The sequence below is a fragment of the Mucilaginibacter sp. CAU 1740 genome (assembly GCF_039839285.1).
Classification (GTDB): domain Bacteria; phylum Bacteroidota; class Bacteroidia; order Sphingobacteriales; family Sphingobacteriaceae; genus Mucilaginibacter.
This window is the reverse complement of sequence record NZ_JBDOQS010000004.1, coordinates 173,015-230,685: the sequence shown is the minus strand read 5'-3', so window position 1 is coordinate 230,685 and position 57,671 is coordinate 173,015. Positions and strand designations below refer to the sequence as shown.

Here is a 57,671-nt window from a genome sequence, read left to right as displayed (position 1 = left end):
ATTGCAGAGTGTTTTAAACGTTGAAAGGCTTTAAGCCCTACCTAAAAAAGCTTGGCGCCCTTGCGTCTTTGCGCGCCTAAAATCATCAACTGTACATAATAGCCTATTGGCTTTGCCCACAAACCGGAATGCCTCAACGCTGCGTTTCTTCATCATTTACTAATAATCAGCCTGTAAACTTGCTTTATAAATGCACGGCTATGGTTATTGATAATTTTGTAACTTGCACTGATATGAACGTGTTAATTGTTGAAGACGAGAAAGGCCTGGCCCTTGAAGTCGACGAATTTTTGAGCCATGAAGGTTTTACGGTTGAACATGCCCGTACTAAAAAATCGGCATCCGAAAAGATCTTTGTAAACAATTACGATTTTATATTGCTTGATCTTGGCTTGCCCGATGGCGATGGTTTCGACCTGCTTAAAATGCTGAAAGGCATGGATAAGCGTGAAGATGCCGTGATCATCCTAACCGCCCGCGGCGCTGTTGATGACCGGGTTTCAGGTCTGGAACAGGGAGCCGATGATTACCTGGCTAAGCCGTTTTCGCTAAACGAGCTTTTGGCGCGCATGCATGCCATTACCCGCCGTAAACACCGGTTGGAGAGTAATGATATTAATGTTAAAGGCTTAAAGATCAATATCCAAAACCGAACGGTGATGTACAACGATGAGCGCATTGCCCTCACCAAAAAAGAGTTTGAAATTTTCAACTACCTGGTACTCAACAAAAACCGGGTAATATCGCGCACCAACTTAACCGAACATGTTTGGGGCGATGTACTGGAGATCAACTCCGACTCGAACTTTGTTGATGTGCACGTAAAAAACCTTCGTAAAAAGCTGTCAGCCTATACCTCTATCGATTGGTTTGAAACCGTGCGCAGCATTGGCTACCGTATTAACATCTAACACAAACAGATGAAATTACAGGTAAAACTGGCCCTTTACAACACACTCACCAAAGTAGCCGTTATTCTGTTTACGGGCCTGCTTATTCTGCTTTCTATCGAGAAGATCTCGTACAACCATATCGAACTACGATTAGAGGATAACGAGCGTGAAACCTTGAGAAACCTTGGCTCCCGGGATATCAATAATCACCTGAAGCGACTGGAAAAGTACACCGACTATAATATTTTACAGGAAGAGTTTATTACCATAACGCCCATCCCATTTCAGCCTACAGTAACCGAAGGCAATAAGTTTAGTACCGAAACGCGCAATATTGAGCATAATGAACAAACTTATCGTGTGCTCAATCACCAATTTAATTTTAATAATCATAGCTATCAACTGGAAATAGGTGTATCCATTACTTCTATCGAAGAGTTAAAATCTATCATTAAAAGGTTCACGCTTTTAACACTCGTAATCGCTTTGGCACTTACGCTGGCCAGCGATTTGATATTCACCAAATTTTTGTTGGCCCCGTTTTATAAGATCATTGATCGTAAGTTGATCAAGGTGAACGACCCGCTTAATTTCGATTACGAAAAGATAAAAACCAGCACACAGGATTTTGAATTGCTTGATGATAGTATCAGTTCCCTGATGAAAAAGATCAGCGCGCTGTTCAGCCTTGAAAAACAGTTTATCGCTAACGTATCGCACGAGCTGCTTACACCTATCTCCATCATTAGTTCGCGTTTAGAGAATATTTTATTGCAGGAAGAATTGAGCGAAGCCAGCGAGAACAAAATGCACGCTTCGCTTAAAACGTTGAATAGGCTAAAATCCATCATTAACAGCCTGTTGTTGATATCAAAAGTAGAGAATAACCAATATGACAAGGCCGATGTGGTGATGATAGCCGGGGCCATCATGGAGATACAGGAAGAACTGGAAGACAGGCTGGAAGAAAAGCGCCTTACTTTCACCAACAACCTCAAATACATTTACTCTTTAATGGGTAACCGCCCTTTGATGCACACTTTGTTGTTTAACCTCATCAACAACGCTATAAAATACAACAATCCCAAAGGCAGTATTACCATTGCCGATGAACTAAAGGAAGATGTTTACATACTGGAAATTACCGACACCGGCATGGGCATGGATCAGCAACAAATTGAAAACGCCTTTAACCGCTTTGAAAAATTTGAAACTGAAGAGCGGGAGAGTTACGGCCTGGGACTTGCCATTGTAAAAAGTATCACCGCCTTTCACGGCATTAAAGTAAAAATTGATTCGGTTAAAGGCCGGGGTACCAGTATTTACCTGGTTTTTAACCGGGAATAAATCTTCATTAGATTTTCATCTCGCTTAAGTAATTTTACAACAGTTTTAGTTTACTTTTAAGTTCCCTAATTAATTAAAACTATTGGAAATGGCCGTTATCTGTAAAGGGTAAGGGCTTTTTTTATAGGGCATTCTTCGTGCAGTCCAGACTTACGAAGTTTTAAAAACTTCGTAAGTCTCCCCACGCAATTCATCCATCGTTCTATCATATCATCTTATTCCGCTTAACCAGGTAGGTATTCAAAATATGATTATACCCCTCGTTAATATCAGCATCAACTAAATCGATATGATATTGGGCGCACTTTAACTCAAGCTGATGGCGGTATTCATTTAACGAAGCTTTATAAGCGTCCCGCACACGCGCCGGGTTTACCTTCAGCTCTTCCCCACTTTCAATATCGACAAAATGATGCGGGCGGTTATCGAAATTAAAATCCAGCTCTTTTTGCTTATCGGTCACGTTAAAAATAACCACCTCATGCTTGTTGAACTTTAAATGTTGAATGGCGGCGAACAGAGCCTGTTGCTTTTCGGCGTTCAGGCTATTTTCCAGCATATCGCTAAAAATGATCACCAGTGAGCGTTGGTGAATTTCCTGAGCAATATGGTGCAGTACGTTGGTGATATTAGTTTGCGTGTTTACCTTAGGGCTGGCGTACATTTTTTCCAGCTCGGCATACAGGTAAAAGAGGTGTGTTGTGGTCGATTTTGCCGCGCTGATCCAGTCTATCTTATCCGAAAACAGGCAGAGCCCAAAAGCGTCGCGCTGTTTTTTAAACAGGTACATGAGCGATGCTATGGCATAAACCGAAAACTGGAGCTTGTTGGTACCAACTTCCGGAAAATTCATGGATGATGAAGTATCCAGCAACAGGAAACAGCGCAGGTTGGTTTCTTCCTCAAATTGTTTAACAAACAGCTTATCGGTACGGGCCAGCAGTTTCCAGTCGATGTTTTTTACCGATTCGCCGCTGTTGTACAGGCGGTGCTCTGCAAATTCAACCGAAAAGCCATGGAAGGGGCTTTGGTGCAAACCGGTAATGAAACCTTCAACCACCTGCCGGGCCAAAAGCTCCAGGTTGGCCAGTTGCCTTATTTGCTGTTCTTCGTTTAATTTGGGCATAGGCTAATATAGGGCATAAAAAAAGCGTTGCAAAATTGCAACGCTTTTTCACTAAAATATGTTGTGTTAACGCTACAGTGAATAGCATTAAATAAGCTTAGGGGTTATGCTAACTGTTTTGCAAGTTTATCAGTTAATACTGATTTTGGCACAGCGCCGATTTGTTTATCCACAATTTCGCCATTTTTGAAGAACAATAAGGCAGGGATGTTACGGATACCGTATTTTACAGATATACCTGGGTTGTTGTCAACGTCTACTTTACCAACAACAGCTTTGCCTTCATATTCTTTTGCAATATCTTCAACTACCGGACCAACCATCCTACACGGACCACACCATTCTGCCCAAAAGTCAATTAATACCGGTTTGTCTGATTTCAGGACAAGCTCGTCAAAGTTTGCATCAGTTATTTCTAAAGCCATGATTTCTATTTTTTAAATTTTGTACTTACAAATATATGCTATTCAAATTGCTTGCCACAAGTGCATTGCTGACATTGTGACAATTTAATTATTATAATCCTTGCGCTTAACGCGGCTATGACTATTTGGCGCATTTACACCCTTAAGTATCGCCTTGCGACATGACGTATTAACACAAATTACCTGTTTACAAAGCATATTTACAACTGCGCAGGTGGGTTACTTTTTAACATTAGCTGTATTAATTAACATTATAGCTTAACATTATGTTTGTGTTAATCATCTCGTTCATGCTCATTATAGCTGCTCCGATATTGCAAATCATCTTTTCGGTGTTAAGGATAAAGGGGAAAATCCAATTACCACTCATCGTTATCATGACTTTATCCATAGTAACCGGAATAGGGTTCTCCGCGTTAACGGCTTATATTGATAATTTAGCCTCAGGCCCTGCAACAACACTTCACTGTTCGCCCATGATGATATTTTCATTGGGCGGCATCCTGCTAATTGCGATCACATCTCCAATAACCTTTATTATCAGTTATGTTGTTTACATCATTAAAACAAAACGGCTTCCGCCATCGCTTAGTAAAATCAAACCTGCAACTGGGTTACCTTTAAACAATTAGTGTATTAAATGATGATCATCAACTTAAGCCAATGCAAATCATACCGTTATTAATGCTACTTATAGCACCTGCTTTACAGCTGTTCCTTTCCGCAAAACGAATCAATAACTTGCTTTCTTTATCACTCGGCTTTATCGCTTTTCTAATATTTATGTTAGGGATGATAATTTCAGTAGCGGCGGCTTACGTTTCGATGGCTCTTCTGCCTCCAAACATAAAATGTGCGATAGGTTGTATAGGCCTGGTTCCATTGGAATTTTTATTATTGATGTTCACCACGCCCACTATTTTTACCATATATCTGATCAAGCTAAACAGCAAAAAAACGACCGAAAGCTAAGCTCCCAGCCGTTTTATATACTACTCCACTCACATCATCCAACCCAACTCTTAAAAGAGCAATATTGTTAAAATCTCCCCTTCAGGAGAGATTTAGAGGGGCGAATTATGCCCCCTTTAAAGTAGCCATACCGCCATCAGCGATCAGCTCGGCACCGATCACGAAGGTTGAATCATCTGATGCGAAGAAGGTAACTGCTTTAGCAATTTCTTCGGCCAAACCAAAACGGCCTACCGGAATTTGTTTTACCAACTCGGCACCCATGCCTTCTAATTGTTCCTGGGTTAAGCCTAATTTATCGGCAGTGTGCAGCGGTGTTACAACCGGGCCAGGACTCACTGAGTTAACCCTGATACGACGAGGTAACAACTCGGCAGAGATATTTTTAGCTAATGAAAGCAATGCCGCTTTACTTGCCGCATAAACTGTGGCACCAGCCATACCAATATGGGCATTGATAGAAGTGTTCAGGATAATTGAACCACCATCGTTAATTAAAGGCAATAATTGCTGGATGCTAAAGTAAGCGCCTTTAAAGTTGATGTTCATGATATCATCAAACATTTGCTCGCTCATTTGCTCGGTTGAATTGAACTGACCGATACCGGCATTGATAAATACAATGTCAATTTTTTCGGCAATGGCTTTTACTTTCTCGCCAAGTTGGTTTACCTGTTGGATGTCGCCGCTATCGGCAATTACACCTTTCGCGTCGGTACCTAATAATTCAAGTGCCTCGTTAATAGCTTTTTCGCTTCTGCCGGTGATGATCACTTTTGCACCTTGTTCAATAAACTCCTGTGCTGTGGCCAGGCCTATACCACTGTTGCCGCCTGTTATTACTGCTGTTTTTCCTTGTAACTTTTTCATTATCTTTGAATTGATACATCAAAGGTACAGTGCGAAACGAGGCCGGTCAAGAATGCACCATTTTGTATGGAACGCACTTTTTGGTAGGTTATGAGCCGGTTTGATGTAATCACAACATCGCCTTTTTCGATATGACAAAAAACAGACATTCCGATCATTCATGCACCATGGCAGCAGCCCTGAGCGTGATTAGCGGCAAGTGGAAACTACGTATAATTAACCAATTACTAACCGGCCAGAAGCGCTACAGCGAGATAAACCGCGCCATCTCCGGCATGACCGAAAAGATGCTTTCGCAACAGATCCGCGAGCTGGAAGAAGACGGCATCGTAACCCGCAAAGTTTTCCCCGAAGTACCGCCAAGGGTTGAATATTCCCTTACCCCGATAGGCGAAGAACTATCATCCATATTTTACACCCTCGAAAGATGGGGTAGCCACTATATGACCGTTACCAATGCCAATGGTGATGTGGTACAACCAGATTATACCTGTTACACTTTGGTAAAGGATAAGGAAGAAGAAGTGGTTAAGGTAGGAGTTTAAAGATACATCAGGTTGAGACTTACGAAGTTTCAAAAACTTCGTAAGTCTGATTTGTTATATCAATTAATCGCCTCCAGCAATTTCGATAACATATTTTCATCGCTACCTTCAAGGTTACTATTGTAAACTATCTTCCCCTCCTTGTTAATCAATATAAGTTGAGGTATAGCGTTAATGCCGTACAGTTGGACTATATCGCTTGACTTATCATAAATATGCAGCCAATTCATTTGTTTTGCTTTTACAAAAGCTGCTAACTTTTTCGAGTCATTATCCCTGCTTATACCAATTATTGCCAGTTTCTCGGCAGAGTGTTTTTTGCGGATGTCTTTTACATGTGGAATCTCGGCCAGGCAGGGCGGACACCAGGTAGCCCAAAAATCAAGTAATACATATTTACCTCTCAAAGCTTTTAAGCTTATTTTTTTTCCATCAATAGTGGTAAAGTCAAAAAGTGGGGCCTCATCATTAAGCTGCAAAGACTTCATCAAGGCGGCTTCATATCTTTGGATCAACCGTTTACCCTCATTACTTCCAATATATTTGGCGGGGAATACGGTTTTTAAATAAGTTAACTGCTCTTTTAAATAGGCTGTATCTTCACCCAATACCGAATTTACCTGTGCAACCTGATCGATAAAATACCAAAACGAAAAATAATCATCCGGATACTGTTTAATAAAAGCCATTATCCTGTTTAGGCGGCGTTTGTGAAATCCGTTAAATACTTTTGTTAATGAGTCGTTTCGATAGAAGTTTTTATGCTGATTTAAAAAATTGTCGAACTCTTGATTCTCTTTAGCCACCGATTTATCGGTTATAAAGGCATTTAACAGTACAAGGGTTTTATTATTAGCGCTATCAACCGGCGTGGCATTTTCCGTTACTCCATAATTTACCAGGCTTTTGTTGTTGGGCTTAAAGTATAAATTGATTGTTGCCGGTTTATCATCAACAAAGAAATTATCACTGCTGTACCCCTTTCCGTTAAAGCCATAATTAACACTAACAGATGCAAATGGAGAGTAATATTGATCACTTATCATCACTACCCTTTTATTGCCAAATGTATCAGGCAAATTCACCTTATCATAACCATTGTAATACTGGTAATGTACTTTTTCAGGGTTGATACTGCTATCCAATTTAATAGTAACATTGAAAGTTTTTTGAGCATTGGCCATGCCTGCAACAAGCATAGCAAACAGGAAAACAAGGATGTTCTTTAACATAATTTAGGTTTAAAAGGTTAATGTTTTTTTGATGTACGTGGAATGAGAATAAGGTTTAGGTTAGCGTTGATTGATATTGGTACAGCTTATTTCAAAGCATCTTCGTAAGCTTTGATCAATCGTTCACCTTCAAAACTTGCAGTAAATTTTGCTGGGAATACCGTTTTGATGTAGGCCAATTGCTGTTTTAAATAAGGTTTATCATCTTTTAAAACGGAGCTTACCTGGGCCACCTGTTGTATAAAATACCAAAAAGAAAAATAATCGTCGGCATAGCGTTTTAAAAATAGCATAGTGCGGTTTAAGCGCCGTTTGTAAAACCCGTTGAAGATCCTTTTCAATGAATCGCTACGCGCAAAACCTTTGTTTTGACTTAAGAAATCATCAAACGCTTGGTTTTCTCTTGCTACAGAATTATCCGCCATGAAGTTTTGCAATGCCGCCCAGGTTTTATTGGTAACTGTATCATAAATCGGGGTGGCGTTTATAAGAGTAGTGTAAAGCATCTGGTCGTCATCATTGGGTTTACAGAACAGGCTTATTATTGCGGATTTATTATCTACAAAAAAATCATTGCTGTAGTAGGTTTTCTCACCATCATTATAACTCACGTTAAACGATGCCAGGGGAGAATAATATTGGTCTTTTAGCACTACGATCTGTTTATTGCCAAAGGTATCGGGAAGCAAAATTGTGCCGTTGCCGTTATAATATTGATACCGTACTTTTTTTGGATTGATGCCGCTATCTAATTTGATAGTAACATTAAAGCTTTTTTGAGCATAGGTTATGGTTACTAAAAGTATAGCAGCCAGGAAAATAAAAACGGACTTTAGCATGAGCCGGGGCCTAAATAGTTTAGATAAACATTTTGCTGGAAGCAGGCGATTTCCTTTTGCTGATATTAAATTGCGGTAAGGAAAAGGGTTGCTTTGATAATGCTAAAGTAAGATGATGGGAATTTTGTAGCTGTTAAAAGATGTTAACCAGCCATTAAAAGATGTTAAATGGAAGATTCGGAAGGAGATAGGTTAGCATTCACGTCGACATTGTTACTTAATGTACTTCTGTCCAAGACGGCGACTTGTGTGGAATATTGAATATACTGTAACAATCTTCCGTCTATCGTCTACTTTATAAACTATCAAAAAAGGAAAGTCATCAACCTTGCATTCGCGGAAATCAGATTTTTTGTTTGGGTAGAGAAGTGGGTGTTTAGCTATACTTTGAAGTTTTGCAAGTACGGAAAATTCCAGACGTTCTCCCAAACCTTCCAATTGTTCATCGTACCACTTCAAAGACTTCGATAATTCTAATTGTGCCTTTAAAAGAACTTCAACAGTATATAGCATGAATTATCTATTTCTGATCCTATTTTTAAATTCCTCAAAAGACAACACCTCAGCTTTTCCACTTTCATAATCTTCAGCCCTGCTCTTCATCTCATTCAAAAAGCCTTGGTCTTCCCACAAATCAAGCTCGTCCTGTATTTCGCTCTCAACCATGGTGTATATAGCTGCTACCTTTTTATCATCCGCAAAACGAATATATTCTTGTAATCTTTCCCTGATAACTTCTGTTTCCATAATTATGATTGCTTATTACTCAAATTTAACTTTTTAACTCAACTATAGCAAGTTAGCTACAAACTCAGCACCGGCTCCTCGTTAGTCAAGCTAAAAATCCCCTCCATCAAATCATCGCTTGGGTTTACTTTGAATGATTTAGATGACAAGTCAACCTGCATCAACTCTTCCCTATCCCTGATCTGGAAACGAAGCTTGCAGTTTTTTACCGGGTATTTCTCGTTATTTTCGTTGATCATCTTTTGCATATCATCAAGCAGCTTGCTGGTAAGCTTATTCGCGTCAATACAAACGGTTAATGATTTGGTGAGTTTATCGCGCATTTCGGATAACATTTCCATCACCATAATGCGGAGGTCCCAGTTATCTTTTTGGCGGAATTTTTCTTCGATATTGCCTTTAATGTGCAGGAAGTAGCCATCCATCATCATGTTACGAAACTTCACGTAATCATCGCCAAACAAGGCAAACTCGTACGATTCATTGTAATCTTCCAAAACAAAGGTACCGAATGGTTTGCCTGTTTTGGTCATTTTATGTTGCACGTTGGCAACCAGGCCGCCTATTTTCAGTTCGCCGCGGCGCTTTAGTTCGGCAAAGGCAGCCATTACATCTTCACCACCCTCGCCCGAGCGGGCTTTTTGCATCAGTTTCAAATCGCTGATGGTGGCGTTGCAGAAGCGCTTAAGCTCTACTTTATAATTATCTAAAGGGTGACCGGTTAAGTAGATGCCGATAACCATTTTTTCATATTTCAGTCGCTCAATTAAAGGCCATTCTTCCACCTCGGGCATAGCCGGTTCAGGCACATAAGATGCTACCGAACTGCCAAATAATGACGATTGTGAACTACTTTGTACGTTCTGATAATCGTTGGCGTATTTGATCAGGCGTTCAACACCTGTTAAAGTACCTAATTCTGTTTTGGCAAAAAACTGGGCACGGTGTACACCAAAGTTATCGAAGGCCCCGCCGTAAACCAGGTTCTCGTACGATTTGCGGTTTACGCTTCGGGTGTTCGACCTACGTGCAAAATCATACAATGTTTCAAAATGCCCGTTGGCAGCACGCTCTTCAATAATACTTTCTACCGCTTTATCGCCCACTCCTTTTACACCGGTTAAACCGAAACGCACCTGACCACGCTTGTTTACCGCGAATGACATGTCCGACTCGTTAATATCTGGTCCTAACACTTCTACACCCATCCTGCGGCACTCTTCCATAAAGAAGGTGATCTTCTCGATGTTGTTCTGGTTATTTAAAACCGCCGCCATATACTCCGACGGGTAATGCGCTTTTAAGTATGCGGTTTGATACGCTACGAAAGCGTAGCAAGTGGAGTGCGATTTATTGAACGCGTACTGGGCAAATGCTTTCCAGTCGGTCCAGATTTTGGTGAGCTTATCTTTGGGGTGCCCTTTGGCTATGGCCCCGTCCATAAACTGGGCTTCCATTTTGTTCAGTACCTCAATTTGCTTTTTACCCATCGCCTTACGCAAAACGTCGGCGTCACCTTTACTAAAGCCTGCCAGTTTTTGCGATAAAAGCATCACCTGTTCCTGATAAACGGTAATACCATAGGTTTCGCCCAGGTACTCTTCCATATCCGGCAAATCGAACACTACCGGCTCGCGGCCATGTTTACGACTGATAAAGTTAGGGATGTACTCGATCGGACCTGGACGGTAAAGCGCGTTCATGGCAATCAAATCCTCAAACCTATCGGGCTTTAACTCGCGCAGGTACATTTGCATACCATCACTTTCAAACTGGAAAGTACCGTTGGTATCGCCGCGCTGGTAAAGTTCGTATGTTTTTTGATCCGTTAGCGGGATGTAGTCAATATCTATGCTGATGCCGTGGTTCTGTTTGATCATCCGCAGGGCGTCTTTAATAATGGTAAGGGTTTTCAGGCCCAAAAAGTCCATTTTAATTACGCCTGCATCCTCAATTACACGGCCGTCGTACTGGGTAACTAACAGGTCGGAGTCCTTAGCCGTGGCCACAGGAACGATCTCCGTTAAATCGTAAGGGGCAATGATTATACCTGCAGCGTGTACACCGGTGTTACGTACAGAGCCTTCCAGCTTTTCGGCCTCGCGGAGTACCTGTGCTTTAAGGTCGTTGCCGTTCAGGATCTCTTTTAGTTCGGGAACCTGCTCAATGGCATCTTTAAGGGTGATACCCAATGTTTCGGGCACCAGCTTTTTCATGGCGCTTACATCGGCCAGGGGCATATCCAATACACGGCCCACGTCCTGAATACTGGTACGGGCAGCCATCGAACCGTAGGTAATGATCTGGGCCACCTGGTTTTTGCCGTATTTATCAACCACATAGTCAATAACCCGCTGCCTGCCGGCGTCGTCAAAGTCGGTATCAATATCGGGCATCGATTTACGATCCGGGTTCAGGAACCTCTCGAACAGGAGATTATATTTTATCGGGTCGATATTGGTGATCCCGATACAATAAGCCACCACCGATCCCGCCGCCGAACCACGGCCCGGACCAATAAATACGCCCATATCGCGCCCGGCCCTGATAAAGTCGGCCACGATCAAAAAGTAACCGGCGAAACCCATGGTACGAATGGTGAACAGCTCGAAGTTAATGCGCTCTTCGGCTTCCGGACTGATATCGATATAGCGCTCCTTGGCACCCATAAAGGTGAGGTGCTTCAGGTACTCCCACTGGTTCAGGGTATCGGCATCGGGGGTATTATGAATTTTAAATTCTTCGGGGATTATATAGTTGGGCAGTAAGATATCGCGTTTAAGCTTCAGCACCTCTACCTTATCAACAATCTCGTTGGTATTATCTAACGATTCGGGCAGGTCATGGAACAGTTGCCCCATTTCGGCCTGGGTTTTAAAATAAAACTGATCATTAGGGAAACCGAAACGATAGCCTTTACCGCCTTCCTCGTCGGTTGCTATCGGGGTGCTTTGCATATCGCCCGTGTTTACGCAAAGCAAAATATCGTGCGCGTTCGAGTCCTGCTGATCCACATAGTGCGAATCATTAGAGCAGATCACTTTTACATTATACTTTTTAGCATAAGTAAGCAATACATTGTTGATGATCTGTTGCTCGGGGATCTCGTGGCGCTGTAATTCGATGTAAAAATCCTCGCCAAACAGGTCGAGCCACCATTTAAATTCTTTCTCGGCGTTCTCTGGGGTATCACGCAAAATAGCTTGTGGTACCGATGCACCAATGCAGCAGGTGGTGGCGATAATACCTTCGTGATATTTTAAAATCAGCTCTTTATCAATACGGGGCCATTTACTGTACAGACCTTCCATGTAGCCTAATGAGCATAGCTTCACCAGGTTTTTATAGCCGGTTGGGTTTTTGGCCAGCATCAGCTGGTGGCGGCGAACGTCTTTATTCTCTTTGGTGAACTGTTTTTTATGCCTGTCTTCCACCACGTAAAACTCGCAGCCTACAATGGGCTTTACGTTGTGTTTACCCGCCTCGGCCACAAATTTAAATACGCCGAACATGTTACCATGATCGGTAATGGCCAGGGCTTTCATCCCATCTTTTGCGGCTTTTTTGTACAGCTTCGAGATATCGGCGGCACCGTCAAGCAGCGAAAATTGGGTATGTACGTGGAGGTGAGAAAAATCAGGCATAGTTAATCCGTTTCAACAAAATCTTTAAAGAGGTACAAAGTTAAAACAAGTTAAGTATGTAAAATGTTAAAAAGTAGCGTTGTGGAAATTTTTCGTAAAAGCCGGCCCCGCACTTTGTAATTTATACATGCACACACAGCGCAGTGCTATACTTAGCATGTTATTTGTTTATATTAAGCTACATCGTCTTCACCCTTGAAATACTTATACAATTGAAAAAAATACTACGAATAACCCTTAAAACCATCCTTTGGATACTGGTAAGTGTAGTTCTGCTGGTTATCCTTGTAGTAATTTTGATACAGGTTCCTGCTGTCCAAAATTTCGCAAAAAATAAAGCTGTAACTTTTTTACAAAATAAAATCCACACCAAAGTCGAGATCGGGCATATCAGTCTCGGTTTGCCTAAGTTGTTGGTTTTGGAAGATGTTTATTTTGAGGATCAGAAAAAAGACACGTTGATCGCCGGCCAAAAATTAAAGGTTGATATCAGCATGCTGAAACTGCTGCACAACCAAGTTGAGGTGAACGAAATAAACCTGCAGGGCATTACCGCCAATGTAAGTCGCGGTGCTGATAGTGTTTTCAACTTCGATTATATTATGAAAGCCTTCGCGGGCGAACAGAAAAAAGAGGTTAAACCTACTGACACCACCTCAACCATGAAATTTTCGGTTGATAAGATCATCCTCGATAAGATCAACGTAAAATATAAGGATGCCATTACCGGTAACGATGTAAAATTTTTACTGGGCCACTTTGATACCCGCGTTAAGAATTTTGATATGGATAAGATGAAGTTCACCATACCCAAAATCACCCTGAGCGATGTTAACGCCAAGATCATTCAAACACCGGTAGGCCCGCCGCCGCCGGATACAGCTACTGCTCCGTTGAACATGGACCTTAATTTAGGTGTGATAGATATCTCTAAAATAAAAGTAGACTACCAAAGTGCCGAAATGGGTGCCAAGGTCGACCTCAGTAAGTTTTTGGTAGAGATGGATAAGATCGACCTGAAAAACCAAAAAGTAGGTATTAAAAACATTGAACTAAGCGATACTAAAGCAGGCTTGACCCTCGCCAAGCCAAAAACCGTAGCTAAAGCCGTTGTTAAAGCGGTTAAGAAACTGGATACACTGGTGTCATCGCCAAACAAATCAGCCTGGAGGGCAAATATTGGTAAGGTTACTTTCACCAATGATAATATTAAGTTTGATAACGAGGCGCAGAAAGCCATTGCCAAAGGCTTGGACTTTGGCCACATGGATATCCGCAGCCTGAATGCCGAGGCCGAAGAAATCGCCTACAGTCCGGATACTATTTCGGGCAAGATCAATTCGTTCAGTTTTAATGAAAAAAGCGGCCTGAAGATTAACAAGTTCCACACCGCGTTTTTATACGGGCCAACCAATGCCTACATGAACGACTTGTTGTTGGAGACTCCGAATACCACTCTCCAAAAATCGGTTCAGGTACGTTACCCTTCTATAGATGCCATCACCAAAAACATCGGAGCATTAGGCATCAATGCCAATTTAGATGGCAGCCGTTTAGGTTTAAAAGATGTTTTATTGCTGATGCCAACCATGGCCAGCATGGAACCGTTCAAATCATCGCCGGGTACAGTGTTCAAGATCAATGGTAAAGTTAGCGGACAGGTGAACAACCTGGATATCCCTAATCTTGAAGTAACCGGCTTAAGCAGTACCCACATCAAGGCATCAGCCAAAATGAAAGGTCTGCCCGATGTTAACAAGGCAACCTTTGATGTTAACATTGCCGATTTCAGCACAAGCAGAACTGATATAGCCAAACTGGCACCGGCAGGCAGCATTCCGCCAAACGTGAGCATTCCCGAAAAAATGAGCCTGAAAGGTAATTTTAAAGGGAGTATGTACACCTTCAACACCAAAATGGGCCTTCGCTCAAGCTATGGCGCGGTTGATTTGGTGGCAGCCTTGAAAAACGGACAAAACAAAAACGCGGCAACGTACATCGCCAGCATCAAAACTAACGAACTGAATGTTGGCGCGCTTACCAAGCAACCGCAAATGGTTGGCCGCATTACCATGAGCGCCAATTTAAAAGGCACCAGCCTCGATCCTAAAAAGGCCAGCATCGCTTTTGATGGCAATGTGGCCAAGGCTTATGTTAAAGGCTATACGTACCAGAATTTGGTAATGAAAGGTACATCAAGCAATGGTGCTTACACGGCTATTGCCCGCATGAAAGATCCTAACATTAATTTCAGCCTTGATGCCAAAGCCAATCTCAATAAAAAATACCCGGCAGTTAAGGCTACTTTAAATGTGGATAGCATCAACCTTAAAAATCTGAATTTTGTTAAGGATGATATGCGTTTCCATGGCAAGATCATTGCCGATGTGCCTACTGCCGATCCGGATTACCTGAATGCTGATATCAAAGCTACCGACCTTTTGGTAGTGAACAAAGGCCAGCGCATTCAACTGGATACTATCACTCTGGTATCAACTGCCAGTGCTGATAGCAGCACCCTCCGCTTAAAAACCCCCATCATGACAGCGCATATGGCCGGTAAGTATAAGCTTACGCAGATAGCCCCTGCCATTCAGGATGTGGTAAACAAATATTTCAATACCGCAATTGCCGGTGGCCAGCAGGTTGCTGTAAAAACCAAGGGCGGCAAAACGGTTAAAACCCAACAGGCACCGGTAGCTAAGTACGATGCGCAGCAATTTAAGCTTGAAGCCCGTTTGGTTAAAACACCACTGCTTACTCAATTCGCGCCCGATCTGAAACAACTCGACCCGGTACTACTTAACGGCAGCTTCAACAGCCAAACCGGCGAATTGGTGGTTAAAGGCTCGTTACCAAAAGTGGTTTACGGTACAAACACCATTAACAAAGCATCACTTAATATCAATACCACCAACAACGCGCTTAATTATAACTTCTCGGTTGATGAGGTTAAGGTTGGTACATCTGTTGATCTGTTATATACCAGCATTTCCGGCGCTGCACAGGATAACAAAGCAGGCGTAAGCATACAAATTCGGGATGCAGCTAAAAAAGAACGTTTCAGAATTGCGGGTACCTTCAGCATTTTGCCAAACGAGTACCAGTTTAGCTTTAATAAAGATGGCTTGCTGCTTGATTATATGCCATGGGCCGTTAGCGATGATAACTTTTTACAATACGGACCAAAAGGGATCCTGGCGCACAACTTTACCATCACTAACGATAACCAGGTGCTGAGCGTTAACAGCAGCACGCAGGAGTTTAATAGTCCGCTAAATGTGAAGTTCAATAACTTCCATATCGAGGCTTTGACCAAAATGGCCAAGCAAGATTCATTACAGGTAGGTGGCACCATTAATGGCGACGCGCAGGTGAGCAATTTCCAAACTTCGCCGGTGTTTACGGCTGCCATCAACGTAAATGATTTTAACTTTAAAGGGGATACCGTTGGTAATATCGCCCTCAAAGTAAATAACCAAACCGCCAACGCCTATGCTGCCCAGATGAGCATAACGGGCAAAGGAAACCAGGTTGACTTGAATGGTACTTACTACACTTCGCCCGAAAGTCGTTTTGATCTCGATCTGAATATTGTGAACCTGAGCATGAAGAGCATCGAAGGTTTCAGCTTTGGTAGTATCCGCAATTCTACGGGTAATATAACAGGTGGGTTAAAAATATCGGGGACAACGGATGCACCATCCGTTAGAGGCGATATCCATTTCAACAAGGTTGGCTTCAATGTATCCATGCTGAACTCTTACTTTAGGATGCCGCAGGAAAGCATCACATTCAACAACGAAGGTATCAGGTTTAATGATTTTACTTTGGTTGATTCAACCGGGCAAAAAGCGGTGGTTAGCGGTAGTATCTATACCAAAACCTATACTGATTTTGCCTTCGGGATGGATATTAACGCAAACAACTTCAGGGTAACCAATTCAACCCAGGCCGATAACAAACTTTACTACGGTAAACTGTTTGTGGATACCCACATCAAAATTCGCGGTAATATGGCCAAGCCGGTTGTGGATGCCAACCTTACCGTGAACGATAAAACCGACATGACCTTTGTGCTGCCAACCAACGACCCGGCAGTTGAAGACCGCAAAGGCGTGGTTGATTTTATTGATAAAGACGCGCCAAAAATGGATTCGATCCTGCTGGCCCATCAACTCGATTCACTCAAAAAATCGGATGTTACGGGGCTTGATGTATCGGCAACCATCACCGTAAATAAAAACGCCAACTTTACCATTGTAATTGATGAGCGCAACGGTGATGTAGTGCACCTAAAAGGCGAAGCCAACCTGAACGGCGGCATTGACCCAAGCGGCAAGATAAGCCTTACTGGTACCTATGTGGTTAACTCCGGCTCGTACAATCTGGCTTACGCTACTGTTAAACGTACCTTCAACTTTAAACAAGGCAGCACCATTGTATGGACGGGCGACCCAACAAGTGCCAATATTGACCTAACGGCAATTTACGTAGCCAACGTCCCTCCTATAGACCTTGTTGAAAATCAAACTACCGACACGCAAAACGCTACCATGTACAAGCAAAAACTGCCTTTCAACGTTAACCTTAACCTGAAAGATCAACTGCTTACACCAAATATCAGTTTTGACATTGTGCTGCCTGATAGTAGCTACTCGGTATCATCGGATGTGGTAAGTACCGTAAATACCCGCTTAGCCCAGATCAGGCAAGATCCTAACGAGCTGAACAAACAAGTGCTGGGCGTTTTAGTGCTTGGCCACTTTATTGGTGATAACCCGCTGCAAAGTCAGGGTGCAGGTACCACGGTTGAAGGCACCATCCGCAACAGCGTGAGCAGCTTACTTTCAGATCAGCTAAACCGTTTGGCTGGTAGTTTAATATCAGGAGTAGATCTGAATTTTGGTTTAACCTCGGGTGAGGATTATTCGACAGGTACGGCCACCAACCGAACAGATTTGAATGTTGGCCTATCCAAACGTTTCCTGAGCGACAGGCTTACCGTGAGTGTAGGTAATAACTTTAATTTGGAAGGTAACCAACCGGGCCAAAAAGCATCCAACATCGCCGGCGACGTATCTATCGCTTATAAACTAAGTAAAGATGGCCGCTACAGCCTGCGTGCATACCGCCGCGATGAGTTTATTGTGATACAAGGACAGATCATTGAAACCGGCGTTGGCTTTACGCTGACTGTGGATTATAACCGCTTCCGCGAGATCTTCCGCAAGCGTACACCTGAAGAACGCAGGTTACGCCGCGAGTATCAGCAAAAACAGAAAGAAGATAAAGAAAAACAGGATCAACAACAAAAGGAAGCTGATAAGGCGCTGGAGCAAAAAAACATGCAGCAGCAACAAGACAAACAACCTCAATCAACTACTTCAAACTAAGCCCTTATGACTAAAAAATTAAAATATATTTTGCTCTCGTCTGTTTTATTGAGTGCCTGTAGTACAACAAAATTCCTGGCACCCGGGCAAAAGCTTTATACAGGCGGCGAAGTAGTGATACAGGATTCTGTTTTGAAAAAAAGCGAGAAAGCTTCTTTAAGCGAAGAACTCGGGGCTTTATTACGCCCAATGCCCAACAGCTCTATTTTAGGTATGCGCTTTAAACTGTGGCTATATTTTAAAACACAAACAAAAAAAACCAAAGGCCTTGCCCACTGGCTTCATAAAAAAGGCGAACCACCTGTGCTGGTAAGTTCAGTTAACCTTGATCAAAACGCCAAAATACTGCAAAACCGATTGCAAAATGAAAGCTATTTCCAGGCGCAGGTAAGCGGCGATACGGTGAGCAAAAAGCCTACATCAAAAGTGGCGAAGGCGGTTTACACCGCGGTAACCGGCCCGGGGTATAAGATCAGGAAGATTGTTTTCCCGCAGGGTAACAGCAGTATTGATACCGCGGTTAAAGGTACATCGGCCAAAACGTTACTGAAAGTTGGCGACAAATACAACCTTGATGTGATCAAGACCGAGCGTTTACGTATCGACGCCAAATTGAAGGAAGAAGGATATTATTACTTCTCGCCCGAGGATATCATTATGCATGTTGATAGCACCATTGCCGATCACCAGGTAGATATTTTTGTAGCCGTTAAAAACGAAACACCAGGCAGGGCCAGAAATATTTACACCATCAACAATATTTACGTGTACCCAAGTTACTCATTAAGGGATACCTCGCTGATGAAGGATAAAGGGATTTTTTATAAATGGTACAACATTGTTGAGAAACGCAAAACGGTGAACACCTATGTGTTTGCCAATACAGTACTAATGCGCCCCGGCGAGGTTTATAACCGCACGGCACATAACAACTCATTGAACCGTTTTATTAACCTGGGCCCGTACAAGTTTGTAAAAAACAGGTTTGAAGATGTATCTGCCGATTCATCAAAACTGGATGTTTACTACTTCCTTACCCAGTACAAAAAGAAATCGCTATCGCTGGATATTTTAGGTCGTACAACATCGGCTAACTACACCGGTACGCAGGTTAACTTAAACTGGCTCAACCGCAACGCCTTTAAAGGTGCCGAATCATTAAAGATCACTTTGTTTGGTAGTACTGATGTACAGGTAGGCGGACAAAACGCTGGATACAACGTTTACCAGGCGGGTATCCAAACCACCCTATCATGGCCGCGCTTTATCGGGCCTATTTACCCTAAAGCGGCCGATGCTTATATTCCGCATAGTAACTTGAGTTTGGGCTACTCTATCGTAAACCGTCAAAAGCTGTATAACTTAAACTCATTTAATTTATCCTTCGGTTACCAATGGCGCGAAACCGAGCATCGTTCGCATGAGCTTAACTTGATTAATTTCCAGTTTGTGAACCCGCTGAGCGTGTCACAAAAATATACAGATAGTATCAACAGGAAGGATGTTCCGGTGAACCCGGCTTTAAAACACGTTATTGATAAACAGTTTATCCTCGGCCCAAGCTATAGCTTTACTTTTACCAATACTAATGAGGATTATCGTACCAATACTTTGTACTATAACGGAAAGATCAGTCTGTCAAACAATATATACGGCTTAGTTACCGGTGCAGATAGCGCGGGCGGCAAACCTAAAAAGTTGTTCGGCGCTATCTTTAACCAGTTTGTAAAGCTTGAAAACGAGATCAGGTATTTCCACAAAACAGGCGCGAATAGCACCATTGCCAGCAGGCTTATTGTAGGCGTTGGTTTGCCTTATGGTAACTCAACCCAATTACCTTATAGCCAGCAGTTCTTCATTGGCGGACCGAATAGTTTACGTGGTTTCAGGGCGAGGGCTATCGGTCCGGGTTCATTTGATCCGGCCAGCGGCGTAGGTACCGGCGGTTTTTTAGCCGACGAATCGGGCGATATTAAAGTGGAAGCCAATATCGAATACAGGCCAAAACTATTCAGTATAGTGCGTGGAGCTTTATTTGTTGATGCCGGTAATATCTGGCTGCTTCATTCCAACGGCTCACAGCCGGGGGCAGTATTTACCAAAAGCTTTTTAAATGATTTGGCAGTTGATGCAGGTTTCGGTTTAAGGTTTGATTTAACCGTTCTGGTGCTCCGTACCGATTTGGGTGTTCCTTTGCGCACGCCGTATGTACGAGCTAATGAACCAAGGTGGAACCTTGATTTTAACCGCAGCGTATTTAACCTTGCTATCGGTTATCCGTTTTAATATAACATTTTATTACAGCAAAAGCTCTGGCCAACAAGCCAGGGCTTTTCTGTTTGAATCGGCTATTTTTAATCTGCACATTTGCACATCCGTAATTTGCACATCCGTAATCTGCACATCTAATAAATGATAACATCTGTCCCCCTCCGTATTATTGATCTTCATGGCGATGGCTTCCATCCTTTAGTTGATGTTGTATTATTCGGCAGGCCATTTACTATGGTGCTGGATACTGGTGCATCAAAAACAGCGTTCGACCAAAGCACACTTGCCGAAGCTAATAAAGAGATGAATATTTTAGCAAGCGACAAACTCTCTACCGGCCTTGGCACCAATACCATGGAATCATTCACGGCAACCATAAGTGACCTGCAAGTAGGTGATTTAAGTATTGCCGAATTTGAGGTTGCTGTCCTTGATCTGTCTACCATTAATGTAGCTTACAGCCAAATGGGGCACCCGCAGGTTTTAGGTGTTTTGGGTGGGGATATTTTAATGAAATATAAAGCGGTAATTGATTATGGGAAAGGATTGTTGAAATTGCAAACAAGAGCGGTGAGCAGGCGCAGGACTATGCATGTGGTTAAGTAAGTTTTCATAGAATCTCCCATTTACAAAATCGCTCAGCTCCAGGCGAGTAGCGACCTTTATTTTGTTTTTTTATCTAATCTGCCGCGGGTTTAGCGATAGCGTAACCCGTGGTGTAAAATCACTTAAGTCTCTGACTTAAGTAACAAAAACAACATCATATTGAATGAGCTGTTCGCCAAAGGTTAAGCTATCGGTAAGTCAGTGACAGATGGTATGTTGGATCGTTGGGGTTAAGTCGGAGACTTAACCAGTTATTCCCACGGGTTACGCTATCGCTAAACCCGCGGTAGTAAGTTATTTAAAACGGCTTCCGGAAATCCGGAAGCCGTTTTAACATGTTTTCCAAACAGCCGAGCGTCGACATTTATTTATTTTATCATACTCACTTTAAACTCTTCCCTGCTCAATTTTAAAAACGCCAGGAAATAAACAGCAAACAACATTACGCCTACAGTAATCAAAGTTATACTGGGCGCGAAGCTGATCCCATTGATCACGCCGGTTACCAATAAAGCGCAGGCAATACAAAACACACGCAATGGAAACATACTCAAACTCCCCATCATACTATCACGGATAGATCTTTTGGTATCACCAAAAACATAGCCGGTAATATAATATCTAATTGGGACCACAAAATAAGGCAGCAAGGTCATCCCCCAAAACAGCCATTTAATAGTTTGATCACTCAGCATACTTTTGTTTAATAGCTGGTAAATAGCTACAGCAGCTATCAATACGTAGATGACATTAGGCAACCTGAAAAACGAGATAAAATAATTTAACTGTTTTCTTCGCAGATCTTTTTCCATTGCTTTCTTACAGTTCCGCTCCAGTTTGATGAGTTGATCATGCCCACCAAAATCATCACGGATAATATCATTTACTGCCGATTGAAAAGATGCCCGCGGAGTTCTGGCATCCAGCGCGCTGATGATATGGTCATAAACCTCCTCATAAGTTTCGCGATAAATAAAGGCTTTGCGGAGGTATTGTTTCAGCAGTTCATCCTGCCTTGCATCTGGTTTCATATATAATGAGGTTTAGGTTACTATCAATGATTTAGCTAAAAATTCACGACAAAAGCGGATGGTGGCGAGGTTGAGTATAACGAATGCCATGACAATTAACATTCCCAATGGTGGCAAAATATGATTAAAGAGTTGCCAGTTATCTCCTTTTTCACTCATTAAAGCAAAGCCGTGTGGTAGATAAATTACCAGGTTTAGGAACATAGCAGGTACAGCGGCCTTTGTTATAAAGTGATCTCTTAAAAGTGATTTCTTGCCTTTAAGATACCTTAGTGAACCGGGCAAAGCGGTATAAGCATAAATTACCGGTAAAAATGCCAGCACTACACACATCGCTAACATTAAGCCCCGCACTATTTTTACATTAGGCAATTGCAGGCTAAGCAATACTGCTATAACTGTTAACACAAGTGCAGGCCAGTTAAGGTAATATTTAATGCTTTGCACCCACAGGCTTTGCACAGTTTGTTTGTAAGTACTCTCTTGCGAGGCTGCCAGTTTTTCAATCCCCTGGTAGCCGTCGAAGTGTTTATCAACCACTTCCTGAAAAAGGTACTTTATTTCGCTTGTATCACCGGCTTTTCGTTTTTCTTCAATAGCAGTGATGATATGATCGGCAATTTCATCGTAGATCTCCCGGTATTGGATGTCGTAGATCTTCAAACGATCATCTATCCATTTTAATTCGTCGGCGGTTAATATCATGTGGTTAAGGTTTTATCGGGTTACCGGGGTTAACGCTGTAAATTGCCTGCAAAAATTGATAGCGGCAAGGTTCAATAGCACAAATACAATCATTATACTCATAAATACTATCGGCGGTAATTGATAAATATATTGATGCGGAATATACCTGAAAGGCAAATAAAGGAAAATAGCAGGCGTTCCTGTCTTGATCACCAAATGGATCCTTAAAAAGCGCTGGTTGCCGTTAACAACTTTTACTACCCGGCCTTTTAACAAAAAATGTGCATATACTATTGGCGAACACACCAGCACGGTGCACATAACCAATATCAACGTTTTCACCATGTTAGTATCCGGAAGTTTAATGCTTAGCAATAGTGCTACAATTGCAAATCCCAACATTGGCAGTGTTAAGTAATGCTTCAGGCTTTGCATCCACAATTTATTGATGCTCCGCGTGTAGGCTTTTCCATGTTCAGCTACAAGCTTTTCTATCCCCTCAGTTCCTCCAAAATGCTCTTCAATTATTTGCATGAACAGTAATTCGATATTACTATGATCACCAGCTTCACGCTTCTCCTGAATGGCAGACACAACATGATCAAGAACCTCATTGTGAACATCCCGGTATTTGATCTTGTATGCCGCCATATGGTCATTGATCAATTTCAATTCATCTGCCGATAATTTCATTTCACTGTAGGTTTAAGGTTTAATAAGGCCTGCAGCTGCTCAATAAACAGTTCCGCTTCACTTAATTTGCTGGTTACCTCTTTACCGCCCTCCTCAGTTAAGCGGTAATATTTACGTACGCGGTTATCAACTACCTGGGTAAAAGTTTCGAGCAGGCCATCGGCTTCAAGTTTATGCAGAGCGGGGTAAAGCGCCCCCTCTGTAAGCATTACGCCGCCGCCGGTAACCTCTTTTACTTTTTGGGTGATCTCGTAGCCGTACATTTCGGCATTATCTTCCAGCAGTTTTAAGATGATGGTTTGCAGGGTTCCTTTTAACAGTGGGTTGGTGCTCATAGCCCAAATGTATAGATTATTTATATACCTAACAAAATTATGTATATAAATTTCAGAGTTTACTTGTTATCAGGATTAAAATAGGCGTGGCTATGTATGAGACAAACTAAAACGAACGAAAAAAAATTTCATTTTGATAAACATTTTATCATCAGGTACTAAATCGATTTTAAAACATTTAAAAAGTATTTATTTCGTATTGATTAAATAAACAATTCAAATAATGAATATTTTATTCAATTTCAGTTAAATAACTAATAACATTTTATTTATATATTACGTATCAGTTAATAGCACTGGCCAGTCGCTGAGAATTTATTACATCTAAACGTAACTAAAAACAATGAAAAGAAACCTATTATTTGGGATTGGGCTAAGTGTGCTTACCGCAATCTCCGTACTATCCTCATGTACTAAAGAAAACAAATCTGAAACCAGCACAGCCAGTAAAACCGAAGTATCTGATGATGTAAAGAAAAGCATCGCCAGCCTCGGTTTCAGCACTGAAGATGTACACCGCCAGGGTGATAATTACCTTGTTGAAGGTGATATATTGTTAACCCCCGCCAACCTGGCAGAAGTGAGCACCAGCCCTACGCTGCGCATTGCTGATGTTGAGCAATACCGCACTACTAATTTGGTTAAAAATTTACCACGCACCATTACTGTATCGGTATCAAACCTTCCTACTGTTTACCTTAACGCGGCTACAGCCGCCGTCGCACGTTATAACGCCTTAAACCTCACCCTTAAATTTCAAATGGTGACCAGCGGCGGTGCTATTCAAATTATCGGTTTTAACCAGGGACCAAGCGGTGGTTTTATTACCTTAGGCTCATCGGGCTTCCCTACATCATCTGGCAACCCTTACAGCCAGATCCAGATGAATACAAACCCGCAGGCCTATGGCAGCAATCCTGATCTGGGCTATGTTACTTCTGTAATTCAGCACGAGATTGGCCACTGCATTGGCTTCCGCCATACCGATTACAAAAACCGCGCGTTTAGCTGCGGTGGCCCAACTGATAACGAAGGTTCGGCAGGTATCGGTGCTATCAACATTCCGGGTACACCAACCAAGGCAGATGCCGGCTCATGGATGTTAGCCTGCTCAAACGGATCAGACCGTACATTTAACGCCAACGATCAGATAGCGTTAAACTATCTGTACTAATTTGTGTTTAGCTTATTGATCAGCTAAAAAACATTCACAAAAGGGAAGGCTGCAGCTTCCCTTTTGTGGTTTTACCGCATCAACCGCCTATGACTAAAACCTTACTTGTTTCGCTACTACTTTTGCTTTGCTTTAAACTGTCATGGTCGCAAAAGCCCATGAGTGATAAAGCAGTTGCCTCGATATATAAAGCACCGATTGCTACGGCAGCAGGTTCAATTGCTAATGATCGACCCTACCTTGTTAAATTTAATGATCCGCTCCAGGCACAACATCAATACCATATCCTGAAAAGGATCACCTATAACTATTTCGTAATATCCCGTTCTCCGCAAATAACTATCGATCCTAATATTAAAGAAATTTCGGCTGCTACCCCCTTATGGAAGGCTGCCGACAACCTTGTAAAAACCTGGCAAAAACATCCCGGTAAAACGCAAACTATTGAGGTTAGTATCATCCCTTCCGATACCGCTATCTCGAGGTTAAACAATATAGGGCAGATAACCAGTCGCACCAGTAACCTTGTACGCATCAGCATAAAAAATGAAAACCTACCCATCTTACTTCAAAGCAACTTTGTGCTGTTTGCCAACGAAGTACGCAAAGCCCACGAAGAACTTGCTGTAAACGATATTGATCTCGGCATCAATACCATATCGGCCATTCAGTCCACTCAGCCCGAAATAACCGGGCAGGGCATCAACGTGTCCATAAAAGAAGATAGATATGATGACGACCTCGACCTGCTGGGGCGGTCGTTTACTTCATTCGGCACAGCGGCTTTTACTTCCGGCCATGCCACCACCATGGCTACGCTGATTGGTGGCAATGGCAATTCCTATATTAAAGGTAGAGGAACAGCCCCCGAAGTAAAATTCACCTCATCAACCTTCGAAAACCTGATGCCTGATAGTGATGCTATTTTTAATAGATTTAAGATCTCGATACAAAACCACTCCTACGGCACCGGCATCGAAAACTATTATGGAGCGGAGGCAGTTGCTTACGATAGCCAGATCTATAATAATGATTCGCTTGTACATGTTTTTTCATCGGGAAACATCGGCACCTCCACTCCCGAAAGTGGCCTGTATAGCGGTATCAACAACATGGCCAATCTCTCCGGCGATTTTAAGCAGGCCAAAAATGTTTTGGTGGTTGGCGGAACCGGGCGTACCGGTATTGTTGAAGATTTAAGCTCCGCAGGGCCAACATTTGATGGGCGCGTTAAACCCGAAATAATTGCCGATGGCGAAGATGGCACATCCGGCGCCGCTGCCTTAACATCCGGCGCGGTGGCTTTACTACAGCAAGCCTATAAAAAACAAACCGGGCATCAACCCTCATCAGCCTTAATAAAAAGTATCCTCATTAATACTGCCGATGAAATTAGCGATACACCCGGCCCAGCATATAAAACCGGCTACGGAAACCTGAACGCCCTTGAAGCCATACGGACTATTAACAACAAACGCTACATCAGCGGTTCGGTAACTAACGCGGGCGAAACCAGCTATCAAATAACCGTACCCGACAGCTGTAAAGAGCTGAAAGTTACCCTGGCCTGGAATGATGCCCCGGCTGATGTAAACACAAGCAAAGCGTTGATAAACAATCTTGATCTTTCGGTAAGCACCCCAGACGGGCAAACCACATTGCCATGGGTGTTAAACAGCTTTCCCTCTGCCGATTCATTGACAGCCCCAGCAGTACGGAAAATTGATACTATTAATAATGTAGAACAGGTAACGATGAGCACACCGGCAGCAGGTGTTTACAGCATACATGTTAAAGGCAGCAAGGTAACAACCGCAAGTCAACAATTCCATGTGGTCTACAGAAGTATTATAGCCAATCATTTCGAGTGGATCTCCCCTTCAGCAAATGACCAGCTTTTTGCCGATGATGATAATTATCTGCGTTGGCAAAGCTCATTTGCGGATACGCAGGGTAAAATAAGTGTGAGTTATGATAATGGCACAACCTGGCGACAGCTTACAAACGCCCAATTAAAAAACAAGTATTACACGTGGCATAGCCCGGACGTTTTTAACAAAGCGATGCTTAAAATGCAAATTGGTCAGCAAACTTTTTACAGCAAACCGTTCAGAATTTCGCGCCCTTTAGTTTTAAATGTTGGTTATAATTGTACCGATGGCACATTGCTGCAATGGCATCCGCAACCGGGCAACCAAGGTTACGCAGTTTATACCATTAAAGATAATCTGCTGCAAAAGCTTTCAACCACAGTGGATACCATGATGATCATCCCGGCATCAAACCAAACATCAACATACTACGCGGTAAGCGCTGCCGGAAATGGCTTTGAAGGAATTAAAAGTTATACTGTTGATGTTACTACCCAAGGTGTAGGCTGCTATGTAAAAACATTACTGGCAAGTATAGTTAACAATACCGCAGTACTTAATTTAGACCTGGGCAGTTCATTCAATCTTAAAACAATAAGCTGGGAAAAACTGACTACTCCAGGTACTTTTACAACTTTAGCTACCATGCCGGTAAACTCTGCCACCAGCTACCAATATACCGATAGCAACCTTAAACAAGGCAAGCAAACCTATCGCGCCAAATTGACAACACTTAACGGCACCATCATCTACTCCAATCCGGCCGACGCTACTTACCTGCAACCCCAACAATTTGTAATTTATCCCAACCCCGTTGCCGATAAACTCAACATCCTGAGCGGCGATCTTAATAATTATCAGATCAAGCTATATGGCATTGATGGCAGACTTAACATCACCCAAAACTTTAACGAGTTACAGAATAGCATCCCGGTAAGGCTGGTATCAGGCGTGTATGTTTATGTGATTGAGTTAAATGGAAAAGTGGTTTATAATGGGAAGCTGGTTAAGATTTAAAGCATGCTAATAAACAGGAAGACTGCACCAGAGGTGCAAAAGGTTTGTAGCAATGAAATTAACGGAATTTTAGTGTGCCAGAGGTACACTACCTCCGATGTTCCGGACCTCTGGCACTACAATATTCGATACGGTTATTGCTACAAAGCTTTATCCCCTCTGCGGATAACCGTCAACTTAAGAAATCGGACTTTTAAATTCCCCTTTTGAGAGGGGCGCGATGGGATAGAGCGGGAGCAGGGGTGTGTTGTACAAGCGATAAGCAAAGCGCAGCCCCCCCTCCACCCCTCTCCAGAGGGGAATCGCACAATTCCGCCGCTTTTTAGTTCAAAAAGAAAAATCCTCTTACAACCTCCAACAAAAAAGCCTGTTCCTCAAAAGAAACAGGCTTTAAAAATATCAACCATCCCTTATCCGCCAACTGGCGGAGGCCGGGGGGCTTACGAATCTATCTTAGCATATTTAGCGTTACGCTCAATAAACTCGCGGCGAGGGGCTACTTCATCACCCATCAGCATGCTGAAGGTATGGTCGCACTCGGCGGCGTTTTCGATGGTGGCACGTTTTAGGGTACGGGTTGCCGGGTTCATGGTGGTATCCCAAAGCTGGATATCATTCATCTCACCCAAACCTTTGTAACGTTGTACGTGTACGCTATCTTCTTTACCGGCACCTTTAAGGCGTTGGATGGCCGAATCGCGCTGTACATCGTTCCAACAGTATTCAAACTCTTTACCTTTTTTAACCTGGTAAAGCGGCGGCGAGGCGATGTACACATAACCAGCCTCAACCAGCTCCTTCATGTAACGGAAGAAGAAGGTTAAGATCAGCGTGGTAATGTGCGAACCGTCCACGTCCGCATCCGTCATGATGATAATTTTGTGATAGCGGAGCTTGGTTAAGTTGAGCGCTTTATCATCCTCAGGGGTACCACGACTAACGCCGAGGCCGGTGAACATATTCTTGATCTCTTCGTTTTCGTAAATTTTATGCTCCATGGCTTTCTCCACGTTCAGGATCTTACCACGTAATGGTAAAATTGCCTGGTACTCGCGGTTACGACCCTGTTTAGCGGTACCACCCGCCGAGTCACCTTCGACAAGGAATAACTCGCAAAGGGTTGGATCGCTGTTAGCACAATCTGATAACTTGCCCGGTAATCCCGAACCTGTCATCACGCTCTTACGCTGCACCATTTCGCGCGCTTTACGGGCGGCGGCACGGGCGGTAGCGGCGAGGATCACTTTGTTTACAATAAGGCGGGCTTCTTTAGGATTCTCTTCCAAAAAGTTACCTAAAATTTCGCCAACGGCTACGTCAACCGCACCCATTACCTCGTTGTTACCTAATTTACTTTTGGTTTGGCCTTCAAACTGTGGTTCCTGCACTTTTACAGAAACTACAGCAGTTAAACCTTCGCGGAAGTCATCACCGCTGATCTCTACTTTCACGTTTTTCAGCAAACCTTCTTTATCAGCATAAGCTTTTAAAGTACGTGTTAAACCACGACGGAAACCCGCTACGTGCGTACCACCTTCAATAGTGTTGATGTTATTTACGTACGAGAATACATTCTCGCTATAAGTATCATTGTATTGCAGTGCCAACTCAACCGGGATACCGCCTTTGTTGCCATCTACATAAATTGGCTCGGGAATGATAGAGGTACGGGTACCATCTAAAAACTTCACAAACTCGCGCAAACCACCTTCAGAGAAAAACACTTCCGAACGGAAAGTTCCATCCTCTAAAGTTTCACGCTCATCGGTCAGGCTCAGGCTAATGCCTTTGTTCAAAAACGAAAGCTCGCGTAAACGTGCGGCAAGGGTATCGTATTTATATTCGGTAGTGGTTGTAAAAATTTCCGGATCGGGCTGGAAAGTTTGGATAGTACCGGTTTTGTCCGATTCTCCAATTGATTTAACCTCAAACATTGGTTTACCACGCTCATACTCCTGGGTAAAGATCTTGCCTTCACGGTGAACAAGCGTACGCACATGGGTTGATAGCGCGTTAACGCAACTTACACCCACACCGTGCAAACCGCCCGATACTTTGTAAGTGTCCTTATCAAATTTACCACCGGCGTGCAAAACGGTCATTACAATTTCGAGTGCCGATTTGCCTTCTTTTGTATTGATGCCTGTTGGGATACCACGGCCGTTATCTGATACCGTAATAGAGTTGCCAACATGTATAGTAACCTTTATATCATCACAGTAACCGGCAAGGGCCTCATCTATCGAGTTATCAACCACCTCATATACAAGGTGGTGCAAACCTTTAACACCGGTATCGCCTATATACATCGAAGGGCGCTTACGCACCGCTTCCAAACCTTCTAAAACCTGTATATTATCTGCTGAATAATTGGATTTGTCCTGATTTTCTTCGCTCATAATTAATTAATGACACAATCTTCAAAATTACAAAAATTACCCCGGAATAACGATTATTTGTGGATAAAAGTACCGTTGTGGATAGTTGTTGTCTGAATCAGAATTTACAGAATTTTTAAATTAGCAGAATGTTTCTGAACCGGAATTTGGGGCGATTTTTAGGATTTAGGGGATTGAAGAAAGTTGTCTGAACAGGAATTTATTGAATTAACGAATAGCCAGAATTTTAAAGCAATTAACAAATCCCATAAATGATTCCGTTCAATAAATTCAGCTCCAGACAAAAAATCAGCGAAATCAACCTAATCAAAATCACCAACGGTCAAAATCGGTGTAATCCCAGACATAAAAAAACCGCTATTGATCTCGCATCAATAACGGTTTAAAATCACAATCAATCGTTAACCTAAAAATTATTACATATTTCAGATCCCATGGCAATGCTGAGGCTTTCGTTTGTACCTGCCAAAAGCTGACTGGTATTGTAAGCCTTTCCATCATAAGTAACCTGAAAATCGTATTTTTTGCCTGTTTCGAGTGCCGTAGTAGTTATAACGCCCTTATCCATATAACCTAAATATTGAAAGGCTGCACCTGAATCGCTTTCGCGGTAAAACACGTACATGCTCAGGCGGATCACCAGGTCAGATCGTTTGGCGCAGGTGCCTGTAAAGTTCAGGGTAACCTGGTCGTTAACCGGCAATGGTTTGCCTGGCTGCGTGCCGGTGCTGTTATTTCCTACTTTGGTCAGAGCCACATTAACAACCTGTTGCATCTGGCCATTAGTAAAAGTAATTTTTTTAGATAGGCTATTATAACCAGGTACATTTACCTGTACATCATAAGTTTCGGAAGTATCCTTAGGCATGGCATTAGGCCCAGGGCCAATAGTAATAACCCCATTTACAATATTAAACTGTTTTTTGCCCGATATTTCATAAAGATCACCGGCATTATCTCCGGTAATGGTTAGCGTGCCGTTTTTTAACGCGGCCGAAGGGTTTAATGCGTCGGTAACGTGGATGAGCGCGGTATATTTAATAATGTTATTATCAACAACTATTTTCAGATCTTCCGTTGGTTTTTTGCAGGCTAACGGGCATAGCAATAGCAGGAACAAAGCTTTTTTCAGATAGTTCATAGCAGAATTAGGGTATTATGTGGTATTAGGATATTATATTTTGAAATTGAAGTTTAACTGTACAACAGGCAAAAACCTGTAGCCACTTAAATTACGTTGCAACTGAGCCGACTGGCTCTCATTACCGGCCAGTAAACCTGTAGCGGTAATGGCTGCATCAGGGTGCTTGAGGAAATAGCTGCCCAAATCGAGGTTAACATTAAAAGCGCGGTTAGGAAAAGCTTTTAGCAAACCGAAACCCAAATATGGTGCTACACCCTTCCAGTTTACATCCATATTGAGGTTACCTACCTGGTCTTTATTCAACTGGATATCACCATAAGTATAATTGTCTTTGGGTTGAATGGTTATTTTGCCTTTAGCATTTACAAAATATCCGGCCCCGCCTACCAACCTGAAACCTGGCGCGCCTTTAAAAGGCACAAAATCGGCAAGGAGGTGAACGTTAGAGAAACTGGCCGAAGCCCTTGAATCTGAGTTAAATCCGGATACACTGAAAACATTATTGGCAGATACCGGGATAAAATCGGCGCCGGCCCTGAGCGATACGGCGGGCAATACACCGAATGCAAATTCGGCACCTATGCCCTGGGTGCCCATATTTATCCTTACAGATTTTGGTAGTTCCTCTCCGTAAGAGATCTGCGCGTTTGCGTTTTTACATAGTACAATCAACAAAAGCGGCAAAATAAACAGCTTCTTCATTGTTTAGCAGTAGTTTAAATTTTAGTAATTAGAGTATTTGCGAAGTAGTTGAGGATTTAATACAGACTGTATATTTACTTAACATGAATTTAATCTTTGATTACAAAACAAAAATTAAACAATAATTAATTTCAATTTTCGAAAATTTATCTCTTCTACGCGCGCTTATCAGATAAAGTTTCACTGGTACAGTATAATTATTTCCCCAATCTTCAATTTTTTAACGTTGTTAACAATAAATGCAACATCCATGCCTTTTTTAAAATGCTTTGGCATTAGGATACTTGTGATGAAAGATTATCTTTGTCAAAATTTTATAATATTTTCAGATAAGAGTATAATGAAAACCAGTGCTTCAGTTTTAACCAAACTAACTTTAGGATTAGCAATTGCAGGTAGCATTGCCGCCTGTAATCAAAATAAAACTGCCGATAAACCGGCTGCCGCTGCAACTACAGCAACCCCTGAAAAAGAAACTATCGTTTATGTAAATTCAGATTCGTTGCTGAACAAATACGATTACTTTAAAGACCTTTCAAAACGTTTAGAAGATAAAGGCAAATCATCACAAGCCGATTTGCAAAGCCGTGGCCAGGCATTCCAACGTGAAGTTGCTGAGTATCAAAAAAATGCAGCTACTTTACCCGCCGATCAGCGCCAGGCTACCGAGCAGCGTTTAGCCCGTAAACAACAGGAATTACAAGGTTACTCGCAAAATGCCGGTGCCGAATTCCAGAATGAGCAGGCTGCAGAAAACGCTAAACTATATGATAAAATCGCCGACTTTGTAAAAATTTACGCTAAAGAAAAAGGCTACAAACTGGTATTAACTTATTCAAAAGCCAACCCAACTGTACTTTATGGCGACCCTGCTTTAGATGTTACTTTAGATGTTGCAAAACGCCTTAACGAAGCTTACGCTAAAGACAAAAAATAACATCGATTTGAAGTTTAAAGATGCGAGGCGATTAAAAAATAGCCCATCATTTATAGATTATCAAATTGTCAAATTTTAAAATCAAACCTCAACTTCGGTTGGGGTTTTTTATTTTAGAGTAGAGAGCGGTACAATTTGAGAAGAGTTCACCCCAATATCAAATTCCCGTATATTCACACTAAATATCAATATGGAAAACACGGCACACGAAAAATTTATGCGCATAGCCATTGAGCTTGCCGAGGATAATGTTAAACGGGGAATAGGCGGCCCGTTTGGTGCCGTTATAGTAAAAGACGGAATGATTGTAGCCCGCAGTGCCAACCGCGTAGTGCCCACTAATGATCCCACGGCGCATGCCGAAGTATCGGTGATCCGCCTGGCCTGCCAGGAGTTGGAAACCTACAATTTATCGGGCTGCGAAATTTATACCAGCTGCGAGCCTTGCCCCATGTGCCTGGGTGCTATTTACTGGGCACGCATCGATAAAATTTACTACGCCAACACCAAAGCCGATGCCGCTGCTATAGGCTTTGATGATCACTTCATTTATGATGAATTGGAAAGTGCCATGGAAAACCGCAAGCTACCTTTTCAGCAGCTATTGCGCGATGAGGCTATACAAGCGTTTAAACTGTGGGAAAGCACCGAGCATAAGGAGCATTATTGATTTTGTCCGAACTCGAATTTGGGGGAATTTTAAGAATTTCTCGAATTTGCTTAGCATTCTGTTCATTCGCTTAATTCCTTAAAATTCAAGTTCAGACAAACTTCCTACTCCTCTTCCTTCTCTTCAAAAAAATTATCTTTCAAATCATCAATCTCACGCCTATCGGCCTTAGTTGGGCGTCCGGTTCCCCTATCGCGTTTAAGCATCGGCGCATGAAACATTGATTTGAAGGCCTGGGTTTGTTCAACCGGGGTTACATCTTCATAAAATCCTACGGCTGTTTTGGCATCCACCCTGTTTTCGAGCAAGCCTACCACCCTTACCACCTTGCGCTCAATTCCTTTTGCTACATGGTAAACATCGCCCAGCTTCACCTCGTACGATGGTTTAAGGTTTTTACCATCCAGTTTTATCCGGCCGGCTTTGCAGGCATCAGAAGCGAGTGTGCGGGTTTTGAACAGGCGAATAGCCCACAGGTATTTATCTATTCTTAATTTTTCTTTTTCGGGCATACCGTTAAGTGCAATTAAATGCTGCTAATGCAAAGGTAACAACCATCACCAATTAACAATGGCTTTACATTGCATCAGTACACTATCACTCAAAACAAAAAATTATTATTTAGGCAGGTCTCTTTTTACAAACTTACGGAACAGGTATTCGGCATAACCAACACTTACATAATCGGGAAATTTCCAGCTTGGATAATATTTACGTTGGATATGTTTAACAACGCTAAAAAACAAAATGCCAAAAATAAGAACAAGGCCAAGCACAAGCAAGGCAACAGCAGAAACCATCAGGGCGGTCATAGTAGTTGTTGGGGGAGATATAAATTTAATAGTATAAATTAATTAAAGTAAAACCCTTGTAAATTTTCACTTTGATTAACTTATACGACTTATCGGGCTATTTTGTTAAGACTCCCGATTATCTTTTAACCACTTACTTAAAACCTGTATCTCTTTTCAATCGGGATTTTCGGTGTCATCCGCTCTAACATGCACAACCATCAGGTTATCATACCTAAGCAATGCTTTCCTTATACGCCGTAGTTCGGTTCGTAACTCGGCCAAATCCTTTTTGTACTCTTCCTTTACCTCGGCTATTGAATTTAAAACTTTCTTTTCCTCACTCAGTAACTTATCATAATCCGTTGGTTCGGCCATTGTGCTTTTTGTTATTAAAATAAAAGCCTCCCTTACACTTGCTGTTTGGGAGGCTAAACCTAAACCTTATCACAACTACGGCAAGAGCCATAGTTTAAAAGCAGCTAATTTAATATTTTATCAACTATGTTGATATCACAGTTATGACACATAATATATGTGCAATTTTTCGTTTTTACGTGTAAAATACAAGAGATAATGATATTTGGCTAATTTATCACAATACCAAGCCGAATTATAAGCTTAGTTAATTGCTATATCCTATTCACCCCCAACTTGTCAAAATAATCGATAAACAAACCACTTGCTTTGATGCTATTTCAAGTACTGACCTAAAGCATAAAGTGCCAGCACAACGTCATGCGGATGTTGAAATGGATAAATTGTAGTTGTAAACTCACCGTACTCATCTATACCCACACCTTCAATATGGTAGGCCTTTAAAAATCTGGTAATCTCTTCTTTAAACGAATAGAGCTGATAAAAATCATGAATAAAAAACTCATTAATTACATCAACTATACCATCAAAAAAACCAGGATTGTTATGGTATTTACTACGTAACGTTTGTGCTAATTCATCTTTACTGACTATCATAACAAGGTAACTCTAAAAGCTTCGATACGGTTTTTGGATGTGCTACTCAATCTGGTTCACATTATCGACCCCGATTCGGGAAATCTAATAAGCCCCCTGCCGTATTATTGAGGCTGGGAATCAGTTTTCGTAACGTTGTTTAGTTCTTTTTTCAAAATGCAGGCATCCTGGCACAAGTTGTAAGGTATCTTACGTAGCCAACAACTATCTGTTAGTTTAGCAGCAGCGTGGGCAATAAGTAATTAGTTAGGTTGATTCTGACGGCTTCATTCTATTAAAATCAAACATAATTCCCTAAAAATCCTTTAATTTGCCAAAAGTTTAATTTTACCAATGCAAGATCTTAAAAAACTGATTGAAGAGGCCTGGGAAGACAGGAACCTGCTGAATTACAATGAATACACCAACGCTATCGAAACCGTTATTGACAGGTTAGATAAAGGCGAGATCCGTGTGGCCGAACCACTGGGTTCACGCTGGCATGTGAACGAGTGGATCAAGAAAGCGGTTGTTTTGTATTTCCCTACCAGGCAGATGGAAGAAATTAAAACCGGTCCGTTTGTGTTTCATGATAAAATGAAACTTAAAACCGATTACAAACAAACCGGCGTACGTGTTGTACCTCATGGTATTGCCCGTTACGGCGCGCACCTTGCCAAAGGCGTTATCATGATGCCATCTTACGTAAACATTGGCGCTTATGTTGATGAAGGTACCATGGTTGATACCTGGGCTACCGTAGGTTCATGTGCGCAAATTGGCAAACATGTACACCTAAGCGGTGGTGTTGGCATTGGCGGTGTGTTAGAACCATTACAAGCTGCACCGGTAATTATTGAAGATAACTGTTTTTTAGGCTCACGCGCTATTGTAGTTGAAGGTGTACACGTTGAACACGAAGCCGTATTAGGCGCTAACGTGGTATTAACTGCCTCAACCAAAATTATCGACGTAACCCACAGCACCCCGGTTGAATATAAAGGCCGTGTCCCTGCCCGTTCGGTAGTGATCCCTGGTTCTTACACTAAAAAATTCGCGGCTGGTGAATACCAAGTGCCTTGCGCCCTGATTATCGGTACCCGTAAAGAATCGACCGATAAGAAAACATCGTTAAACGATGCACTGCGTGAAAATAACGTAGCGGTATAATATAGTCTGAAGTCGTAAGTTTAAAGTCATAAGTGATGGCATGGATAATTTTCCGGGTCTTTGCTTATGGCTTTAAATTTTATAGAACGACTTAGAACTTAAAATTTCCGACTCAAGACTTACAATGAAGATAGGATACGATGCCAAGCGCGCTTTTTATAATAACACCGGTTTAGGCAACTACAGCCGCTGGCTTATTAAAGGCATAGCATCTGTCAATTCTGCAAATGCGCTCTATCTTTATACACCGAAAGCCAAAGCTAATCCCCGGCTCAATTTTATTGTCGATTTTCCGAACATCCGTACCGTAACACCAAAAAGCAAATGGTTTACCTCGTGGTGGCGAAGTAAAGGTATTGTTAAAGATCTGCTTCGCGATGGCATTGAATTATACCACGGGCTGAGCCATGAGCTACCATCGGGCATCGAAAAAACAGGTATCAGATCAGTTGTAACCATTCACGATCTGATCTTTATGCGATACCCGAAACAGTTCGGCCCTGTCAATTTCCGTATTTACCTTGCTAAAGTAAAACATGCCTGTAAAGTGGCCGATAAGATCATCGCCATCAGTCAAAAAACCAAAGATGACCTGGTGGAGTTACTCGGGATCTCGCCTCAAAAAATTGAAGTGATTTACCAGGGATGTGATCCTGTTTTCGCTGTTGAACAAAGCGTTGAGCAAAAATCGGCAGTAAAAGAAAAATACAACCTACCCGATCAATTTATATTGAGCGTGGGCACTATCGAAGAACGTAAAAACCTGCTGTTGCTCACCAAAGCCTTAAAGGGTACTAATAATGATATTCCGGTTGTAGTGGTTGGCAAACAAACCAAATACACTGAGGAAGTAAAGGCTTATCTCACCTCCAACAATCTCACCAGCAGGGTAATCTTTTTAAAAGATGTTACCTTTGCCGAGTTACCTGCTATTTACCAGTTGGCAACAGTGTTTGCTTATCCATCCAGATACGAAGGTTTTGGCATCCCGGTACTGGAAGCGCTAAATTCGGGCGTTCCGGTAATTGCTGCCACAGGCTCGTGCCTTGAAGAAGCTGGCGGACCGGACAGCCTGTATGTGAACCCGGATGATGATACAGATCTGGCCGTGAAAATAAACGAGGTACTTGCCAATGACGAGTTGAGGCAAACCATGATAACCAAAGGCCGCGTTTATGCAGCCAATTTTACTAATAATAAACTGAGTTTGCAGTTAATGCAACTCTACCAAAATATTTTGAACCATGCTTAGAGACGAAGTAGCCAAAGCTTTTAAAGTTTTACAGGAAGGCGGCATTATCCTTTACCCTACCGATACCATTTGGGGCATTGGCTGCGACGCCACCAATACCGAGGCCATCCAGAAAATATACCGCCTTAAACAGCGCGACGAAGCCAAAAGCATGATCATTTTGCTGGATACCGAAAACAAATTGGAAAGCTATATTGCCGAAGTTAACCCGTTGGCTTATGATCTGATTGAATACGCCGAAAACCCTTTAACACTGGTAATGCCGGGTGCAAAAAATATTTCGCCTGCCGTTATCGCTGCCGATGGTAGTGTGGGTATCAGAGTAGTAAAAGACACACCTTTTTGCCAGCAGCTAATTCAGCGTTTGCGTAAACCATTGGTTTCTACTTCAGCCAATATCAGCGGAAAAGCCTCTCCACAATATTTTTCGCAGATAGACCAGGAAATTATTGATGGGGTTGATTATGTAGTTGATCTGGAACAGCATAGTAAGGAAATCAAAACACCATCAACTATTATGAAGCTGGCACCTGATGGGAGGTTTGAGTTTTTGAGGCGGTAAGAGATTAGATCAAAGTAATCCTGCGCTCGTTTGCAACGAGCGCTTAAAATGGGTTTGCGTTTATAACGCAAACCGCGCGATACAATCGCGAAACCACGTTAAGCTCTCGTTACAAACGAGCGCAAGGAAATACGATCGTAAAATCATGCCAGGCATCTGCCATAATACAACTTAAGCAACTTACAAACAATAACTTACAAATAAACACAAAGAAAATTACAAGACTAAATTTGCATTTTAAGGGGGTTAACACCAAAAACAGACTATCAAATTGACTATCAATAAGATAACCCCAATGTTAACCCTATTTCTGTTAACCCCTGTTAACCCCCACTTCAGAGGGTATCTAAACTAACAAAGCTTACTTTATCGCAATGCTTTGCTTCGCTCTCATTGCCTCAATATAATATCAAATCAACAACTACCCTCTTAAATGTTTGTTAAACCTCGCACCGTTATATCTGTAGTTTACAACTACAGGCTACACAATCCCCAATTAATTTTACCTTTGTACCCTTATTAGCGTTTTTAAGCACAAACCATGCAGCAGCACCTTAAGCATCCCGTATTTTCTGTTATTTCCCGGTTGGCGGGCCAGCAAAATGTACAGGTTTATGCCATAGGTGGTTTTGTGCGCGATATTTTCTTAAACCGCCCTTCAAAGGATATCGATATTGTAGTTATCGGCAACGGCATCGACTTTGCCGAAACTGTAGCCAAAACGCTAAAGGTTAAACTGGCGGTTTACAAAAACTTCGGCACGGCATCGCTCAAATACCACGACCTGGAAATTGAGTTTGTAGGTGCCCGCAAAGAATCATACCGCCGCGACTCGCGCAAGCCTATAGTGGAGAACGGTACACTTGAAGACGACCAAAAACGCCGCGACTTCACCATCAACGCGCTGGCCATTTCCCTGCACCCCGATACCTACGGCGAACTACTCGATCCATTTAATGGTATCCAGGATCTGGAGAATAAACTGATCCGCACGCCGCTCAACCCGAATGAAACATTTTCGGACGATCCCCTGCGCATGATGCGGGCCATCAGGTTTGCTACCCAACTCAATTTTAAAATTGATGACATCGCGGTTGAAGCGATAAAAAACACTGCCGATAGGATCAGCATTATCTCGCAGGAACGCATAACTGATGAGTTAAATAAGATCATCCTTTCACCGGTGCCATCAATCGGGTTCAACTATTTGTTTGATACGAAATTATTGCACAAGATCTTCCCACAAATGGTTGCCCTTTACGGGGTTGATTATATTGATGGCAAAGGGCATAAAGATAACTTTTACCATACCCTGCAGGTGTTGGATAATATCTGCGAAACCACGCCCGACCTTTGGTTACGCTGGGCTGCCATTTTGCATGATATAGCTAAACCGGCAACAAAACGCTTTGAAGCCGGTCACGGATGGACATTTCATGGCCACGAGGACAAAGGTGCCCGCATGGTGCCCAAAATATTCGCGCAGTTAAAGCTGCCGCTTAATGAAAAAATGAAGCAGGTGCAAAAGTTAGTGCTGCTGCATTTGAGGCCTATTGTGCTGGCGCAATCTATCGTTACCGATTCGGCAGTGAGGCGTTTGCTTTTTGAGGCAGGCGATGATATTGAAGGGCTGATGCTGTTGTGTAAAGCAGACATCACCACCAAAAACGAATATAAGATCAAAAAATATCGTAACAATTTTGAGCTTGTTCAGCAAAAATTAAAAGATGTTGAAGAGCGCGATAGCATCCGCAACTGGCAGCCGCCCGTTACAGGTAACGATATCATGACCATATTTGGCTTAAGGGAAGGCCGCGAGGTTGGTATTATCAAAAATCAGATCCGCGAAGCCATACTGGAGGGCGAAATACCCAACACCCGCGAAGCCGCTTTAAGCTTTACAATTGCCAAAGGTTTAGAAATTGGCTTAAAAGTTGTGGCTGACACAAATTAAATTAAAACATTATTTTTGTCCAAAATTTCCACTATAAACAATGGCACTATACAGGTTCAGGGTTACTTTTGAAGACTATGATGACGTTACGAGAGAGATTGACGTTAAATCGAACCAAACTTTCGAAGATCTTCACCGCGCAATTCATCAGTCAACCGGCTACAGCCCGGATTATTCTTCATCATTTTACATCAGCAATGATCAATGGACCAAGGGTGAAGAAATAACTTTTATGCCCAACCAAAGGCGTACCGACCGTGGTGTGACTTTAATGGGCAAAGTGAAGTTATCAAGCTATATTGATGATCCTCACCAAAAATTTTATTATACCTTCAATTTCGATCGCCCTTTTGATTTTCACGTTGAACTGTTGAAGATCATTTTAGATGAGAAAGCAGGTACTACTTATCCATTGGTTGTAAAATCGGTTGGCGAGGCCCCAAAACAATTCGGCAATGTATTTAACCCAACCGTATTGCCTCCAACTACCGAAGATTTCGACTTCCTGAACGAGATGGCCTTCAGCCCTGAAGATGCCGAAGATTTTTCGGAAGTTACCGATACTGACGAGCTTCCAGGCGAAAAACATGTAGCGGAAGAGGAAGAAGAAGAGGATGAATTTGGCAACGAGTTTGCCGATGACGAAGGCTTTGACGATGATGAAAAACCTCATCGCGGAGGCGGCGACGATTATTAATATCTACAATATATAACAACACCCCGTACATTGCGAGGTACCGGTTAATCCCCAAAAAGCAGAGCCGCTCTGTATAGTTTAGGATTGCCCGGTACCTCGCAATGGCGCTTTTAGGCATATGCAGTTTTCTCATCAACCCACTCTTATTGTTGTTGCCGGCCCTACAGCCGTTGGCAAAACAGCCGCCGCCATTAAGCTTGCCCAACATTTCAATACCGTTGTAGTATCTGCCGATTCGAGGCAATTTTTCAGGGAGATGAGTATCGGTACTGCCAAACCCGATGCCGATGAACTTGCAGCCGCCAAACATTATTTTATTGATTCGCATTCGGTAATGGAAAGTTTTTCAGTGGGCGATTTTGAGCGGGAGGGTTTAGCCCTTTTGGATGAGCTTTTTAAAACACATGATAAGGTTATCCTGGCTGGCGGATCGGGTCTGTACATTAAAGCCATTTGCGAAGGTTTTGATGATTTGCCGGTAGCCGATATCGAAACAAGGGAAAAACTAAACCTCGAACTGCAGAAAAAAGGAATAACACATTTACAGGAACGATTAAAGGAAGTTGACCCCGATTATTATGCCGAGGTTGATCTGAACAACCCTCAACGCCTCATCAGGGCGCTGGAAGTTTTTGAAACATCGGGCAAGCCCTTTTCATCATATCGCAACGCTACTATTAATAAAAGGTCGTTCAATATTATTAAACTGGCTTTGGATATGCCGCGCGAAAAGCTTTATGAGCGCATTAACCTACGTGTAGATTTGATGGTAAAACAAGGGTTACTTGACGAAGTAAAAACTCTCCTAACCTATCGCCATCTTAACGCTTTAAATACGGTAGGTTATTCGGAGGTGTTTGATTACTTTGATGGCAAAACCAACCTCGATGAAGCTATCGCCCTAATCAAACAAAACACCAGGCGTTTTGCCAAACGGCAACTCACCTGGTTCAGGCGCGATCAGGATTTTACATGGTTTGATGCCGGTGCCCCGGATGTTATCGACCAGATGATCAAAGTGGTAGAAATACCCTCCGCTTAAATTCCTTTTTTTACAAACGCGTATCCCAAAAGCGCAAATTCAATCTCCTGCTTGCTTTGTTAAATTCCAATTACATAGCACTATAATTGGTCATAATTACGTATTATTGCAGTTCAGTTGCTAAAATCTACTATTTAGGTGGAATTAGCAGGGTACTCATAGCTAACAATGCATAAATATTATCTTACTCATCTGCAGGAACTGGAGTCGGAAGCCATTTACATTATCAGGGAAGTGGTTGCACAGTTTGATCGTCCTGCCATACTATTTTCGGGCGGGAAAGACTCGATAGTGGTTACTCATTTGGCCAAAAAAGCTTTTTGGCCTGCTAAAATACCAATGCCGCTTATTCATATCGATACCGGCCATAATTTTCCCGAAACAATGGATTTCAGGGATAAACTGGTTGAAAACCTTGGCGTACAACTAATTGTTGGCTCGGTACAGGAATCAATAAATAAAGGCCGCGCGGTTGAAGAAAGCGGTATTAACGCCAGTCGTAACGAATTGCAGATAGTAACCTTACTGGATACTATCGAAACGCATAAAATTGATGCTGCCATTGGCGGTGCCCGCCGCGATGAGGAGAAAGCCCGCGCTAAAGAACGCTTTTTCAGTCACCGCGATGAGTTTGGCCAGTGGGACCCTAAAAACCAGCGCCCCGAGCTTTGGAATATTTTCAACGGCCGCAAACGTATGGGCGAACACTTCCGTGTATTCCCGATCAGTAACTGGACCGAGATGGATATCTGGAACTATATCCTTCAGGAAAATATTGCCATCCCGTCATTATACTTTGCGCACCAGCGCGATGCCGTTTACCGCGACAATACCTGGTTACCTGCATCTGAGTTTTTACAGTTGCGCGATGGCGAAAGCATCGAAAACAAACTGATGCGTTTCCGTACCCTGGGAGATATCACTATTACCGGCGGCATCGAATCTGACGCGGATACACTTGAAAAAATTGTTGCCGAGGTATCGGCCACCCGTAGTACCGAACGTGGTAATCGCAGTGATGATAAACGTTCGGATACATCGATGGAAGACAGGAAGAAACAAGGTTATTTTTAAAATTTGATCAGTAAGTCTTTGGATGCCCATTATCCGAAGCACAACATACCACCACATGGAATTATTACGTTTTACTACAGCCGGCAGTGTCGACGACGGGAAAAGTACCCTGATAGGGCGCTTGCTGTACGATTCGAAATCTATTTTTGAAGACCAGATAGAGGCTGTAAAAAAATCGAGCGAGCGTAAAGGCCTGCAACATGTAGATCTTTCGTTATTGACCGACGGCCTGCGCTCTGAGCGCGAACAGGGCATCACCATTGATGTGGCCTACCGTTACTTTGCCACCCCGAAACGCAAATTTATTATTGCCGATACACCGGGACATATTCAATATACCCGTAACATGGTTACCGGCGCTTCAACCGCCAACGTAGCTTTGGTTTTGATTGATGCACGTAAAGGCGTGGTTGAGCAAACCTGCCGCCACTCGTTCATCGCCTCATTGCTGCGCATCCCGCACATTGTGGTTTGCGTAAATAAAATGGACCTGGTTGATTACAGTGAAGATGCATTTAACAAAGTAGTTGAGCAATACACCGATTTTGCCAGCAAGCTTGATGTGAAAGATATCCGCTTTATCCCTATTAGCGCCCTGGCAGGTGATAACGTGGTAAATGAATCAGAAAATACACCTTGGTATAAAGGTTCCAGCCTGCTTCATACCTTGGAGAACATCCACATAGCCAGTGATGAAAATCATGCAGATGCCCGTTTCCCAGTACAAACCGTCATCCGTCCGCATGCTGATGAATACCACGATTACCGTGGTTATGCGGGCCGTATTGCCGGTGGCATATTCAGGCCGGGCGATAAAATTACCGTATTGCCATCAGGTTTAACTTCAAGCATCAAATCTATCGATACTTATTCGGGGCCTGTAGAAGAAGCTTTCGCGCCAATGTCAGTATCTATTACTTTGGAAGATGATATCGACGTAAGCCGCGGCGATATGATTGTAAAAGATGAAAGCGAACCCGAAGTAAGCCAGGACTTGGATGCTATGATTTGCTGGATGGCTACACGCGCGCCACGCCCCGGAGCAAAATATTATCTTAAAACCACTACCCGGGAGGTGATGGCCATTATAAAAGAAGTTTATTACAAACTTGATATCAACACCCTCAAAAAAAATGAGGAAAACACTGATATCAAAATGAACGAGATGATAAAGATCCGTCTGCGTACCACGCAACCTGTGGTATTTGACGAGTATAGCAAAAACCGCATTACCGGCTCATTGATATTGGTTGATGAATCGACCAATGAAACGGTAGCCGCTGGTACTTTCGCCTCATCCGTGCAATAAGTTGATTTTTCTTGCTTATGTACCAAACGAGAGAGGGGTTGTTTCAAATGAAACACCCCCTCTCTCGTTTACTCCCTTATAGGCTTTAAAACCTATAAAACCTCGGTATTAGCACCTATTGATTGAACCAGAAATCCTATCTCTTTCAGTTTTTTTACATCAAGCAGGTTTCTTCCGTCAAATATTTTAGCAGGCTTTAACATCTTATCATAAATGCGCTGCCAATCGTAGGTGTTAAATTCATCCCACTCGGTAAGTATCGCGATAGCATGGGCACCATTGCAAGCCTCATAAGGATCATTAACTACGTTAACACCGGCACGATTTTCCTCCGCGCCTCTTGTAGCTAAGTAATCAAGATCGAAATATACCTGAGCGGCAGATACCTTTGGATCATAAACTGATAAACGGGCGCGCTCATGTAATAAATGATCGGCAACATAAATAGCAGCCGATTCCCTGGTATCATTGGTGTCTTTTTTAAAAGCCCAACCAAAAATTGCTATCTTTTTATCGTTAACAGTGTTATATAAATTCTTGATCATTTGATTGGCAAAACGCTTTTTCTGATGATCATTCATAATTATAACCTGCTCCCAGTAGTCAGCAACCTCCTGTAACCCGTAGCTACGGGCAATATAAACCAAATTCAGGATATCCTTTTGGAAGCATGAGCCACCAAAGCCTACTGATGCCTTCAAAAACTTTGGCCCAATACGGCTGTCTGTACCTATCGCGCGTGCTACTTCACTGATATCGGCCTCTGTTTTCTCGCAAATTTCTGTTAACGAGTTGATAGATGATACGCGCTGTGCCAAGAACGCGTTAGCAGTAAGTTTAGACAGCTCTGACGACCAAACATTTGTGGTTAATATACGTTCGCGTGGAATCCAATTATTATAAACATCAACCAAGGCTTGTATAGCAACCTGACCTTCTGGTGTGTTATCGCCACCAATTAAAACACGATCTGGCGAATCCAGATCAGATACAGCGGTTCCTTCGGCGAGGAACTCAGGGTTTGATAATATTTGAAACTGTGAGCCATTACCTGTATGAGTAAGGATATCTTTTATAGCGCTCGCTGTGCGTACCGGCAAAGTAGATTTTTCAACAATTATCTTATTATCCTTCGCCACTTTGGCTATTTGCCTTGCGCAAAGTTCAATCCATTTTAAATCTGCAGCCTGGCCTTTACCAGCACCATAAGTTTTAGTTGGGGTATTTACCGAAATGAAAATCATCTGCGCTTCATCGATAGCAGCTTCAACATCGGTAGAGAAGAAAAGGTTACGTCCGCGTGCTTCGGCAACAACGTCACTTAAGCCTGGTTCATAAACCGGGATATTTTCTACATTGACATCATTCCAGGCGGCAATACGTTGCTCGTTAAGGTCAACAACGGTTACTTTAATATCAGGACATTTTTTTGCTATCATAGCCATAGTAGGGCCACCAACGTAGCCGGCACCAATGCAGCAAATTTTTTTGATCTGGGTCATTTAGTTAAGTTATTACTTTAAAATACCTTTAATAGTGTTTATTCAGAAGCTTAGGGTTGTATTTTTCTTATATACATGCCATAGCCGCTTTTTATATATTTTTCAGCCAGCTGCTGAAGCGCTTCGTAATCAATAAATCCCATCCGGTAGGCCACCTCTTCAATACAGCCAATTTTGGTATCCTGACGTTTTTCAATCACCCTCACGAACTCTGAAGCATCGCTTAACGAATCAAAAGTACCGGTATCCAGCCATGCGGTTCCTCTGTCCATTACACCTACATATAACTCACCTTTTTCAAGGTAAACCTTATTTACGTCGGTAATTTCATACTCGCCCCTTGGTGAAGCAGGTATCTCACTTGCAATTTTAACAACCTGGTTATCATAAAAATAAAGTCCGGGAACTGCGTAGTTTGATTTAGGAGCTAGGGGTTTCTCTTCGATAGAAAGCGCCTTGAAATCTTTGTCAAATTCAACTACGCCGTAACGTTCAGGATCAGCCACAGGATAAGCAAATATTGCAGCCCCGTTTACATCATTAAAACTTTGAATAAGCTTACTAAAACCTGAGCCGTAAAAGATGTTATCACCCAACACCAAAGCTACCTTGTCGTTACCAATAAAATCGGCCCCTATTACAAAAGCCTGTGCAAGGCCATTAGGCACTTCCTGTACAGCAAATTCAAATTTACAGCCGAGTTCGCTGCCATCGCCTAATAAACGCTTAAACCCGGCCTGATCATCGGGCGTGGTAATGATCAATATTTCATTAATCCCGGCCAGCATTAAAACCGACAGCGGATAATAGATCATTGGCTTATCGTAAATAGGCATTAGTTGTTTACTAATGGCTTTGGTTATAGGATAAAGACGGGTTCCTGAACCGCCGGCAAGAATAATTCCTTTCATAGTATAAGTGTTTTACAATGATTATTTAGCAGCCTCGAGTGCATTAAGACAAACAATAAGACTATCACGCCAATACGGAATTTCCAGGCTAAACGTTTCCTTTATTTTTGCTTTATCCATTACAGAAAACGCCGGCCTCTTGGCCCTGGTTGGATATTCGCTTGTGCGGATAGGAAAAGCTTTAACCTGCGTTCCGGATAAATCGAATATTCCTTTAGCAAAATCATACCAGGATGTTACCCCCTCATTGCTGTAGTGATAGATACCATAATTACCGCTATTTGATGTTATAATTTTTAAAATAGCCGCAGCCAAATCAATTGCGTAAGTTGGCGTACCTATCTGATCAGCAATAATTTTAAGTTCGTCTCTTTCGGCGCCTAATTTCAGCATGGTTTTAACAAAGTTATTTCCGTACTCAGAATAAAGCCAACTGGTGCGGATAATGTAATGCTCCGGCAGTGTAGCTACAATATCATGCTCGCCTTCTAACTTTGTTAGGCCGTAAATACTTATCGGCTCTGTTGCATCATTTTCAGTTAAAAGTGTAGACGTATCACCTGAAAAAACAAAATCTGTTGATATATGCACCATTATAGTGCCATGTGCTTTACATTGTGCAGCCAGGTTTTTACCACCGGTTTTGTTTACGCTGCGTGCTTGCTCAATATCATCTTCGGCCTTATCAACCGCAGTATAAGCCGCGCAATTGATAATATGGGTTGGCTTATATTGCTCAAAAACCTGGCTAAGTAAAGCTTCATTTAAAATATTTGCTTTTGCTTCCGGTAAAAACACTATTGATGTAATACCACTTGATAAAGCCACTTTTTTTAAACACTGACCAAGTTGGCCTGCTGCACCGAAAACTAAAATGTTTTCCATAAGGAGTTGTTATTATTATAGCAGATAAAATGATGATCAAAAGCCAAAATCGCCTGCATCTTTCAAAAAGGGTAATTCGCGATCTTTATCTGATACCAAAATATCAGCATTAGGTATTCCCCAATCAATATTTAAATTAGGATCAGCATAATGTAAACCACCTTCCGATTCTTTATTATAAAAATTATCGCATTTGTATTGAAAAATAGCAATATCACTTAGTACGATAAAGCCATGAGCAAATCCACGGGGGATGAAAAATTGCTGATGGTTCTCTTCCGATAGCAACACAGAATGATACTGTCCGAAAGTTGATGATCCTTTTCTTAAATCAACTGCTACGTCCAAAACCTGGCCTTTAGTTACCCTAACCAACTTGGCTTGAGCATGCTCACCCTTTTGAAGGTGTAGGCCTCTAAACACCCCGTATGATGACGAAGATTGATTATCCTGAACAAAATTAACCTCATAGCCAACTGCATTATTAAAATGCTGCGTGTTATAGGCTTCAAAAAAATAGCCTCTGTCGTCATTAAATACGCGAGGGGTTATTACTATACACCCTTCAAGCGGAGTGGTTGTAATTGTCATGCTATTAGCGGTATTTGTTTAACGATTTTCGTATTGATAATCATAGTAGCTGGCATATGACCCCGTTGTAACGTTGTTTAGCCAGGTTTTGTTCTCCAAAAACCAATCAATAGTTTCAGAAAGGCCCTGTTCAAAAGTTACCGACGGTTTCCAGCCAAGCTCCCGATTAATTTTTGTAGCATCAATGGCGTAGCGCCTATCGTGCCCCGGACGATCTTTTACATACGTGATCAGCTGTGCGCTGGTTCCTGGCTCCCGCAGAAGCTTCTCGTCCATTTGTTTACACAGTAAATTAACCAGGTCGATATTCTTCCATTCGTTAAAACCACCGATATTATATGTATCGCCTATTTTGCCTTGATTAAAAATTAAATCAATAGCTATCGCATGATCTTTTACAAAAAGCCAATCGCGTGTATATTTTCCATCACCATAAACCGGCAAAGGTTTATTATTGATGATATTGTTTATCATCAATGGTATCAATTTTTCGGGAAAATGATACGGACCGTAGTTATTTGAGCAGTTTGAAACCACCACTTTCATACCATACGTGTCATGATAAGCACGCACAAAATGATCAGAAGCCGCTTTGCTTGCGCTATATGGTGAATGCGGATCGTACCTCGTTTCCTCAGTAAATAAACCCTCTTCGCCTAAAGCACCATAAACTTCATCGGTTGATATATGGTAAAACAGGCTATTTTCATAATTACCGGCCCATTTTTGCTTTGCAACCTCCAGAAGGTTTACAGTGCCGATAACGTTGGTGTAAACAAAGTCCATAGGACTAAGAATTGACCTATCTACGTGAGATTCGGCAGCAAGATGTACAACATCGGTTACCCCATATTTATCAAAAACAGCAGATATCTGCTCTCTGTTTGTTATATCTGCCTTGTCAAAAACGTAATTCGGAGCACTCTCAACATCTTTTAAATTTTCAAGATTACCGGCGTAGGTTAGTGCATCCAGATTAATTATCAGGTAGTCGGGATACCTGGTCACAAACCTGCGAACCACGTGTGAGCCGATAAAACCAGCACCGCCAGTGATAATAATTTTTTTTATCATATAATAAAAAGGTTAAATCAATTGGTGACTTGTTAAGCTACAGCGCTACTTTCAAGTTTGCTTATAAAATCACCATAAGCCAATTTAATTCCTTCCTCCAGTTCAATTGTGTGCTTCCAGCCCTTACTGTGTAGTTTGGATACGTCCATTAATTTACGTGGTGTACCATCAGGTTTCGTGGTATCAAAGTTAATTTCACCTTCATATCCAACTATTTGCTTGATCAACAAAGCAAGATCTTTGATGGAGATGTCCTCTCCTGTACCAATATTCACCAGGCCTTCTTCATCATAATTCTGCATCAAGTAATAGCAAGCATTGGCCAGATCATCGGCAAATAAAAACTCGCGTTTTGGCGTGCCTGTTCCCCAAATGATAACTTGGGCCAAACCTTGGGTTTTGGCTTCATGAAAGCGGCGGATGAGGGCCGGTAGTACATGCGAATTTTGAGGATGATAATTATCATTGTAACCGTATAAGTTGGTAGGCATAACTGATATATAGTTACAACCATATTGCGCGCGATAGGCATCGCACATTTTTATACCGGCTATTTTGGCTACAGCATACGGCTCGTTAGTTTGTTCAAGCGGGCCGGTTAATAAATAATCTTCACTTAATGGTTGGGGTGCAAGCTTTGGATAAATGCAGCTCGATCCCAAAAACATCAGCTTTTTTACACCATTAAGGTAACTGCTATGAATCACGTTATTCTGGATCTGCAAATTTTCATACAAAAAATCGGCCCGGTAAGTATTGTTGGCAACAATGCCCCCAACTTTTGCAGCGGCTAAAAAAACATAGTCGGGTTTTTCTTCATCAAAAAAATCTGCCACCTGTTGCTGATTGCGCAGATCTAATTCTGATGATGAACGGGTAACAATATTATTAAATCCCTCGTTTACAAGCTTACGATGAATAGCTGACCCAACCATGCCACGATGGCCCGCTATATATATTTTAGCTGATTTATCCATTATTATTCAAACTGATTTTTGATAGTGTAACCAGAGCTTTTCAATAATTTTTCGCGACGGAAGTTTTCAACATCAGCGGCAACCATTTCGCTAACCAAACCTTTAAGATCATATTTCGGTTCCCAACCCAATTTGGTTTTTGATTTTGTTGGATCACCAATTAACAGATCAACCTCAGTTGGCCTAAAGTAGGCGGCATCAACAGCAACCACTTCTTTGCCTTCTTCAATTTGGAAATCAGGATTACTGCAGCTTACAACATAACCAACCTCATTAATGCCTTCGCCTTTAAATTCGATGGTTATACCCACTTCGGCAAAAGCCATTCTTACAAATTCTCTTACCCTTGTGGTTACTCCTGTTGCAATAACATAATCTTCAGCAACTTCCTGCTGCAATATTAAATACATCGCTTCAACATAATCTTTAGCGTGGCCCCAATCTCGTTGTGCATCAAGATTACCCAGGTACAATTTTTCCTGTAAGCCCATGGCAATTTTTGCTGTTGCGCGTGTAATTTTACGGGTTACAAAGGTTTCACCACGTAAAGGGCTTTCGTGGTTAAACAGGATGCCATTACAAGCATAAATACCATAAGCCTCACGGTAGTTTACGGTAATCCAGTAAGCATACATTTTTGCAACCGCATAAGGCGAGCGTGGGTAAAAAGGAGTTGTTTCTGATTGCGGCACAGCTTGTACCAAACCGTATAGCTCAGAAGTTGAAGCTTGATAAATTTTTGTTTTTTTCTCTAAACCCAAAATCCTGATGGCTTCTAATAAACGTAACGTTCCGATACCATCAGCGTTAGCAGTATATTCTGGTGTATCAAAACTTACCTTTACGTGTGACATTGCACCTAAATTATAAATTTCATCAGGCTGTACCTGTTGAATGATACGGATAAGGTTAGTGCTATCACTTAAATCGCCATAATGTAAAATAAGGTTCTTATTGGTATCATGCGGATCCTGGTATAAATGGTCAATCCTATCGGTGTTAAAAAGTGAGCTTCTACGCTTTATACCGTGTACTTCATATCCTTTAGAAAGCAGGAGTTCTGTTAGATATGCACCGTCCTGACCAGTTATACCTGTTATTAGGGCCTTTTTTTTCATGAGTTTTGTATGTGAAAATTGTTCAATAATAAAGTTTAAATTGAGATGGTTACAGATAGCCTTACTATTAAGATAAGCCTTGCTTTTCGCAATCTTTAAACCAATCCTCTATAGCTTCTTTTAAGCTATATTGTAATTTATAAGGTGATTCGCTAAGTTTTTTTCCTGATATATTAGTTGATATCATCAACTTTTTTACCCTGTCCGGATGTATTCCGTTTATCTTTTTACCTAATGTGCGGCCGGCATAGTAAACAGCACCGGCTGTTTTTTTAAGTAAACCACTTGGTACAACCAGCTTGGGCTTTGCCACACCTGTAACATCAGCAATTGTTGTACAAATCTCTTCGATGGTAGGTGCAGGATAATAACTCAGATTATAAGTTTCAACTTCCGAATTTGTTTTGATGGATGTTTCATATAGTACCCTGGCTACATCCTTTACATAAACCGCAGCCTTGATCGTGTCTTTACGGCCGGGGTAAAAAAACATTTTCTTTTTTAATGAACCATACAAACGGGTAAAGTTACCGCCTTCTGATTTACCAAAAACAACACCTGGCCGTACAATGGTTAACTTCCGGTTTACCGGATCTTCGGCCTGCCAAATTTTATGAATATACTCGGCTGTTAATTTTGATATGCCGTATGGCGAGTTAGGCATCGGCAAAGTAGTCTCTTCCTTTAACTCTTCTGATGGACCATACGGAGCTATCGAACTGGTAAATACAATTCTGTTAATACCATTTTTCCGCGCAAAATTACACACATTTTCAGCCCCGAATATATTGGTTTCAAAATACTCATGATCAGGATGCCCCGGAGTAGTGTGTACCGCAGCCAGATTATAAATAATTGAGTTCGAAAGGTCGGCAATAGCCGGATCAATTGCCTTGCGCACATCAAGAACCTCATAATCAGAGCTTACTTTGGTATTTATATCGTATTTGTAAATTTTTTCTTGTGGAAATTTATCAGCGATGAGTTTTGCTAAATGAGTGCCTATAAAACCCGAACCGCCAAAAATTATGTAATTCATAGTATAGATATATCGTGGTTATGCTTTTTGTTTGTCCCAGTAACTTCTGTGCATTGAAAAACTACGGCGCCTGTTATGTGATAATTTTTGGTAGTTCATGCCAAGCTTGTAGCCAAACCATTTTGCAAAAGTTGAACCTACCATTTTCGGCAAAAGCAACGGATTCTTCTTAAGAAGTAGTTGCAATTCGGATTTTATGTATTTAACACCTTCACCTGTAGCCTGACCAAAATTATCAATAAGCCAATAGTTAGTTTTATGAAAAACGCCGATATCAAAATAACGTTTGAATTCTTCTTTAATGCTATAATCATGCGAGTGATAGCCTTCGGCATCAGCAACGTAGGCAATTTTCCAACCATTAATAAGTATCTGACCACCAACTATCACATCTTCACCAAAGATACTGTTCTTCGGAAACCCTCCGGCTTGCAATAATGCTTCCTTACGATAGGCAGCGAATGAGTTTGAACATGAGGCGGTTTTAATTCCCATTGTATCCTTATCTTCAAAAGATTTAACCCTCGAAATTGCAGGATAATTGAATAACCTTGCATGCGATTCGAGCAATCCAGCCTCCTTACGTGGTAACTGCCTGCCGTAAGCTATACCAACTTTCTCATCGTTAAAGGCGTTAAGCAGGTTGCTGATGCTATTTTCCTGGGCTAACACACAATCCTGGGTCATATAAATATACACATCAACGTCGGGCAGCTTGTCAGCCAAAAGCTGCCTTGCGTAACCATGATCAAAATCTTTTTTATCGATGGTAAATACCTCAAAACCGTATTCTTTGGCTAACTTAACGGTATCGTCTTTTGAACCAGAATCAAGGATAACTTTGCGGGTAACCTTCACATTTTGCTTTTCGACACCTTCAAGAAAATCCTTCCATTGTGATCCCGCGTTGAGGGTTGGTACCAGTATACCAGTATTCATATAATTAAATCATTAATTTTAAACAGGACTAACCTACCATCATAAACAAGCATCAAAACAGGGCTAATTGGATAACTTTAAAAAATTTAAAAGTTGGCAAACAACAGCCTTCACAACTTCTTGTTTTAAAACATTTTAATTGATAAGATTTTTTTTAACAACCTGGCATAAACTATGATATACCAATAAATTAGATTGTAATTTTGTTTTTTTGTAGGCATAATGCAAACATAACTATCATCAGTATCGGCAAAACCTGTTCTGTATCTATATGCTTTACAATACAAATATACAATTATTATTAGCATAATAATTAAATGTTCGCAAAGCAATGCTGTTTTTTATAGAAAAAATTTAATAAATTGATAAATTATTCTTTTTTTGTAAAACAATGAATAACTTCATGATAAGCATTCACTGGCAACCTGTAATTAGAGCTTTTTTATAGCATCTGCTTTTTAAAACAGCATTAACAATAGGTTAAAAATGATAATAAAACCCCTCCTGCATTTTCGGGTCTGTTTAAAACCTTTCGCTATTAAAACTTTACAAAAGGCAACAAAATAAACACCCGCAACTACCGTTGCATATTTAAAGCAAATGAAAACACAAATAAAACTTTTTATTTACTGCATTTTTATTGGATACTGTTCAAATGCAGCCGCACAAACTACTAAGCCCTGGAAGTTGGTATGGTCGGACGAATTTAATTACACCGGTCCACCCGATTCGACAAAATGGGGATATGAAAGAGCAACTCATCGCAGCCATGAAGAGCAGGTTTATACAGACCGGAAAAAAAATGTGTATGTAAAAAACGGTTTCTTAACCATAACCGGATACAAAGAAGAATATCCCAATGTTAGGTATATGCCCAATAACACCGATTGGGACAGGTCTGATCCATTTATGCATTATACATCAGCTAGCTTAACTACCCGTTATACGGCATCATGGAAGTACGGAAAAATTGAAGTACGGGCCAAAGTTCCTTCTGGTGCCGGAACATGGCCTGCAATCTGGATGCTTGGAGTAGACAAGGCAAACCTTGGCTGGCCACGGCAGGGCGAAATCGATATCATGGAAGCACAAGGCAGGATACCTAAGTTTACTACCGGCACTTTACATTTTGCAGATAAAATAACATCCGCCCCAATCAAAACAGGTAATAATCTTTTACCTTTAGATAGGCCGCTTTCTGCTGATTTCCATATTTATTCGGCAATTTGGGACAGCACCAAAGTAACCTTACTATTTGATAATAAAGAGTTTTTTACCTACAAATTTAAAGATAAGGACATCGTTTTTAATCAACAGCCCTTTTACCTGATCATTAACCTGGCTCTTGGCGGAGCGGGCGGCGGCCCAATTGATGATACTATTTTCCCCGCAAAATATGTAATTGATTATGTGCGGATCTACCAAAATCAATAAGCCATAAAAAAAGAGAACCTCATAAAGATTCTCCTTTTTCATATTTGAGGCCTTCCTTTTATAAAAGAGAAGGCCTTAATTTTAATATCGATATGCTATAAGTTAGCCAAAAACTCTTGATAGGCGTCTTGATATCCCTGCGACATTTTTTCTGGCGTATAATAATTTGAAAAGCAGCGTCTTCCTGCTTCGGCCGCTTTATCTTTTGGATATGCGAGCAGCTCTTTCACCTTCTTTTCAAAATCGGCTTCATCATTATTTTTGAAAATCACCCCCTTAAAATCTTCGGGATCTTTATTGTAAACCTCATAGTGGGGCGGAATATCAGATAATAAAAATGGCACACCCAAGGCCATAGTTTCAAGCAAGGTGTTTGCCAACCCTTCGGTTAATGATGCCGATACATAGTAATCTGAAGCCAGGATATATTCATTTACATTTTCAACAAAACCAGGTTTTATAAAATTGGGGAACGAATATGAATCAATTACCTCCTGTAGCGCACCTTCGCCAAGTACTATCAATCCAACATTATTCATCTTTAGCTTATTAAACGTGCTAACTATAAACTCAATGTTTTTTTCGCGCGATAACCTGCCGATGTATATAAAATAGGTTACATTTTGTTTTAATCCTAATTTATCACGTAGTGTAGCCTTATCTTGTGCAGATATGGTTGTAGGTAAATATGAACCACAGTTGGGTACAGCTTTTACTTTTAAATGCTCATTTTGCCAAAGGGCGTCGGCCACGTTTTCGGCGCAGGCAATAGGTAAATCAATTCGCTTTATAAAATATTTAGATAGGAATATCACCGCTCTGCCCGCTAACGGGCCGTACATTACAATTTGCTGTATTCCCGGGTAAATATGAACGGTGAATGATTGCTTAATTTTAGTAGGCATTACACCCAATAAAAAGAGCGACCGAGGACAGTGCGAGTGAATTATATCGGGCGCGAGATCTTTGATCGCCTTCTTCAGGTTAAAATATAAACTTACCGGCTTAAGTTTTCCGGTGCCGTAAACGGTGATGAGCTTAACGGGCAACTGCTTGAAATCATTTACCCTATTTGCCTCGTTTTCGGGCACAAGTGTTATAATTGAGATATCATATACGGCCGGATCCATAAACTTCACAATATTATAAAGTACGTTAACCGGTCCGCCTCTTGCTAACGACGATATCACATAGCATATTTTTATTTTCTTGTTCATTTTGCAGCTGTTAATTCTTTATAAACATTAATGAAGGCAGACGTCATAATATCTAACGAGAATTTATCTTCTATTAGCTTACGGCCGTTATTACCTAATGTTTTCGCTAATTGTTCGTTGTTTAACAACAACTCTATCTTTTCTACCAATTGATCGGGAGCATAGGCATCTATCCTGTAGCCGTTTACATTATCATTAACAATTTCATCGGTTCCGCCCCCCCGGGTTGCAATAACTGGCTTGGCCAGTGCCATGTACTCGATAATGGTATTTGAAATACCCTCGCCATGTACGCTTGAATTAGTGAGCAATACACCGATATCAAAAATGTTATTGATCGATTCAACATCCTGGCGCTTACCAGGAAAAACTATTCTGTTGGATAATGTTGCAGGTACCATCGCCTTAATACGCTCCAGGTTACTGCCACCGCCAACCAAAATGAAATAAGCGTTCTCCATCTTAGTACAAACGGTAATCGCGGCCTTAGTAACGCTTTCAAAATCTTTCCTATCTTCAAAAGCAGCAACCATTCCTACAATTTTATGGTTAGTAGCTACATCATTGCCAAGCAATTCGGCAATCATTTGCTCTTTGGGCTTTAAGCCTTCAAATCGTTTCAGGTCGATACCGTTATAAATACACTGCGCTTTGCCCGCGGGAGGGCGATATGCTTTTATACCCGCGTTTGAGTTAGCAAGGATCCTATCCGAAAAAGGGAACGAGATCTTACTCATCAAGTAAAATTTATTCCTGATTGTAAGGTTTTGAATAGCATCGGCAATAATGCCATTAACAAATTTAATTTTATAAATTTTAGCCAAAGGCCCCAGGTATACACTTGGCACAAATCCCCATGAGTGAATTATACCAGGCCTATATTGTTTAATGATACTTTTAAGCTTATTGAACGCGGCTAATTCAAATTTCCGTTTCCGTTTAATACAAATAAGTTCAATTGGCAAACTATACACATACTCGTACTCAACAATATCAGATAGCAGCACCAAAACAACTTTATAATCATTAGCTATGAGACCCTTTACAAGCTCAAGCATGCGTCTTTCCTTACCCCCTTTGTGTAAGGCATCATTTACAATCAGTATTACTTTGTCGTTTTGATTTTTCATGCTGCTTATTTATTTCCGGCAAACTCTTTTATTTTTTCAATTCTTTTTTGAGGGTCATTTTCAAGAAGGTATACGGCATCTTGCAAAACCTTTTCTTCATACTCCTCCAAAGTTTTAATTTTTTTTGCAGGCACACCAGCAACTACAGTATTATCAGGAATATTTTTGGATACCAAACTCGATGCGCCAATAATAACATTATTGCCAATTACAATACCCGGCAATATGGTTGCATGACTTCCAATAAAAACATTGTTGCCAACCACTATCTTTTTAAAAATGTTGATACCCGGATATTTTTTTCGTAATACACCAACGCCACCATCGTGCGTATGAAAAGTTACCCCGTGTGCTATGGTAACATCATCGCCAATGGTAATCAAGTAGGGCTCGCTACCGAAACTGGGCTTACCTGTTATCCTAACACCCTTCCCAAAATTTACTCCCATATACTTGGCATAAACAGCCCATTTTTG

The 57,671-nt window shown here is 41.7% G+C and carries 51 protein-coding genes (1 of these 51 cut by a window edge); 20 read left to right on the top strand and 31 right to left on the bottom strand.

Annotated elements, in window-relative coordinates:
* Positions 1–233: 233 nt before the first annotated feature.
* Together AAFN85_RS11345 and AAFN85_RS11340 are read left to right on the top strand one after the other, a co-directional pair.
* Positions 234–911 carry a response regulator transcription factor gene (locus AAFN85_RS11345; RefSeq protein WP_347527368.1) on the top strand — a complete coding sequence of 226 codons (678 nt, stop codon included), beginning with the start codon at positions 234–236 and terminating at the stop codon, positions 909–911.
* 9 nt (positions 912–920) lie between these two features.
* Positions 921–2,240 (top strand): HAMP domain-containing sensor histidine kinase, encoded by a 1,320-nt coding sequence (locus AAFN85_RS11340; protein ID WP_347527366.1) that lies wholly within the window; start codon positions 921–923, stop codon positions 2,238–2,240.
* Positions 2,241–2,445: 205 nt separating this feature from the next.
* Here the strand turns inward: AAFN85_RS11340 and AAFN85_RS11335 are convergent, their stop codons facing one another.
* Both AAFN85_RS11335 and trxA read right to left on the bottom strand, forming a co-directional pair.
* Positions 2,446–3,366 (bottom strand): DUF58 domain-containing protein, encoded by a 921-nt coding sequence (locus AAFN85_RS11335; RefSeq protein ID WP_347527365.1) that lies wholly within the window; start codon positions 3,364–3,366, stop codon positions 2,446–2,448.
* 104 nt (positions 3,367–3,470) lie between these two features.
* Entirely contained in the window at positions 3,471–3,791 is a 321-nt protein-coding gene (trxA, locus tag AAFN85_RS11330) for a thioredoxin (protein ID WP_022831961.1), read from the bottom strand.
* Between the two features lie 663 nt (positions 3,792–4,454).
* Here trxA and AAFN85_RS11325 point away from each other — a divergent pair.
* Positions 4,455–4,763 carry a hypothetical protein gene (locus tag AAFN85_RS11325; RefSeq protein ID WP_347527363.1) on the top strand — a complete coding sequence of 103 codons (309 nt, stop codon included), beginning with the start codon at positions 4,455–4,457 and terminating at the stop codon, positions 4,761–4,763.
* Positions 4,764–4,868: 105 nt separating this feature from the next.
* On the opposite strand, the gene AAFN85_RS11320 is transcribed toward AAFN85_RS11325, so the two are convergent.
* A complete protein-coding gene (locus AAFN85_RS11320; protein WP_347527362.1) occupies positions 4,869–5,633 on the bottom strand; it encodes an SDR family oxidoreductase in 765 nt (254 codons plus the stop codon).
* 131 nt (positions 5,634–5,764) lie between these two features.
* Here AAFN85_RS11320 and AAFN85_RS11315 point away from each other — a divergent pair, with 131 nt between their 5' ends.
* Positions 5,765–6,178 carry a helix-turn-helix domain-containing protein gene (locus tag AAFN85_RS11315; protein WP_347527361.1) on the top strand — a complete coding sequence of 138 codons (414 nt, stop codon included), beginning with the start codon at positions 5,765–5,767 and terminating at the stop codon, positions 6,176–6,178.
* 59 nt (positions 6,179–6,237) lie between these two features.
* Here the strand turns inward: AAFN85_RS11315 and AAFN85_RS11310 are convergent, their stop codons facing one another.
* The 5 genes from AAFN85_RS11310 to dnaE all read right to left on the bottom strand — a co-directional run bounded on the left by AAFN85_RS11310 (position 6,238) and on the right by dnaE (position 12,640).
* A complete protein-coding gene (locus AAFN85_RS11310; RefSeq protein WP_347527360.1) occupies positions 6,238–7,410 on the bottom strand; it encodes a TlpA disulfide reductase family protein in 1,173 nt (390 codons plus the stop codon).
* Positions 7,411–7,496: 86 nt separating this feature from the next.
* A complete protein-coding gene (locus AAFN85_RS11305; RefSeq protein WP_347527358.1) occupies positions 7,497–8,249 on the bottom strand; it encodes a hypothetical protein in 753 nt (250 codons plus the stop codon).
* Between the two features lie 213 nt (positions 8,250–8,462).
* Positions 8,463–8,762 carry a type II toxin-antitoxin system RelE/ParE family toxin gene (locus AAFN85_RS11300; protein ID WP_347527357.1) on the bottom strand — a complete coding sequence of 100 codons (300 nt, stop codon included), beginning with the start codon at positions 8,760–8,762 and terminating at the stop codon, positions 8,463–8,465.
* 3 nt (positions 8,763–8,765) lie between these two features.
* A complete protein-coding gene (locus AAFN85_RS11295; protein WP_347527355.1) occupies positions 8,766–8,996 on the bottom strand; it encodes a hypothetical protein in 231 nt (76 codons plus the stop codon).
* A 56-nt stretch (positions 8,997–9,052) separates the two neighbouring features.
* Positions 9,053–12,640 (bottom strand): DNA polymerase III subunit alpha, encoded by a 3,588-nt coding sequence (gene dnaE / locus AAFN85_RS11290; protein WP_347527353.1) that lies wholly within the window; start codon positions 12,638–12,640, stop codon positions 9,053–9,055.
* A 212-nt stretch (positions 12,641–12,852) separates the two neighbouring features.
* Here dnaE and AAFN85_RS11285 point away from each other — a divergent pair, with 212 nt between their 5' ends.
* From AAFN85_RS11285 to AAFN85_RS11275, 3 genes are all read left to right on the top strand, one after another.
* Entirely contained in the window at positions 12,853–18,036 is a 5,184-nt protein-coding gene (locus AAFN85_RS11285) for a translocation/assembly module TamB domain-containing protein (RefSeq protein ID WP_347527352.1), read from the top strand.
* Between the two features lie 6 nt (positions 18,037–18,042).
* Complete coding sequence (locus AAFN85_RS11280) at positions 18,043–20,322, top strand: BamA/TamA family outer membrane protein (RefSeq protein WP_347527351.1); 2,280 nt, start codon at positions 18,043–18,045, stop codon at positions 20,320–20,322.
* A gap of 126 nt (positions 20,323–20,448) precedes the next feature.
* Positions 20,449–20,913, top strand: a complete 465-nt coding sequence (locus tag AAFN85_RS11275; protein ID WP_347527350.1) for a retropepsin-like aspartic protease — start codon at positions 20,449–20,451, stop codon at positions 20,911–20,913.
* Positions 20,914–21,281: 368 nt separating this feature from the next.
* Here AAFN85_RS11275 and AAFN85_RS11270 read toward each other — a convergent pair whose 3' ends face one another.
* Genes AAFN85_RS11270 through AAFN85_RS11255 form a run of 4 tightly spaced genes read right to left on the bottom strand, consistent with a single transcriptional unit; the run spans position 21,282 to position 23,659 of the window.
* Positions 21,282–21,944, bottom strand: a complete 663-nt coding sequence (locus AAFN85_RS11270) for a hypothetical protein (protein ID WP_347527348.1) — start codon at positions 21,942–21,944, stop codon at positions 21,282–21,284.
* A 12-nt stretch (positions 21,945–21,956) separates the two neighbouring features.
* Positions 21,957–22,649: a hypothetical protein gene (locus AAFN85_RS11265; RefSeq protein WP_347527347.1), complete on the bottom strand. Its 693-nt coding sequence runs from the start codon at positions 22,647–22,649 to the stop codon at positions 21,957–21,959.
* A gap of 12 nt (positions 22,650–22,661) precedes the next feature.
* Positions 22,662–23,324 (bottom strand): hypothetical protein, encoded by a 663-nt coding sequence (locus AAFN85_RS11260; RefSeq protein ID WP_347527346.1) that lies wholly within the window; start codon positions 23,322–23,324, stop codon positions 22,662–22,664.
* Positions 23,321–23,659 carry a PadR family transcriptional regulator gene (locus tag AAFN85_RS11255; protein WP_347527345.1) on the bottom strand — a complete coding sequence of 113 codons (339 nt, stop codon included), beginning with the start codon at positions 23,657–23,659 and terminating at the stop codon, positions 23,321–23,323. Before AAFN85_RS11255 ends, AAFN85_RS11260 begins: the two co-directional genes overlap by 4 nt.
* 343 nt (positions 23,660–24,002) lie before the next feature.
* On the opposite strand from AAFN85_RS11255, the gene AAFN85_RS11250 reads away from it, so the two are divergent.
* Together AAFN85_RS11250 and AAFN85_RS11245 are read left to right on the top strand one after the other, a co-directional pair.
* Entirely contained in the window at positions 24,003–24,833 is an 831-nt protein-coding gene (locus tag AAFN85_RS11250) for a M57 family metalloprotease (protein WP_347527344.1), read from the top strand.
* Positions 24,834–24,922: 89 nt separating this feature from the next.
* Positions 24,923–27,721 carry a S8 family peptidase gene (locus tag AAFN85_RS11245; RefSeq protein ID WP_347527343.1) on the top strand — a complete coding sequence of 933 codons (2,799 nt, stop codon included), beginning with the start codon at positions 24,923–24,925 and terminating at the stop codon, positions 27,719–27,721.
* Between the two features lie 440 nt (positions 27,722–28,161).
* Here the strand turns inward: AAFN85_RS11245 and gyrB are convergent, their stop codons facing one another.
* The 3 genes from gyrB to AAFN85_RS11230 all read right to left on the bottom strand — a co-directional run bounded on the left by gyrB (position 28,162) and on the right by AAFN85_RS11230 (position 31,966).
* Positions 28,162–30,120 (bottom strand): DNA topoisomerase (ATP-hydrolyzing) subunit B, encoded by a 1,959-nt coding sequence (gyrB, locus tag AAFN85_RS11240; protein ID WP_347527342.1) that lies wholly within the window; start codon positions 30,118–30,120, stop codon positions 28,162–28,164.
* Positions 30,121–30,526: 406 nt separating this feature from the next.
* The gene (locus AAFN85_RS11235) at positions 30,527–31,261 is read right to left on the bottom strand and encodes a hypothetical protein (protein WP_347527341.1); all 735 of its coding nucleotides are present in this window, start codon (positions 31,259–31,261) and stop codon (positions 30,527–30,529) included.
* Between the two features lie 33 nt (positions 31,262–31,294).
* Complete coding sequence (locus AAFN85_RS11230) at positions 31,295–31,966, bottom strand: hypothetical protein (RefSeq protein WP_347527340.1); 672 nt, start codon at positions 31,964–31,966, stop codon at positions 31,295–31,297.
* A gap of 340 nt (positions 31,967–32,306) precedes the next feature.
* Between AAFN85_RS11230 and AAFN85_RS11225 the strand changes: the two genes are divergently transcribed.
* Together AAFN85_RS11225 and AAFN85_RS11220 are read left to right on the top strand one after the other, a co-directional pair.
* Positions 32,307–32,903, top strand: a complete 597-nt coding sequence (locus tag AAFN85_RS11225) for an OmpH family outer membrane protein (protein WP_347527339.1) — start codon at positions 32,307–32,309, stop codon at positions 32,901–32,903.
* A gap of 190 nt (positions 32,904–33,093) precedes the next feature.
* A complete protein-coding gene (locus AAFN85_RS11220; RefSeq protein WP_347527338.1) occupies positions 33,094–33,573 on the top strand; it encodes a nucleoside deaminase in 480 nt (159 codons plus the stop codon).
* Between the two features lie 104 nt (positions 33,574–33,677).
* Here AAFN85_RS11220 and AAFN85_RS11215 read toward each other — a convergent pair whose 3' ends face one another.
* From AAFN85_RS11215 to AAFN85_RS11200, 4 genes are all read right to left on the bottom strand, one after another.
* Complete coding sequence (locus AAFN85_RS11215; RefSeq protein WP_347527337.1) at positions 33,678–34,085, bottom strand: RNA-binding S4 domain-containing protein; 408 nt, start codon at positions 34,083–34,085, stop codon at positions 33,678–33,680.
* 105 nt (positions 34,086–34,190) lie between these two features.
* Positions 34,191–34,385, bottom strand: a complete 195-nt coding sequence (locus AAFN85_RS11210; RefSeq protein WP_347527336.1) for a hypothetical protein — start codon at positions 34,383–34,385, stop codon at positions 34,191–34,193.
* Between the two features lie 156 nt (positions 34,386–34,541).
* Complete coding sequence (locus AAFN85_RS11205) at positions 34,542–34,742, bottom strand: hypothetical protein (RefSeq protein ID WP_347527335.1); 201 nt, start codon at positions 34,740–34,742, stop codon at positions 34,542–34,544.
* Between the two features lie 315 nt (positions 34,743–35,057).
* A complete protein-coding gene (locus AAFN85_RS11200) occupies positions 35,058–35,339 on the bottom strand; it encodes a hypothetical protein (protein ID WP_347527334.1) in 282 nt (93 codons plus the stop codon).
* A gap of 333 nt (positions 35,340–35,672) precedes the next feature.
* Here AAFN85_RS11200 and AAFN85_RS11195 point away from each other — a divergent pair, with 333 nt between their 5' ends.
* From AAFN85_RS11195 to cysN, 8 genes are all read left to right on the top strand, one after another.
* Positions 35,673–36,488 (top strand): 2,3,4,5-tetrahydropyridine-2,6-dicarboxylate N-succinyltransferase, encoded by an 816-nt coding sequence (locus AAFN85_RS11195; RefSeq protein ID WP_347527333.1) that lies wholly within the window; start codon positions 35,673–35,675, stop codon positions 36,486–36,488.
* Between the two features lie 124 nt (positions 36,489–36,612).
* Entirely contained in the window at positions 36,613–37,740 is a 1,128-nt protein-coding gene (locus AAFN85_RS11190) for a glycosyltransferase family 1 protein (RefSeq protein ID WP_347527332.1), read from the top strand.
* On the top strand, positions 37,733–38,302 hold the full coding sequence (locus AAFN85_RS11185; protein WP_347527331.1) for an L-threonylcarbamoyladenylate synthase: 570 nt from the start codon (positions 37,733–37,735) through the stop codon (positions 38,300–38,302). Before AAFN85_RS11190 ends, AAFN85_RS11185 begins: the two co-directional genes overlap by 8 nt.
* A 541-nt stretch (positions 38,303–38,843) precedes the next feature.
* Positions 38,844–40,256: an HD domain-containing protein gene (locus tag AAFN85_RS11180; protein WP_347527330.1), complete on the top strand. Its 1,413-nt coding sequence runs from the start codon at positions 38,844–38,846 to the stop codon at positions 40,254–40,256.
* Between the two features lie 40 nt (positions 40,257–40,296).
* Positions 40,297–40,953, top strand: coding sequence for a hypothetical protein (locus AAFN85_RS11175; RefSeq protein ID WP_347527329.1), 657 nt, complete (start codon positions 40,297–40,299; stop codon positions 40,951–40,953).
* 118 nt (positions 40,954–41,071) lie between these two features.
* A complete protein-coding gene (gene miaA / locus AAFN85_RS11170) occupies positions 41,072–41,995 on the top strand; it encodes a tRNA (adenosine(37)-N6)-dimethylallyltransferase MiaA (RefSeq protein ID WP_347527328.1) in 924 nt (307 codons plus the stop codon).
* Positions 41,996–42,163: 168 nt separating this feature from the next.
* Positions 42,164–43,069 carry a sulfate adenylyltransferase subunit CysD gene (gene cysD / locus AAFN85_RS11165; RefSeq protein WP_347527327.1) on the top strand — a complete coding sequence of 302 codons (906 nt, stop codon included), beginning with the start codon at positions 42,164–42,166 and terminating at the stop codon, positions 43,067–43,069.
* A gap of 55 nt (positions 43,070–43,124) precedes the next feature.
* The gene (cysN, locus tag AAFN85_RS11160; RefSeq protein WP_347527326.1) at positions 43,125–44,378 is read left to right on the top strand and encodes a sulfate adenylyltransferase subunit CysN; all 1,254 of its coding nucleotides are present in this window, start codon (positions 43,125–43,127) and stop codon (positions 44,376–44,378) included.
* Positions 44,379–44,470: 92 nt separating this feature from the next.
* Here the strand turns inward: cysN and AAFN85_RS11155 are convergent, their stop codons facing one another.
* The 9 genes from AAFN85_RS11155 to AAFN85_RS11115 form a co-directional block, all read right to left on the bottom strand.
* The gene (locus AAFN85_RS11155) at positions 44,471–45,880 is read right to left on the bottom strand and encodes a UDP-glucose 6-dehydrogenase (protein WP_347527325.1); all 1,410 of its coding nucleotides are present in this window, start codon (positions 45,878–45,880) and stop codon (positions 44,471–44,473) included.
* A gap of 50 nt (positions 45,881–45,930) precedes the next feature.
* Complete coding sequence (rfbA, locus tag AAFN85_RS11150; RefSeq protein ID WP_347527324.1) at positions 45,931–46,791, bottom strand: glucose-1-phosphate thymidylyltransferase RfbA; 861 nt, start codon at positions 46,789–46,791, stop codon at positions 45,931–45,933.
* A gap of 21 nt (positions 46,792–46,812) precedes the next feature.
* A complete protein-coding gene (gene rfbD, locus AAFN85_RS11145) occupies positions 46,813–47,676 on the bottom strand; it encodes a dTDP-4-dehydrorhamnose reductase (RefSeq protein ID WP_347527323.1) in 864 nt (287 codons plus the stop codon).
* 36 nt (positions 47,677–47,712) lie between these two features.
* Complete coding sequence (gene rfbC, locus AAFN85_RS11140) at positions 47,713–48,267, bottom strand: dTDP-4-dehydrorhamnose 3,5-epimerase (RefSeq protein WP_347527322.1); 555 nt, start codon at positions 48,265–48,267, stop codon at positions 47,713–47,715.
* Positions 48,268–48,285: 18 nt separating this feature from the next.
* Complete coding sequence (rfbB, locus tag AAFN85_RS11135) at positions 48,286–49,341, bottom strand: dTDP-glucose 4,6-dehydratase (protein ID WP_347527320.1); 1,056 nt, start codon at positions 49,339–49,341, stop codon at positions 48,286–48,288.
* Positions 49,342–49,373: 32 nt separating this feature from the next.
* The gene (locus tag AAFN85_RS11130; RefSeq protein WP_347527319.1) at positions 49,374–50,318 is read right to left on the bottom strand and encodes a GDP-L-fucose synthase; all 945 of its coding nucleotides are present in this window, start codon (positions 50,316–50,318) and stop codon (positions 49,374–49,376) included.
* A 2-nt stretch (positions 50,319–50,320) separates the two neighbouring features.
* Positions 50,321–51,436, bottom strand: a complete 1,116-nt coding sequence (gene gmd / locus AAFN85_RS11125; RefSeq protein WP_347527318.1) for a GDP-mannose 4,6-dehydratase — start codon at positions 51,434–51,436, stop codon at positions 50,321–50,323.
* Positions 51,437–51,503: 67 nt separating this feature from the next.
* Positions 51,504–52,475, bottom strand: a complete 972-nt coding sequence (locus tag AAFN85_RS11120; RefSeq protein WP_347527317.1) for an NAD(P)-dependent oxidoreductase — start codon at positions 52,473–52,475, stop codon at positions 51,504–51,506.
* A gap of 18 nt (positions 52,476–52,493) precedes the next feature.
* Complete coding sequence (locus tag AAFN85_RS11115; protein ID WP_347527315.1) at positions 52,494–53,414, bottom strand: glycosyltransferase; 921 nt, start codon at positions 53,412–53,414, stop codon at positions 52,494–52,496.
* A 600-nt stretch (positions 53,415–54,014) separates the two neighbouring features.
* On the opposite strand from AAFN85_RS11115, the gene AAFN85_RS11110 reads away from it, so the two are divergent.
* Positions 54,015–54,848 carry a glycoside hydrolase family 16 protein gene (locus tag AAFN85_RS11110; RefSeq protein WP_347527313.1) on the top strand — a complete coding sequence of 278 codons (834 nt, stop codon included), beginning with the start codon at positions 54,015–54,017 and terminating at the stop codon, positions 54,846–54,848.
* A 95-nt stretch (positions 54,849–54,943) separates the two neighbouring features.
* Here the strand turns inward: AAFN85_RS11110 and AAFN85_RS11105 are convergent, their stop codons facing one another.
* The 3 genes in view from AAFN85_RS11105 to AAFN85_RS11095 are tightly spaced (at most 5 nt apart) and all read right to left on the bottom strand, a layout consistent with a single transcriptional unit that may run on beyond the window.
* The gene (locus tag AAFN85_RS11105) at positions 54,944–56,065 is read right to left on the bottom strand and encodes a glycosyltransferase (protein ID WP_347527312.1); all 1,122 of its coding nucleotides are present in this window, start codon (positions 56,063–56,065) and stop codon (positions 54,944–54,946) included.
* Positions 56,062–57,195, bottom strand: a complete 1,134-nt coding sequence (locus AAFN85_RS11100; protein WP_347527310.1) for a glycosyltransferase — start codon at positions 57,193–57,195, stop codon at positions 56,062–56,064. The genes AAFN85_RS11105 and AAFN85_RS11100 overlap by 4 nt, the downstream gene beginning before the upstream one ends.
* 5 nt (positions 57,196–57,200) lie before the next feature.
* Positions 57,201–57,671, bottom strand: the 3' portion of a protein-coding gene (locus AAFN85_RS11095; protein ID WP_347527309.1) for an acyltransferase. 57 nt of this gene lie beyond the right edge of the window; only the last 471 of its 528 coding nucleotides appear in the window; the start codon falls outside the window, past its right edge; its stop codon occupies positions 57,201–57,203.

Bases quoted from the DNA above. Each gene is read 5' to 3' on its own strand.
- AAFN85_RS11345 (WP_347527368.1), top strand. From the start codon at position 234: ATGAACGTGTTAATTGTTGAAGACGAGAAAGGCCTGGCCCTTGAAGTC.
- AAFN85_RS11340 (WP_347527366.1), top strand. From the start codon at position 921: ATGAAATTACAGGTAAAACTGGCCCTTTACAACACACTCACCAAAGTA.
- AAFN85_RS11335 (WP_347527365.1), bottom strand. From the start codon at position 3,366: ATGCCCAAATTAAACGAAGAACAGCAAATAAGGCAACTGGCCAACCTG.
- trxA (WP_022831961.1), bottom strand. From the start codon at position 3,791: ATGGCTTTAGAAATAACTGATGCAAACTTTGACGAGCTTGTCCTGAAA.
- AAFN85_RS11325 (WP_347527363.1), top strand. From the start codon at position 4,455: ATGCAAATCATACCGTTATTAATGCTACTTATAGCACCTGCTTTACAG.
- AAFN85_RS11320 (WP_347527362.1), bottom strand. From the start codon at position 5,633: ATGAAAAAGTTACAAGGAAAAACAGCAGTAATAACAGGCGGCAACAGT.
- AAFN85_RS11315 (WP_347527361.1), top strand. From the start codon at position 5,765: ATGACAAAAAACAGACATTCCGATCATTCATGCACCATGGCAGCAGCC.
- AAFN85_RS11310 (WP_347527360.1), bottom strand. From the start codon at position 7,410: ATGTTAAAGAACATCCTTGTTTTCCTGTTTGCTATGCTTGTTGCAGGC.
- AAFN85_RS11305 (WP_347527358.1), bottom strand. From the start codon at position 8,249: ATGCTAAAGTCCGTTTTTATTTTCCTGGCTGCTATACTTTTAGTAACC.
- AAFN85_RS11300 (WP_347527357.1), bottom strand. From the start codon at position 8,762: ATGCTATATACTGTTGAAGTTCTTTTAAAGGCACAATTAGAATTATCG.
- AAFN85_RS11295 (WP_347527355.1), bottom strand. From the start codon at position 8,996: ATGGAAACAGAAGTTATCAGGGAAAGATTACAAGAATATATTCGTTTT.
- dnaE (WP_347527353.1), bottom strand. From the start codon at position 12,640: ATGCCTGATTTTTCTCACCTCCACGTACATACCCAATTTTCGCTGCTT.
- AAFN85_RS11280 (WP_347527351.1), top strand. From the start codon at position 18,043: ATGACTAAAAAATTAAAATATATTTTGCTCTCGTCTGTTTTATTGAGT.
- AAFN85_RS11275 (WP_347527350.1), top strand. From the start codon at position 20,449: ATGATAACATCTGTCCCCCTCCGTATTATTGATCTTCATGGCGATGGC.
- AAFN85_RS11270 (WP_347527348.1), bottom strand. From the start codon at position 21,944: ATGAAACCAGATGCAAGGCAGGATGAACTGCTGAAACAATACCTCCGC.
- AAFN85_RS11265 (WP_347527347.1), bottom strand. From the start codon at position 22,649: ATGATATTAACCGCCGACGAATTAAAATGGATAGATGATCGTTTGAAG.
- AAFN85_RS11260 (WP_347527346.1), bottom strand. From the start codon at position 23,324: ATGAAATTATCGGCAGATGAATTGAAATTGATCAATGACCATATGGCG.
- AAFN85_RS11255 (WP_347527345.1), bottom strand. From the start codon at position 23,659: ATGAGCACCAACCCACTGTTAAAAGGAACCCTGCAAACCATCATCTTA.
- AAFN85_RS11250 (WP_347527344.1), top strand. From the start codon at position 24,003: ATGAAAAGAAACCTATTATTTGGGATTGGGCTAAGTGTGCTTACCGCA.
- AAFN85_RS11245 (WP_347527343.1), top strand. From the start codon at position 24,923: ATGACTAAAACCTTACTTGTTTCGCTACTACTTTTGCTTTGCTTTAAA.
- gyrB (WP_347527342.1), bottom strand. From the start codon at position 30,120: ATGAGCGAAGAAAATCAGGACAAATCCAATTATTCAGCAGATAATATA.
- AAFN85_RS11235 (WP_347527341.1), bottom strand. From the start codon at position 31,261: ATGAACTATCTGAAAAAAGCTTTGTTCCTGCTATTGCTATGCCCGTTA.
- AAFN85_RS11230 (WP_347527340.1), bottom strand. From the start codon at position 31,966: ATGAAGAAGCTGTTTATTTTGCCGCTTTTGTTGATTGTACTATGTAAA.
- AAFN85_RS11225 (WP_347527339.1), top strand. From the start codon at position 32,307: ATGAAAACCAGTGCTTCAGTTTTAACCAAACTAACTTTAGGATTAGCA.
- AAFN85_RS11220 (WP_347527338.1), top strand. From the start codon at position 33,094: ATGGAAAACACGGCACACGAAAAATTTATGCGCATAGCCATTGAGCTT.
- AAFN85_RS11215 (WP_347527337.1), bottom strand. From the start codon at position 34,085: ATGCCCGAAAAAGAAAAATTAAGAATAGATAAATACCTGTGGGCTATT.
- AAFN85_RS11210 (WP_347527336.1), bottom strand. From the start codon at position 34,385: ATGACCGCCCTGATGGTTTCTGCTGTTGCCTTGCTTGTGCTTGGCCTT.
- AAFN85_RS11205 (WP_347527335.1), bottom strand. From the start codon at position 34,742: ATGGCCGAACCAACGGATTATGATAAGTTACTGAGTGAGGAAAAGAAA.
- AAFN85_RS11200 (WP_347527334.1), bottom strand. From the start codon at position 35,339: ATGATAGTCAGTAAAGATGAATTAGCACAAACGTTACGTAGTAAATAC.
- AAFN85_RS11195 (WP_347527333.1), top strand. From the start codon at position 35,673: ATGCAAGATCTTAAAAAACTGATTGAAGAGGCCTGGGAAGACAGGAAC.
- AAFN85_RS11190 (WP_347527332.1), top strand. From the start codon at position 36,613: ATGAAGATAGGATACGATGCCAAGCGCGCTTTTTATAATAACACCGGT.
- AAFN85_RS11185 (WP_347527331.1), top strand. From the start codon at position 37,733: ATGCTTAGAGACGAAGTAGCCAAAGCTTTTAAAGTTTTACAGGAAGGC.
- AAFN85_RS11180 (WP_347527330.1), top strand. From the start codon at position 38,844: ATGCAGCAGCACCTTAAGCATCCCGTATTTTCTGTTATTTCCCGGTTG.
- AAFN85_RS11175 (WP_347527329.1), top strand. From the start codon at position 40,297: ATGGCACTATACAGGTTCAGGGTTACTTTTGAAGACTATGATGACGTT.
- miaA (WP_347527328.1), top strand. From the start codon at position 41,072: ATGCAGTTTTCTCATCAACCCACTCTTATTGTTGTTGCCGGCCCTACA.
- cysD (WP_347527327.1), top strand. From the start codon at position 42,164: ATGCATAAATATTATCTTACTCATCTGCAGGAACTGGAGTCGGAAGCC.
- cysN (WP_347527326.1), top strand. From the start codon at position 43,125: ATGGAATTATTACGTTTTACTACAGCCGGCAGTGTCGACGACGGGAAA.
- AAFN85_RS11155 (WP_347527325.1), bottom strand. From the start codon at position 45,880: ATGACCCAGATCAAAAAAATTTGCTGCATTGGTGCCGGCTACGTTGGT.
- rfbA (WP_347527324.1), bottom strand. From the start codon at position 46,791: ATGAAAGGAATTATTCTTGCCGGCGGTTCAGGAACCCGTCTTTATCCT.
- rfbD (WP_347527323.1), bottom strand. From the start codon at position 47,676: ATGGAAAACATTTTAGTTTTCGGTGCAGCAGGCCAACTTGGTCAGTGT.
- rfbC (WP_347527322.1), bottom strand. From the start codon at position 48,267: ATGACAATTACAACCACTCCGCTTGAAGGGTGTATAGTAATAACCCCT.
- rfbB (WP_347527320.1), bottom strand. From the start codon at position 49,341: ATGATAAAAAAAATTATTATCACTGGCGGTGCTGGTTTTATCGGCTCA.
- AAFN85_RS11130 (WP_347527319.1), bottom strand. From the start codon at position 50,318: ATGGATAAATCAGCTAAAATATATATAGCGGGCCATCGTGGCATGGTT.
- gmd (WP_347527318.1), bottom strand. From the start codon at position 51,436: ATGAAAAAAAAGGCCCTAATAACAGGTATAACTGGTCAGGACGGTGCA.
- AAFN85_RS11120 (WP_347527317.1), bottom strand. From the start codon at position 52,475: ATGAATTACATAATTTTTGGCGGTTCGGGTTTTATAGGCACTCATTTA.
- AAFN85_RS11115 (WP_347527315.1), bottom strand. From the start codon at position 53,414: ATGAATACTGGTATACTGGTACCAACCCTCAACGCGGGATCACAATGG.
- AAFN85_RS11110 (WP_347527313.1), top strand. From the start codon at position 54,015: ATGAAAACACAAATAAAACTTTTTATTTACTGCATTTTTATTGGATAC.
- AAFN85_RS11105 (WP_347527312.1), bottom strand. From the start codon at position 56,065: ATGAACAAGAAAATAAAAATATGCTATGTGATATCGTCGTTAGCAAGA.
- AAFN85_RS11100 (WP_347527310.1), bottom strand. From the start codon at position 57,195: ATGAAAAATCAAAACGACAAAGTAATACTGATTGTAAATGATGCCTTA.